This window comes from Streptomyces ferrugineus, from assembly GCF_015160855.1.
GTDB lineage: Bacteria > Actinomycetota > Actinomycetes > Streptomycetales > Streptomycetaceae > Streptomyces > Streptomyces ferrugineus.
On the sequence record NZ_CP063373.1, the window covers coordinates 451,821 to 508,774 of the forward strand.

Annotated in this window: 50 protein-coding genes, 9 tRNA genes and 1 other RNA gene; 35 read left to right on the plus strand and 25 right to left on the minus strand. The window is 68.7% G+C overall.

The features are described from left to right. Positions 1-672 precede the first annotated feature (672 nt). Positions 673-1,065 carry a protein NO VEIN domain-containing protein gene (locus tag IM697_RS02125; protein WP_194044158.1) on the minus strand — a complete coding sequence of 131 codons (393 nt, stop codon included), beginning with the start codon at positions 1,063-1,065 and terminating at the stop codon, positions 673-675. An 805-nt stretch (positions 1,066-1,870) separates the two neighbouring features. On the opposite strand from IM697_RS02125, the gene IM697_RS02130 reads away from it, so the two are divergent. Continuing rightward, positions 1,871-3,319, plus strand: a complete 1,449-nt coding sequence (locus IM697_RS02130; protein WP_194044159.1) for a hypothetical protein — start codon at positions 1,871-1,873, stop codon at positions 3,317-3,319. A gap of 58 nt (positions 3,320-3,377) precedes the next feature. On the opposite strand, the gene IM697_RS02135 is transcribed toward IM697_RS02130, so the two are convergent. Together IM697_RS02135 and IM697_RS02140 are read right to left on the minus strand one after the other, a co-directional pair. Next, on the minus strand, positions 3,378-5,006 hold the full coding sequence (locus tag IM697_RS02135) for a hypothetical protein (protein ID WP_194044161.1): 1,629 nt from the start codon (positions 5,004-5,006) through the stop codon (positions 3,378-3,380). A 396-nt stretch (positions 5,007-5,402) separates the two neighbouring features. Further along, the gene (locus IM697_RS02140; protein ID WP_194044163.1) at positions 5,403-6,500 is read right to left on the minus strand and encodes a DUF1152 domain-containing protein; all 1,098 of its coding nucleotides are present in this window, start codon (positions 6,498-6,500) and stop codon (positions 5,403-5,405) included. Positions 6,501-6,580: 80 nt separating this feature from the next. Between IM697_RS02140 and IM697_RS02145 the strand changes: the two genes are divergently transcribed. The 13 genes from IM697_RS02145 (at position 6,581) to IM697_RS02205 (ending at position 15,282) form a co-directional block, all read left to right on the plus strand. Beyond that, positions 6,581-7,321: a GntR family transcriptional regulator gene (locus tag IM697_RS02145; protein WP_194044165.1), complete on the plus strand. Its 741-nt coding sequence runs from the start codon at positions 6,581-6,583 to the stop codon at positions 7,319-7,321. A gap of 277 nt (positions 7,322-7,598) precedes the next feature. After that, positions 7,599-8,036 carry an ATP-binding protein gene (locus IM697_RS02150; RefSeq protein WP_194044167.1) on the plus strand — a complete coding sequence of 146 codons (438 nt, stop codon included), beginning with the start codon at positions 7,599-7,601 and terminating at the stop codon, positions 8,034-8,036. 84 nt (positions 8,037-8,120) lie between these two features. After that, positions 8,121-8,849: a GntR family transcriptional regulator gene (locus tag IM697_RS02155; protein WP_194044169.1), complete on the plus strand. Its 729-nt coding sequence runs from the start codon at positions 8,121-8,123 to the stop codon at positions 8,847-8,849. Between the two features lie 127 nt (positions 8,850-8,976). Then, the gene (locus IM697_RS02160) at positions 8,977-9,327 is read left to right on the plus strand and encodes an SCO3933 family regulatory protein (protein WP_194044171.1); all 351 of its coding nucleotides are present in this window, start codon (positions 8,977-8,979) and stop codon (positions 9,325-9,327) included. 5 nt (positions 9,328-9,332) lie between these two features. Next, entirely contained in the window at positions 9,333-10,706 is a 1,374-nt protein-coding gene (locus IM697_RS02165; RefSeq protein ID WP_194044173.1) for an FtsK/SpoIIIE domain-containing protein, read from the plus strand. A gap of 83 nt (positions 10,707-10,789) precedes the next feature. Further along, positions 10,790-11,446: a DUF2637 domain-containing protein gene (locus tag IM697_RS02170; protein ID WP_194044174.1), complete on the plus strand. Its 657-nt coding sequence runs from the start codon at positions 10,790-10,792 to the stop codon at positions 11,444-11,446. Between the two features lie 19 nt (positions 11,447-11,465). After that, positions 11,466-11,657, plus strand: coding sequence for an RING finger protein (locus tag IM697_RS02175; protein ID WP_194044175.1), 192 nt, complete (start codon positions 11,466-11,468; stop codon positions 11,655-11,657). Continuing rightward, entirely contained in the window at positions 11,657-11,848 is a 192-nt protein-coding gene (locus IM697_RS02180) for a mobile element transfer protein (protein WP_194044176.1), read from the plus strand. The genes IM697_RS02175 and IM697_RS02180 overlap by 1 nt, the downstream gene beginning before the upstream one ends. A 17-nt stretch (positions 11,849-11,865) precedes the next feature. After that, positions 11,866-12,060 (plus strand): hypothetical protein, encoded by a 195-nt coding sequence (locus IM697_RS02185; protein ID WP_093904337.1) that lies wholly within the window; start codon positions 11,866-11,868, stop codon positions 12,058-12,060. A 14-nt stretch (positions 12,061-12,074) separates the two neighbouring features. Beyond that, the gene (locus IM697_RS02190) at positions 12,075-12,338 is read left to right on the plus strand and encodes a SpdD protein (RefSeq protein WP_194044177.1); all 264 of its coding nucleotides are present in this window, start codon (positions 12,075-12,077) and stop codon (positions 12,336-12,338) included. A gap of 131 nt (positions 12,339-12,469) precedes the next feature. After that, positions 12,470-13,777: a replication initiator gene (locus IM697_RS02195; RefSeq protein WP_194044178.1), complete on the plus strand. Its 1,308-nt coding sequence runs from the start codon at positions 12,470-12,472 to the stop codon at positions 13,775-13,777. Beyond that, complete coding sequence (locus IM697_RS02200) at positions 13,770-14,003, plus strand: excisionase family DNA-binding protein (RefSeq protein WP_194044179.1); 234 nt, start codon at positions 13,770-13,772, stop codon at positions 14,001-14,003. Before IM697_RS02195 ends, IM697_RS02200 begins: the two co-directional genes overlap by 8 nt. Before the next feature lie 10 nt (positions 14,004-14,013). Further along, the gene (locus IM697_RS02205; protein WP_194044180.1) at positions 14,014-15,282 is read left to right on the plus strand and encodes a tyrosine-type recombinase/integrase; all 1,269 of its coding nucleotides are present in this window, start codon (positions 14,014-14,016) and stop codon (positions 15,280-15,282) included. Positions 15,283-15,361: 79 nt separating this feature from the next. Here the strand turns inward: IM697_RS02205 and IM697_RS02210 are convergent. After that, positions 15,362-15,449, minus strand: a tRNA-Ser gene (locus tag IM697_RS02210). Positions 15,450-15,521: 72 nt separating this feature from the next. On the opposite strand from IM697_RS02210, the gene ffs reads away from it, so the two are divergent. From ffs to IM697_RS02240, 6 genes are all read left to right on the plus strand, one after another. Further along, an RNA gene (gene ffs, locus IM697_RS02215) (signal recognition particle sRNA small type) lies at positions 15,522-15,620 on the plus strand. Between the two features lie 88 nt (positions 15,621-15,708). Beyond that, positions 15,709-18,090, plus strand: a complete 2,382-nt coding sequence (locus IM697_RS02220) for a DNA polymerase III subunit gamma and tau (RefSeq protein ID WP_194044181.1) — start codon at positions 15,709-15,711, stop codon at positions 18,088-18,090. A gap of 172 nt (positions 18,091-18,262) precedes the next feature. Further along, positions 18,263-19,513, plus strand: a complete 1,251-nt coding sequence (gene purD, locus IM697_RS02225) for a phosphoribosylamine--glycine ligase (RefSeq protein WP_194044183.1) — start codon at positions 18,263-18,265, stop codon at positions 19,511-19,513. Positions 19,514-19,962: 449 nt separating this feature from the next. Beyond that, the gene (locus tag IM697_RS02230) at positions 19,963-21,990 is read left to right on the plus strand and encodes a hypothetical protein (protein ID WP_194044185.1); all 2,028 of its coding nucleotides are present in this window, start codon (positions 19,963-19,965) and stop codon (positions 21,988-21,990) included. 327 nt (positions 21,991-22,317) lie between these two features. Next, positions 22,318-23,808 (plus strand): N,N-dimethylformamidase beta subunit family domain-containing protein, encoded by a 1,491-nt coding sequence (locus tag IM697_RS02235; RefSeq protein WP_194044187.1) that lies wholly within the window; start codon positions 22,318-22,320, stop codon positions 23,806-23,808. Between the two features lie 168 nt (positions 23,809-23,976). Continuing rightward, positions 23,977-24,876, plus strand: a complete 900-nt coding sequence (locus tag IM697_RS02240) for a phosphoribosylaminoimidazolesuccinocarboxamide synthase (RefSeq protein WP_194044189.1) — start codon at positions 23,977-23,979, stop codon at positions 24,874-24,876. 45 nt (positions 24,877-24,921) lie between these two features. On the opposite strand, the gene IM697_RS02245 is transcribed toward IM697_RS02240, so the two are convergent. The 8 genes from IM697_RS02245 to IM697_RS02280 form a co-directional block, all read right to left on the minus strand. Continuing rightward, a tRNA-Gly gene (locus IM697_RS02245) sits at positions 24,922-24,994 on the minus strand. Positions 24,995-25,017: 23 nt separating this feature from the next. Further along, complete coding sequence (locus IM697_RS02250) at positions 25,018-25,668, minus strand: response regulator transcription factor (protein ID WP_228044464.1); 651 nt, start codon at positions 25,666-25,668, stop codon at positions 25,018-25,020. Further along, positions 25,665-26,915, minus strand: a complete 1,251-nt coding sequence (locus IM697_RS02255) for a sensor histidine kinase (RefSeq protein ID WP_194044191.1) — start codon at positions 26,913-26,915, stop codon at positions 25,665-25,667. The genes IM697_RS02250 and IM697_RS02255 overlap by 4 nt, the downstream gene beginning before the upstream one ends. A gap of 18 nt (positions 26,916-26,933) precedes the next feature. Then, positions 26,934-27,722 carry an ABC transporter permease gene (locus IM697_RS02260; RefSeq protein WP_228044465.1) on the minus strand — a complete coding sequence of 263 codons (789 nt, stop codon included), beginning with the start codon at positions 27,720-27,722 and terminating at the stop codon, positions 26,934-26,936. Then, entirely contained in the window at positions 27,719-28,684 is a 966-nt protein-coding gene (locus tag IM697_RS02265; protein WP_194044193.1) for an ABC transporter ATP-binding protein, read from the minus strand. The genes IM697_RS02260 and IM697_RS02265 overlap by 4 nt, the downstream gene beginning before the upstream one ends. Positions 28,685-28,839: 155 nt before the next feature. Continuing rightward, positions 28,840-28,912 (minus strand) — tRNA-Gly (locus IM697_RS02270). Positions 28,913-28,992: 80 nt separating this feature from the next. Beyond that, positions 28,993-29,064: transfer RNA gene (locus IM697_RS02275), tRNA-Gly, on the minus strand. Positions 29,065-29,188: 124 nt separating this feature from the next. Beyond that, positions 29,189-29,506 carry a histone-like nucleoid-structuring protein Lsr2 gene (locus IM697_RS02280; protein ID WP_194044195.1) on the minus strand — a complete coding sequence of 106 codons (318 nt, stop codon included), beginning with the start codon at positions 29,504-29,506 and terminating at the stop codon, positions 29,189-29,191. 279 nt (positions 29,507-29,785) lie between these two features. Between IM697_RS02280 and purS the strand changes: the two genes are divergently transcribed. The 8 genes from purS (at position 29,786) to purM (ending at position 38,178) form a co-directional block, all read left to right on the plus strand. Next, positions 29,786-30,049: a phosphoribosylformylglycinamidine synthase subunit PurS gene (purS, locus tag IM697_RS02285; RefSeq protein WP_019982969.1), complete on the plus strand. Its 264-nt coding sequence runs from the start codon at positions 29,786-29,788 to the stop codon at positions 30,047-30,049. Continuing rightward, entirely contained in the window at positions 30,046-30,726 is a 681-nt protein-coding gene (gene purQ, locus IM697_RS02290; RefSeq protein ID WP_194044197.1) for a phosphoribosylformylglycinamidine synthase subunit PurQ, read from the plus strand. The genes purS and purQ overlap by 4 nt, the downstream gene beginning before the upstream one ends. Further along, entirely contained in the window at positions 30,723-32,981 is a 2,259-nt protein-coding gene (purL, locus tag IM697_RS02295) for a phosphoribosylformylglycinamidine synthase subunit PurL (RefSeq protein WP_194044199.1), read from the plus strand. Before purQ ends, purL begins: the two co-directional genes overlap by 4 nt. Before the next feature lie 76 nt (positions 32,982-33,057). Beyond that, a complete protein-coding gene (locus IM697_RS02300; RefSeq protein WP_194044201.1) occupies positions 33,058-33,558 on the plus strand; it encodes an ArsR/SmtB family transcription factor in 501 nt (166 codons plus the stop codon). 275 nt (positions 33,559-33,833) lie between these two features. Then, on the plus strand, positions 33,834-34,631 hold the full coding sequence (locus IM697_RS02305) for a maleylpyruvate isomerase family mycothiol-dependent enzyme (protein WP_194044203.1): 798 nt from the start codon (positions 33,834-33,836) through the stop codon (positions 34,629-34,631). Between the two features lie 71 nt (positions 34,632-34,702). Beyond that, the gene (locus IM697_RS02310; protein WP_228044466.1) at positions 34,703-35,473 is read left to right on the plus strand and encodes an META domain-containing protein; all 771 of its coding nucleotides are present in this window, start codon (positions 34,703-34,705) and stop codon (positions 35,471-35,473) included. 61 nt (positions 35,474-35,534) lie between these two features. Beyond that, on the plus strand, positions 35,535-37,064 hold the full coding sequence (gene purF, locus IM697_RS02315; RefSeq protein WP_194044207.1) for an amidophosphoribosyltransferase: 1,530 nt from the start codon (positions 35,535-35,537) through the stop codon (positions 37,062-37,064). Positions 37,065-37,110: 46 nt separating this feature from the next. Next, on the plus strand, positions 37,111-38,178 hold the full coding sequence (gene purM / locus IM697_RS02320) for a phosphoribosylformylglycinamidine cyclo-ligase (RefSeq protein ID WP_194044209.1): 1,068 nt from the start codon (positions 37,111-37,113) through the stop codon (positions 38,176-38,178). An 88-nt stretch (positions 38,179-38,266) separates the two neighbouring features. Here the strand turns inward: purM and IM697_RS02325 are convergent, their stop codons facing one another. Beyond that, entirely contained in the window at positions 38,267-38,524 is a 258-nt protein-coding gene (locus IM697_RS02325) for a DUF3073 domain-containing protein (protein ID WP_194044211.1), read from the minus strand. 306 nt (positions 38,525-38,830) lie between these two features. Continuing rightward, positions 38,831-39,919 (minus strand): Leu/Phe/Val dehydrogenase, encoded by a 1,089-nt coding sequence (locus IM697_RS02330; protein ID WP_194044213.1) that lies wholly within the window; start codon positions 39,917-39,919, stop codon positions 38,831-38,833. 222 nt (positions 39,920-40,141) lie between these two features. On the opposite strand from IM697_RS02330, the gene IM697_RS02335 reads away from it, so the two are divergent. Both IM697_RS02335 and bldC read left to right on the plus strand, forming a co-directional pair. Continuing rightward, positions 40,142-40,984, plus strand: coding sequence for a DUF8083 family protein (locus IM697_RS02335; protein ID WP_194044215.1), 843 nt, complete (start codon positions 40,142-40,144; stop codon positions 40,982-40,984). A 625-nt stretch (positions 40,985-41,609) separates the two neighbouring features. Next, entirely contained in the window at positions 41,610-41,816 is a 207-nt protein-coding gene (gene bldC / locus IM697_RS02340; protein WP_003949541.1) for a developmental transcriptional regulator BldC, read from the plus strand. A 483-nt stretch (positions 41,817-42,299) separates the two neighbouring features. Here the strand turns inward: bldC and IM697_RS02345 are convergent, their stop codons facing one another. From IM697_RS02345 to IM697_RS02375, 7 genes are all read right to left on the minus strand, one after another. Then, the gene (locus tag IM697_RS02345) at positions 42,300-42,494 is read right to left on the minus strand and encodes a DUF6274 family protein (protein ID WP_194044217.1); all 195 of its coding nucleotides are present in this window, start codon (positions 42,492-42,494) and stop codon (positions 42,300-42,302) included. A 321-nt stretch (positions 42,495-42,815) separates the two neighbouring features. Next, a tRNA-Asp gene (locus tag IM697_RS02350) sits at positions 42,816-42,890 on the minus strand. Between the two features lie 94 nt (positions 42,891-42,984). Further along, positions 42,985-46,962, minus strand: a complete 3,978-nt coding sequence (gene hrpA, locus IM697_RS02355; RefSeq protein WP_194044219.1) for an ATP-dependent RNA helicase HrpA — start codon at positions 46,960-46,962, stop codon at positions 42,985-42,987. A gap of 130 nt (positions 46,963-47,092) precedes the next feature. Next, positions 47,093-47,166 (minus strand) — tRNA-Phe (locus IM697_RS02360). 25 nt (positions 47,167-47,191) lie between these two features. Further along, a tRNA-Asp gene (locus IM697_RS02365) sits at positions 47,192-47,266 on the minus strand. 37 nt (positions 47,267-47,303) lie between these two features. Beyond that, a tRNA-Glu gene (locus IM697_RS02370) sits at positions 47,304-47,376 on the minus strand. Between the two features lie 80 nt (positions 47,377-47,456). After that, positions 47,457-49,031, minus strand: coding sequence for a metallophosphoesterase family protein (locus IM697_RS02375; RefSeq protein ID WP_194044221.1), 1,575 nt, complete (start codon positions 49,029-49,031; stop codon positions 47,457-47,459). An 83-nt stretch (positions 49,032-49,114) separates the two neighbouring features. Here IM697_RS02375 and IM697_RS02380 point away from each other — a divergent pair, with 83 nt between their 5' ends. From IM697_RS02380 to IM697_RS02395, 4 genes are all read left to right on the plus strand, one after another. Next, complete coding sequence (locus IM697_RS02380; RefSeq protein ID WP_194044223.1) at positions 49,115-49,465, plus strand: metallopeptidase family protein; 351 nt, start codon at positions 49,115-49,117, stop codon at positions 49,463-49,465. Positions 49,466-49,574: 109 nt separating this feature from the next. Continuing rightward, positions 49,575-50,114: a hypothetical protein gene (locus IM697_RS02385; protein WP_194044225.1), complete on the plus strand. Its 540-nt coding sequence runs from the start codon at positions 49,575-49,577 to the stop codon at positions 50,112-50,114. Between the two features lie 244 nt (positions 50,115-50,358). Then, positions 50,359-52,437: a DEAD/DEAH box helicase gene (locus IM697_RS02390; protein WP_194044227.1), complete on the plus strand. Its 2,079-nt coding sequence runs from the start codon at positions 50,359-50,361 to the stop codon at positions 52,435-52,437. A gap of 193 nt (positions 52,438-52,630) precedes the next feature. Beyond that, a tRNA-Lys gene (locus IM697_RS02395) sits at positions 52,631-52,703 on the plus strand. A 214-nt stretch (positions 52,704-52,917) separates the two neighbouring features. Here IM697_RS02395 and IM697_RS02400 read toward each other — a convergent pair. From IM697_RS02400 to IM697_RS02410, 3 genes are all read right to left on the minus strand, one after another. Next, positions 52,918-53,667: an NAD(P)-dependent oxidoreductase gene (locus tag IM697_RS02400; protein ID WP_228044467.1), complete on the minus strand. Its 750-nt coding sequence runs from the start codon at positions 53,665-53,667 to the stop codon at positions 52,918-52,920. Between the two features lie 82 nt (positions 53,668-53,749). Further along, positions 53,750-54,394: an FMN-dependent NADH-azoreductase gene (locus tag IM697_RS02405; protein ID WP_194044229.1), complete on the minus strand. Its 645-nt coding sequence runs from the start codon at positions 54,392-54,394 to the stop codon at positions 53,750-53,752. Between the two features lie 56 nt (positions 54,395-54,450). Then, on the minus strand, positions 54,451-55,164 hold the full coding sequence (locus tag IM697_RS02410) for a DsbA family oxidoreductase (RefSeq protein ID WP_194044231.1): 714 nt from the start codon (positions 55,162-55,164) through the stop codon (positions 54,451-54,453). A 119-nt stretch (positions 55,165-55,283) separates the two neighbouring features. Between IM697_RS02410 and IM697_RS02415 the strand changes: the two genes are divergently transcribed. After that, positions 55,284-55,694, plus strand: a complete 411-nt coding sequence (locus IM697_RS02415; RefSeq protein ID WP_194044233.1) for a winged helix-turn-helix transcriptional regulator — start codon at positions 55,284-55,286, stop codon at positions 55,692-55,694. A 297-nt stretch (positions 55,695-55,991) separates the two neighbouring features. On the opposite strand, the gene IM697_RS02420 is transcribed toward IM697_RS02415, so the two are convergent. After that, positions 55,992-56,930 (minus strand): aldo/keto reductase, encoded by a 939-nt coding sequence (locus tag IM697_RS02420; protein ID WP_194044235.1) that lies wholly within the window; start codon positions 56,928-56,930, stop codon positions 55,992-55,994. Positions 56,931-56,954: the final 24 nt, after the last annotated feature.

The following is a 56,954-nucleotide window of genomic DNA, read 5'->3' on the forward strand; positions in this document are numbered from 1 at the left end:
ATCGGGCTTCCACCACTCCTTGCTCAGATGGAGCGGCTGAGCCTTCGCACTCTGCGTGATGCTCACGGGGATGCTCGAAGCCAACTCGTCAGCCAAGCGGAACGGATGAGGGTCGTCTCTGCGTTCCAATCACCCGCCACGGACTTCCCCGGCAGCATCTACTGCCTCATCAAGCAGCCACCCGAAAAGGCAGGGGGCTGGGTGGCTCCTACGGGAGACGCATTTGCTGACTGGGTCAGCGGCTGGATAGGCGAGCCGAAGCAGGCAGACAACCTTGCAAAGCTCCAGCGGTCAGGAGCAGACGAGCGGCACCTGTTCGTGATCCTTCCTGGGCACACCGTTGCCCCATTCGCAGCGTTTGACTTGCTGATGAGGCCCGCGGCCCCCCTTCCCGTGGGGGACCCGACTCTGCCTCGTGAGGTGACTCACCTTTGGGCAATGAGCACTTGGGACTCGGGAGATGGCTTCGCCTGGTCGCCAGGGGCTGGCTGGAGCCGATTCCAGAAGATGCCCTGATAAGACTGCTCTCTGGTCTGGTTGGCTCAGCGCGCTGACCGACCTCCTCGTCCAGAAGTCTCGGCCGGGGGCTCATGAGATCTGGGCGCTGGCCAGTCAGCCGTTGAGGGCTGTTGACAGTCGGCTGCGGTCGCCGTGGTTGCTGTACTGAAGCACTCAGTACAGCCGCTCCGCCTGGTCGTACTCGGCTGCCCTGAAGGTGGGCCAGTAGGTGATCTGGGGCTGGGATCGCTCGATCATCGCCCGTAGCACCTCTCCATACAGGATGCGCACGCCGACTGCTGCGCCGTCGATGCTCGCAAGGTTGTCGACCACGTAGAGGTAGAAGCGCTCCGGGTTTGCCTTTGCGGCCTCCACTTGCCGATGTTCCAACGGGAGCACTTCGCTGCGCGCACAACGACTGAAGGCCTTCACCTCGATCATGCGAGGCGAGCTCTCGACGTCGTACGGGAGGCCCGAGGTGCGGACGTCCTTGGGATCGCGGCCGGCGGCCCGCTCCAAGGCCATCACGTGTGTGATCCCAGCCTGTTCCGTCTCTTTGTTCCCCATGCCACCCCCAGTCCTGCGACCTCATGATGCCGTGGGCACCATCAGCTTGGGAAGCTGCGATCATTGTCGACGGATTCGGGCGCTGACCTCGGCGAACGGCCTGGGCGCTGCCCCGTCGGGCTCGGTGGCTTTCCCCGTGGTTCCCCGCTGTTCCCCGCTCGATCTGGTGCGCTTGCGGTGCGGCCGGGAACACGAGGTCACCCGAACACACAGACGATGCGCCCGTAATCTTTAATCTGCTGCTGTTGTTCCTCGGGGCGAGGCGCGTGCTCGGCCTCTCCGCACCTGAGCACCGTTCCTTCGTCTCCTTCAAACACGGAGACGACGCCTCCGTGATGGCTACAAGTTCCTTGGCGGCCGATGGAGTCTGAGGGCCACCCGTCTGCACACTCGTAACCCTGATGCGTCCAGTGAACTGGCGTGTACGTAGTCGACGGAGCTCCAGAGCTGACGGGCGGATCTTCGACATCGTCGTTCCATCCGCTGAGTTGAGCTGTGACCGGGAGGACGACGAAGATCCCCACCCCGATGAGGCCTGCCACGGAGTAGCACACGACCCTAGCGACCCGCCACGCGCGGCTATCGACGAGCCCTCGCAGGAGACTACGCACAGAAGACTTGTAGCGCAGCAAGGGGCCGGAGCGCGCGTCTACGTCGAGATTGGTGGCAGCTGCTCATCCGCCTGCAGGTGTGCGAGCCCGACCAAACTGTCGGAGGATGCCCGTCGTAGGCGCCCTAGCGCTGTGTCCATATGGCATCTACAGTCAGTCATCCGTGACCGCGCTTTGCTGGGGGGACCATGCGAGTGTCGGAAGAGTTTCACCTCGGGCGGACGCAGCCGTCGCTTGACTTTGTAGATGTCGACACGACAAAGGACGTGCCGGTCTTCATCGACCCGCGCGCGATTCGCATTCAAGACAGTTCTTGGGCGGCCGATTGCGAAGCACTGCTTCAGTCCTTCTTTACCGAAGTACTGGAAGCGGTACGTGTGCAAAATAAGGGACGCTTGTCGGAGCTCCTGGGTCGCCTTGGTGAGCCTAACGAGACACATCTCGGTTTTTCCATCGGCCGCTCCCGCGGGCGCGGCCTAGGTGGCGTTGGTGCTGAGAAGGTAGTCGATACTCTCACGCACAGCAAAGCGGCTAGGACGGGGCTCCTGAGTGACCTGGAAGACACATCGCTACTGATACCTGGAATTGGCCGTGACATCGTTTCAGATATTACGACGCATGTCATCCGGGGCGCTCTTATCGGATACACTCAAGCAGCGTGCGATTTCTATGGGATGGCAACGGTCTCGCAGCATTCCGGGCCAGTTTGGAACCCTAACTCACTTGAGTGGCAGGAAGGCTATGTTGATCTTCCGCGGGCTGGTGGAGAAGAGGAGGATAAACTTCTGCTCGTCCCAAAATCAATTGTGCGACATGATCTCATTTTCAATAAGGACAAGTACTACAACGGGTACCTAGCCCCGCTCCTGGAGCAGGAAGAGATCCAATCGAAGACGGAGCTAGTGAGAATACTCAAGAATGGCAGTCCGCGTGTTTCCAGGATAGAGCTAAAGGCCAAATACGGTGCTGATAAGCTTGCCATAATTGAGCACACAGCAAAGTTCCCACATGCTCTGCCGAGTTACAGGAAGTCAACTTCAAAACTAGCTTGCCCTCCCCTTACACATCTTGAAGTCTCGCACCTGACGCAGACGCCAGAAGTCGACTACCTGGCATTGATGGATCAGGTAGAAGCCATCAGTCCTGGAAATGCTGGCGCCTCAATGTATCACCGTGCTGTCGAGAGTCTTCTTACGGCCTTGCTCTACCCGTTCTGCTCCAACATGAAAATTGAAGCGGAAATTCACGAAGGGCGAAAGCGGATAGACATTCTGTATGACAACGTGGCTGGCGTCGGATTCTTCGACTGGGTTGCCCGCCGGCATGGATCTACTGTCTTGCCTGTCGAGTGCAAGAACTACTCTCGTGAGCCAGGGAACGAAGAACTTGATCAAATATCTGGCCGGTTTAGTCGTGAGCGGGGCTGGGTTGGCATCATGACTTGCAGAAACTTCCAGGATAAGGGTGTCTTCTTGAAGCGGTGTCGTGACACAGCCAAAGACGGCCGCGGGTTCGTCATCGCTCTCGATGATGCCGATCTGCGCGAGCTTGCTGAAGAGGCGCAGGAGCGTCGCAACTCAGGCCTCAGTCATCAGGGAGAATTTCCACTGCTGCGCCAACGGTTCGGGCACCTCATCAACTAGGAATAGTTCACGGGCGCCAGCAAAGGGCCAATCTGGGGCCCCTCCGGCCCCTGCATAATCAGATTCCGAGTCGAAAATCCTCGATCTTCTGGCGAATGAGTTCCACCGGATCATTGCCGAAAGACTTGTCGGTTAGCATTTGCAGCAGATCGGCATCCTGCAAGACAATGATCATCTTGTCGTGCAGGATCCACTGTTCCCGAATGGTCAGCTGAGCCGCTCGGTCTGCTCCATTACGGCAGACTATTATGCCAAAAAGGCCGGTTCCGTGTCGCTGTAGATAATTTGCAACCTGGAGTACTCGTTCCTTGCCCACTTTTCCGGCATAGTTCTTGGGGTCTACGACGATATAGTCGGCTCGGTATTCCTTTCTGAGGAATTCCCAGTAGCCGGTTGGTGCGTAGTTAGGCAGAATGAAGTCCCGCCTGTTGACGCCGTTCTCGTTTCGGCTCTCCGTAATCGGGGTGCGAAGTGGCGGACTGAAGAGATATTCAAATATCTCCTGGCAAAGGCGTTGGTAGAGCGCCCAACTCTCCCTGCCCGGGGATAGTTTAGAAAGACGATTTCCGAAGGTTACGGCCTCTGCATTGTCGCTCACGTCGACATCGCCGACGTACCTCCTCGCTTCTTCCTCCAGGCCCATCGAAGATGCCTGTTGGTAGATCCAAGGGCCATCCCATACCGAGATGTCGTGCGAGGCTAGATAGTGACGGTGTGTTGCTGCCAACTTTCCAGGGGTGGCTAGTGTAAGTCTCTGGTCCAGCCCCGCATATTGGTTTCTGGCGAGAGCTCCGTACCGCTTTATCTGTCCGACAAATTCTTCGAGGCGAGAAGAAGTTTGGGGCAATTTCTTCTTGCACTCCACGATGTGGAGAGTCGTACTGGTAGTCACCGTGATGTCGATTACCGCATCATGGAATAGTCGAACTTCCTGTGCAACTTGACCGACTCCTGACCTTTCGAGAAGGCTGGTCAAAAATTCGACGAATTCTGACTCCCTGAAGTCACTCCCAGGTAGAGATGACTTACCCGAAATGAAATTCTCTGGAATAAGAATGACAGGTTGACCAAAGCGGTCGATTGGGAGTTCGTGGAACTCCGTGCGCCATTCGTCACTGATGGAGTCCCAAGCAGCGTCGAGGACGGCAACCTGACAGATGGGAATTGAGTGTCGGCTGGCTACATCCTGCGTATACCGTATCAATAGACCCTTAAGGGCGACGCAGGTCATGTCGCTGATGCGGTCAAACGAGCCGAGTCGGCGTAGAAAATCTTGAGTTACTCCTGCTTCCCACGGTCCTTTAATGTCCGGAACCGGGAGTTTTATGCCGCCAAGAGGGTTGCGAAGTGTGCGTCCGGAATTGAGGCGTGAGTACTTCCCCAGCCCTAAACGGAACTCTCGTGGTTCCGACATCCTCACGATGCGTGGCGCTTCGGGGTTGCCGTGTCCCCAGTCGAGCGGACTGAGTGCTGCGTGAACTCTCTCGTAGAACCTGTTCAAGCGGGCTCTGGCCTCTGCCCACGCAGGAGATGAGTCCTGCAACACCAAATAGGGGTCCAGAAAGTATGGAAGATCGACGTCCAGATCTACATCAAACCAGTCGTCATCATCAGTTCGGTTGATCTTGAAGTACTCGCTGAACCGCATAGCCACCCCTTCATGAACTCTTAAGATCATCTCACTCATGGGCGTGGTGTGACAGGTCGTGTTGAGTTCAGTGGTGACAGACGCGCGCTTGACCTCTAGGTCGGCGGAGCGGCTTTGGGGTGGCGCTGCTTTGGCGCGAGTGATCATGGCCCCGTAAGCTTGCGGCGCGTCGGGCAGTCTGTGGACCTGCCCGGTAAAGCACGACGTTGGGGCCATGATCTGCGAGGCTCGCGCCAAAGTGGCTCCGTAAAGCCGTGGAGCCGACCACCCCAGCCACGACGTCCCCTTCTCTGACATCAGGCGACTGATTGCCACGAGCGCGGCACGGGCGCCGGCCGGGCTGGAGCGGGGCGGAGACAGGAGCGCAGGCCCGGCCGGCGCCCGTGCCGCGCGCGGGGAGCGGAGCGAGCCGCCTTGAACCCGTGAAGAAGGTTGTTACTCAGGTTGAATCGTGATGCGCCACAGGGGCGCGTCGTACTGCTCCGGTCGGCTGTGGATGAGCAGCTCGCGTAGGTCCTGGCGCTGTTTGCCGTTGAGGTTCAGGGCCTCGGTGATGTGGCGGAACGTGGTGTGGGTGACTCCGCGGTTTCGAGCTTCGGCCTCGAAGTGGCCCAGCTGCACCAGGACCGCATCAGGGTCCAGCTTGAGCGGTGGCCGCTCGTTGAGCCATGCGGCCTTGTTGCGTTCGTAGTCGATCTCCGAGTAGCCGCAGATTTCACGGCTGTGCGTCTCTACCTCGTCGAGGTTCTGCGTCGCTATGACGGCTCGGGCCAGCCGGTTACGGCTCAATGCCTCGTCCATGTCGGCCTCGTGGACTGCCGGGCCTTCGTCTGTGAGCGGTACGGGGAGCCCCGCGTCCCGTACTTCACATGTGCCTCGCGCTCCTCGTGCCGTCGCCGCGAGCATCCCGGTTGCCTCCGACGGATGCCACTCCAGAACCGAGCTGATCGACTCCGTGTCCTTTGCCGTGAAGGTGTGGACGAGGGGGCCGAGCATGCCGCGCAGGTCTTCGTGCGGGAGTTCGCCGTCCAGGCCGGGCCCGGCGACTAGGAGACGGATCGGTGCGTTCACCTGGCAGCACGCGGCCAGGGTGAGGGCGTCGGCGAGTGGGCTCTTGAGGGTCGGTTCGTCGCCTCGAGCCAGGATGTCGCCGCCGACGTCCACGAGGTCGATCGACGTGGGTTCCAAGTGCCCCACAAGCTCGTTGAGTTGCCTCGCGACGCCTTCGGCGCCTTGATGAGGGTCGATTAGGGCGAAGGTGTGCGGGAGCTCTGCCGCGAGTTGCGGGAGTGTGGATCCCGCCGGAGCGATGGGGCGGGCTTCAGCCGGCACTGCATAGACGGACGGCGTGAGCTGTTCGAGGCCGGTGAAGTCGTGGACGCCTCGGGGGCCCGGGACCGGGTCGACGAGCAAGCGGTCCCACGCGTACGTGAGGATCACCGCCTGGTCATCGTCGCCGTAGAGGGCGGCGTCAAGCATTGCGGCGGCGACTGCGTCGCCCCCTCCTCCTGCTGCGACGATCAACCGCGTCATGCGGACAGCGTACGGGGTCGAACATTTGCCACCCACCCTATAGTGGCTAGAGGCCATAGCCACTTGGACAAGGAGGGGGCATGCCTCAGATTGAGGAGGCTCAGCCGAAGTATCTCCAGATCGCGCACTTCATCCGTGACCAGATCCTGCGGGGGGATCTGCGGCCGGGGGACGAGGTTCCTTCGGAACGGCAACTCGCTGCGGACTGGAAGGTGTCGAGGCCTACTGCGGCCCGTTCGCTGGAGGCGCTGAGCCATCAGGGCCTGGTTGAGAAGCGGCAGGGGTCGGGCACGTACGTGCGGAGCCTCGAAGTCAACCGGCGCGCGCGGGAGTTGTATGGGCGGGCCCGGCAAACGGGGAAGATCTACACCTCAGGCGAGTACGCGGTTATTACCTCTGCGGGCTGGCTGGAGGCGCCGGACCACGTCGCCGAGGCGTTGGGCCTGGTCAAGGATCGGCGGGCCGTGCACCGCCGCCGTATCACCAACAACCAGGACGGGCCCATCACGCTGTCCACCTCGTGGTTCGCCCCGGACGTAGGCCAGAAGGCGCCCAAGCTCTTGGATCCTGAACGGATCCAGGAAGGCACCCTGATGTACGTCGAGAACATGACGGGACGCCAGGGAAGCTACGCGGAAGACCGTATGTGTGCTCGCGCGGCGACGGACGAGGAGTCGGCGGACCTGCAACTGGACTGTGGGTCAGCTGTATTGATCGTCCACCACGTCGTCTTCGACCTCCAGGACCGGCCGTTGGAGTTCGCCGAAGCCACATACCCGCCGCACCGCTGGGCGTTCGAGCAGGGCTACCCGCTCGCCTGACGGTTCGCGAGTTCCGTCGAACCGCTTGCACGCCGCGAGTGGCTAATGCCACTATCCAGTAAGTGGCTAAGGCCACTTGATCGGAAGGGGGCACGGCGTGACGGGTCAGCGGCCGGAACAGGACGCGCGCTTAGCTTGCCGGGGTTGCCGGGGGCGTGGTTGGAAACGCGTCAGCTCGCGTACAGCGCTGGCGCTCTCCACCGTCAACGACCGTGCCCGTGCCGCATCGAAGCGACGGTGCCTCGACTGCGACGGCACCGGCAGGGAGTGAGCACGGATGGCCTACACAATCGACCGCCACCCGGGCCCGGACGCACCGCGACTCGGAGCGATGGTCTTGCATCCCATCGCGGAGTCCGTGCCGCGGGCCAGGCGCTGGTTCCAGAAGTTCATCGCCCCGTACAACCCGGCCTGCTCGGTCGACGACTGCGCACTGATGATCTCCGAGTTGGTCACCAACGCCATCGTCTACGGACGATCTGATGATCCGTGGGTCGTGCGGGTGGAGTGGTTCCGTGAGGGAGCTTCGCTGCGCGTGGAGGTGCACAATCCCGGATTCCCGGCGAGTGTGCGCGTGCGCCGGCCGGACGCCAACGACGCGCATGGCCGTGGTCTCCTCCTGGTCGACTCCATCGCCGACTCGTGGCACTCCGGCCCGAGCCCCTTCGGCGGTACGGTCGTATCTTTTGTGATGGCCGATGCCTGGCCGTCTTGATGCCCAACCCGGTCTGTTCTGACCTTCGAAGTGTCGCTAGTCTGGTTGACCAGTTGACTTGGCCAATCTCGACAGGCGGCGTTCATGGCGTATGAGGTGGAGGCACCGAAGTACGTTCGCCTCGCGCAGACGATTCAGCGTCGCATCGAGGACGGCACGTATCCGCCGGGCACCCGCGTTCCCAGTGAGAACCAGCTGGTGCAAGCCTTCGGGATGTCCCGCCCGACCGTCGTACGGGCGCTGGAGCTGCTGAAGCGTGACGGTTGGCTGGAGTCCCGGCAGGGCTACGGCACGATCGTGCGTGGCCGCCCGGCCGCCGCCGAGCAGAGGGACCGTCGGGGTCGTGAGGCGCTGGAGCGCGATGAGTCGTTGACCTCAGGACGCCTTGTCGAGGTCGGCCAGGTTCCGGTGCCCGCCCGCGTCGCTTCCGCGCTCGGGCTGCCCAAGCGGACCAAGGTACTTGTGCGCCGGTTCCTCGTCGAAGCGGATGGCGAAGCTGTCGAGCTGGTCTCGTCGTACTTCCCCGCCGGCCTGGTCGATGGCACTGAGTTGGACAGTCCTGAGGCTTTGAGCAGCAGCCCTCGTGAGCACCTGGAAGCCCGGAAGAAGATCCGCTTCGATCACGTCACGGAACGGGTCTCGGCTCGACTGCCGGAAAGCGACGAAGCCGAGCTGCTCGACCTGTCAGAGGGCATGCCTGTCCTGAGTGTCCTAGTCATCGCCTGTGACGCCTCCGGGCAGGCGCTACAAGTCTCTGACGTGTTGCTTCCTGCCGATCGTCAGGAACTTGAAGACACATATCGCTTGAACTGAGCCTCGTTCGGGGCCAGTTCCCCTCAATCTCCACTTGACAAGTCAACCTGGCATCCCTAGCTTCGAACTTGCTAAGTCAACCTGTCAGGTGGCAGGTTGACCGACTTCCGAAGAAGGAGAAATCCCTGTGCGTGTGATCCGCATCGACACCTCGGCCGCGACGATCCTGCTCACCGAAGCCCCGGCACCGAAGGTGCGTGATCGGCAGACCGGTGAGATCGCCAAGGACGCCGTCAGCGGTGAGGCACTGATGACGGTCGGCGTCGTCTTCATCGACGAGGGCGACTCGTCATTGATCCAGGTCACCATCCCCGAGAGTGGTGTGACGGACGGCCTGACCGTCGGGGCGCCCGTCTCGCTGCCGGGGCTCATCGCCCGTCCGTGGGAGAGCGTGTTCAATGGCCAGCAGCGGCACGGCATCGCCTACCGGGCCACCGCCATCGCTCCGGGCGCCTTCCAGATGGCTCAGGCGGGTTGATCGACGTGACCGACCTGGTGACGGTGGCCGAGCTGGGCGGGGCACTCGCTGCGATAGGCGGCGCGGCCTTCGCCCGACACGCCCACCCGGCGGCGTACTGGTCCACGGTCGGACTGCCGGTCTCGGTGGTCCGGCTGCTGGCCTCGTACTCCTCGACGATGGACGCGTGCGGCCTGACGGTCGAGCCGTCCCGTTGGCGGGCACTCGCCGTGAGGGCGACTACCCGTCGTGAGGTGCGACCTGTCCCGCCTCGGCGGGGTCTGATCCGGCCCACCTCGACCGGCCTGCGGCTCCGGCTTCGCCTGGCCCCGGGCCAGGAGCCGGCGGACCTGGCGGCCTCGGCCGAACGCCTCCGGCACGCCTGGGGCGTACACGCCGTGTACTTCCGTGACATCAAGCCTGGTGTCGTCGAACTGCGACTCGTCGGCTTCGATGTCCTGAGGAAGGTCCGGATGCCTCGCCGGACCGAAAGTGGCCCCCTCCGGGTGCCGGTGGCTCTGCGGGAGGACGCGACCGCGTTCGTACGCGACTACCGCGCCGTACCGCACGAACTAGTCCTCGGCGCCACGCTGTCCGGCAAGTCCATGTACCTGCGCAATCTGCTCACTGGTCTGGCCTCTCAACCGGTGGTGCTGGTCGGGGTCGACTGCAAACGAGGGGTTGAGCTGGCGCCGTTCGCTCCGCGGCTTTCCGCGCTGGCGACCGAACCGGCACAGGCGGCCGAGCTGCTGCCCGTCCTCGTGAAGGAAATGGAGGACCGCTACGACTTGATCAAGGCCCGACAGGGCATCGCACCCGGCACACCGGATGAGCTGATCGCCTCGGACATCTGGGGCCTGCCCGAGAGTGAACGCCCCGCACCGCTCGTCCTGTTCATCGACGAGGTGGCCGAACTCTTCCTCGTCGCCACGCGGAAGGAGGAGGAGCGGCGGGACGAGATGGTCACCCAGCTCATCCGCCTCGCTCAGCTCGGCCGGGCAGCTGGCATCTACTTGGAGGTCTGCGGCCAGCGCTTCGGCGCCGAGCTGGGTAAGGGAGCCACGATGCTCCGGGCTCAGCTCACCGGCCGTGTCTGTCACCGAGTCAACGACGAAGCCTCCGCCAAGATGGCGCTCGGCGACATGGCCCCCGAAGCCGTCATCGCGGCCTGCGCCATCGCCTCCGAGCTGCCCGGCCTGGCCGTGGTCGGCGATACGTCCGGCGGCTGGTCGCGCATCCGCACTCCGTATCTCTCGCTCACCGACGCTGCGGCCACCTGCCGCGATACGGCTCACCTCGCCCCCGACGTACCGGCGCTCGCACCCTTCCGTCCGTACGTCCCGCCTGTGGCCGTCAAGGGCGCTGGGCCCGTACCAACCCCGCGCCCGGTCACCGAGTAGCCGTACCTGCCCCCAAGGTCGGCGCGGCCGTCCCGCGCCAAGTCCCTACCCCCTCCATGCCTGAATCCGGAAGGAGTGGCGCCGTGCGTGCCCTGCCCGTCCGCGTAGACGCCGTGCTCGTCCAGGCGTTGATCGCCGCCGCGCTGTCCTTCGCCCACCTGCAGGACCTGGCCTCGGCCGCCGGACAGCACGGCTGGAAGGCGTGGGCCTACCCGGTCTCCGTCGACCTGCTGATGGTGGCGGCTTGGCGGCGGCTCCGCTCCGGTGAAGCGAAGGCGGCCGGGTGGTGCTGGTTCCTCGTGGCGCTGATTGCCTCGCTCGGCGCCAACGTCGCCACCGCCGGCCTGCTCGACCTGCACGACGTGCCGCCCTGGCTGCGGATCCTCGTCGCAGGCTGGCCCGCCGTCGCCTTCCTCGGAGGCACCCTCCTCGCCCACGGATCACCGAAGCCGAACCCGGCTCCCGAGCCAAGGCCCGAACCGCCCTCAACGGCAGCAGCACCAGAACTCATCGCCACCGAGGCCGAACCGCCCTCAACTGCGGTCGAACTACCCGCGACCGAAACGGAGTCGGCTCCATCGCCTCCGACCCCGGTGCCGCCGGCCCTCGTCGCCCTGGCCCGCAAGGTCGCCGACGAACACCGCGCCCGGACCGGAACCCCCATCGACACATCGACACTTCGCGCCCGGCTTGGCGTACCGATGCCGCTCGCCGAAGCCATCGCAACCCAACTCAACTGACCCCGGAGGACTTTCCACCGTGCGACCGTCCACGCTCCGCGCCCTCAAGCGGGCCGCCGAGCTGACTCGACAGAACCGCCTCACCGAAGCCGTGCTGATCGCCGAGCCGGTCATCCTCGCCGCCGACAGCTACGAGGGCGACGAGATCTTGCGCTGGCTCGCCGACCACGTCACCGACTTCACAGGCGAGACCGAGAAGGAGAACCCCTGATGCCCACCAATCCTCGCTTCCGCCGAGTCGTGCGCATCGGCCCCGTCCAGGTCGGCACCTACAACGACAGCCGGGGCCGCGAGAAGCACACCGCCGCCTGCACCGCTCCGCGATGCGGCTTCTCGACCGACTACGACAGCCGGGCCGCCGCCGAGCTGGCCGCCCGTACGCACCGCTGCCGCGTCCGCTGACCCGCAGAGGAGATCCCGTGACCGTCTCGCTCCCGCTCGTCTTCGTCCTGGGCGTCATCGCCTGGGCCGCGATCAAGTTCCTCGGCGTCCGCCTCTGGGTCGCCGTCGTGATCGCGCTGTTCGGCTTCTGGCTCTCGCACACCGTCCTCGCCCCGGCCATCGAATCCGGCACCCGCACCGGGGTCGACGTCGTCAACGGCACCCACAAGTGACAAGGAGTCCCGCGATGTTCCGCCCCAAGCTGCCCGACACCCCGCCCGTCCCGAGCATCACCACGCACATCCCGCAAGACCACGCACCCGCCCCGGCTACTCCCGCCGGCCGCCCGGTCGCCCCGTTCGTAGGTGTCGGGGTCGGCGCGGTCGCCGCGGTGGTCGTCGTCGGCGTCGTGCTCACCGCGCTGCTGGCGGCCGTCGCCGTCACGGCCGTGTCCGTGGCCATCTCCGCCGTAGTCCTGCGCTCCCTCGCCAGCAGCACGAGCAGGCGCTGACCGGCCGCCGGGGCGGCAACAACGCCGCCAAGCATCCCGCCGCCCCGGGGCCGTCCTTCCCAACCGCAGAACAGCCGAAAGGAAGTCCCATCATCACCCGGCAGACTCCGCCCCCGCTGGCGGAACTCTCTATGCTGGCCTCCCTCGGCACCATGCCCGAGCTGGCCCACCAACTCTCCGGCCTGGGCGGCTGCACTCACCCCATCCGCCTCGACGGCCACCGCACGGAGTACGCGGTAAGTGAGGTAACCGGCGAGATCGGCAACGTCCTCCGCCACCTGGACTCCGCCACCCTCCCCGCCGGTCACCTCCTTGTCCGCTGCAACAACCGCCGTGCCACGCGCTGCACCGCCTGCGCCGAGACCTACCGTCGCGACACCTATCAGCTGATCACCGCCGGGCTACGCGGCGGCAAGGGCACGTCGGAACGGGTTGCCGCGCACCCGCGCGTCTTCGCTACCTTCACCGCTCCGGGCTTCGGCCCGGTCCACAACCGCCCGAGCGGCGGCGGGGCCTGCCGCTGCGGCATCCGCCACAACGAGCAGGACCCAGCCCTCGGCACACCCCTCAACCCCAACACATACGACTACGAAGCGGCCGTGCTCTGGAACGCGCATGCCGGTGCCCTGTGGCGGCGCTTCTCGATCTACCTCCGCCGGGAAGTCGCCAAGCGCGCCGGCCTCACCCAACGGGCCTTCCGCGATCACGCGCGGATCTCCTTCGCGAAGGTGGCCGAGTACCAGAAGCGCGGAGCCGTCCACTTCCACGCCGTCATCCGCCTCGACGGCCCTGAGGGAGGCGACACCTCCCCTCCGGCTTGGGCTAAGGCCGAGCTGCTCACCGACGCCATCCGGGCCGCCGCCACCGCAGCACGCATCGGGGGACCGGAAGTCGATGGCCGGACACACAGCTTCGCCTTCGGCCGCCAACTCGACGTTCGCCCGATCCGCTCCGCCGACTTCGACGGCGACCAGGAGCTGACCGAGCGAGCAGTAGCGGCGTACATCGCTAAGTACGCCACCAAGGGCGCTGAGACGGCGACCGGCACCCTGGACCGGCCCATCCGCTTCCTCGCCGAGCTGGCCCAAGCCGGGATCACCGACCACGCCCAGCGGATGATCCGCACCGCGTGGACCCTTGGCGCACGCCCCGAGCTGGCAGAACTCCGCCTCCGGGCCTGGGCCCACATGCTCGGCTTCCGCGGCCACTTCTCCACCAAGTCCCGCCGCTACTCCACCACGCTCGGCGCCCTTCGTGACGCCCGTGCCGACTGGCGCCGAGCCCAGGCCACGCCCCCGACCGCCCCGCAGGACGGCGAAACCACGCTCGTCCTCGCCCACTGGGTGTTCGCCGGAACCGGCCTCAGCAACGCCGAGACCTGGCTCGCGGCCTCACTCGAACCCGCCCCCGGAACGGAAGGAGAGCCCACACATGGCTGAGCCACGAGCCACAGCGACTGTGCAGGACGTTGCCGATCAGTCCTTGGTCCTCCTGACCGTGGAAGAGACGGCTCGACGGCTGCGCATCGGCCGTACGACCTGCTTCCGGCTCGTACGTGCAGGAGAGATCGAGTCCGTCACGGTCGGGCGGCTGCGCCGAGTGCCCGCTGATGCCGTACCCGCCTACGTGGCAAAGCTCCGACACCGACCCGCTGAAGCGGCCTGAGGGGGACGTCATGGCAGACAAGAAGCGCACTCGCCAGCCGAACGGGGCCTCGTCGATCTACTTCGGCAAGGACGGCAAGTGGCACGGACGAGTGACCGTTGGCGTCCGGGATGACGGCAAGCCGGACCGCCGCCACGTCGAGCGCAAGACCAAGGCAGAGGTCACCAAGGCAGTCCGCGAGATGGAGCGGGCACGGGATGACAAGAAGCTCAGGAAGCCGGGGCAGAGCTGGACGCTGCAAGCCTGGCTTGAGCACTGGGTCGAGAACATCGCCAAGCCGTACGTCTCTGAGAACACGTACGACGGCTACGAGGTTGACGTTCGCGTCCACCTGGTCCCCGGCCTGGGCGCCCACAAGCTCGACCGCCTGGAGCCCGAGCACCTCGAACGCTTCTACCGGAAGATGCAGGCGTCCGGGAGCTCCGCCGGCACCGCCCACCACGCCCACCGGACGATCCGGGTCGCCCTCGGTGAAGCCGTCCGACGTGGGCACGTGGCCACCAACGCGGCCGAGATCGCCAAGGCTCCCCGCCTGGAAGAGGAGGACATCGAGCCGTTCACGATCGAGGAGGTACAGAGCCTCCTCGTCGAGGCGGCCAAGCTCCGCAACAGCGCGCGCTGGGTCGTCGCCCTGGCGCTCGGCCTCCGCCAGGGGGAGGCGCTGGGCCTGCACTGGGAAGACGTCGACCTCGACGCCGGATACGCCCGCATCCGCAAGAACCGGCTCCGGCCCAAGTACGCCCACGGCTGCGACGGCGAACCCTGCGGGCGTAAGGCGGGCTACTGCCCGAAGCGTCAGCAGACCCGCCGCGAGCACAAGTCCACCAAGTCCCGCGCGGGCCGCCGAACCATCGGCCTGCCCGATCCGCTGATCAAGATTCTCCGCCAGCACCAGGAAACGCAGGAACGGGAACGGATCGCGGCCGGTGCCGACTGGGAGGGCAAGGGGTATGTCTTCGCCTCGCCGGTCGGTGGGCCGCTGAGCCCGAACACCGACTTCCACGTCTGGAAGCGGCTGCTGCGGGACGCGGGCGTACGAGACGGCCGTCTCCATGACGCTCGCCACACCGCCGCGACCGTACTCCTGATCCTCGGAGTCCCTGACGTCGTGATCGACTCGATCATGGGTTGGGAGCCCGGGGGAGCGGCTCGGATGCGGGCCCGGTACATGCACGTGACCGGGACCATGCTCCGCAAGGTCGCCCAGCAAGTCGGAGACGCTCTCTGGGTGCCGCCCGGAACCGGCGGAGCTTTCGAAGCCGACGGAAAGTCCAACTGAGACGGAAACTGAGACGGAGAACGTCGAAGGGCCCCACCGCGAACGGTGGGGCCCTTCGACATCGTGCCCGGTGAGGCACTGGCGGAGGATACGAGATTCGAACTCGTGAGGGGTTGCCCCCAACACGCTTTCCAAGCGTGCGCCCTAGGCCTCTAGGCGAATCCTCCGCCGGAAACATTACATGACCGAGAGGAGTGCTCGCGAACTCGTACCCACCCGCTGACGTCGGGTACTCTTTGCGGAGCCCCTCACGCGGCGCTATCTGACTGAACTCCCCCAGGGCCGGAAGGCAGCAAGGGTAGGTTGGCTCTGGCGGGTGCGTGGGGGGCGCTTGCGTTCCGGGGTGAGGGCTGGCGCCGGCGGCTGGCTGGCCGGTGAGGGCTGGGGCGGGGTCCGTTGTCAGTGGGCGCCTATAACCTCGTATGCGTGTCGTCTCTCGCGCTGTACCGCCGCTATCGCCCGGAGTCGTTCGCCGAGGTCATCGGGCAGGAACATGTCACTGACCCGTTGCAGCAGGCGCTGCGGAACAACCGGGTCAATCACGCGTACCTGTTCAGCGGTCCGCGCGGATGCGGCAAGACGACCAGCGCGCGGATCCTCGCTCGGTGTCTGAACTGTGCGCAGGGTCCCACGCCGACCCCGTGCGGCGAGTGCCAGTCCTGCCAGGACCTCGCCCGGAACGGGCCGGGTTCCATCGACGTCATCGAGATCGACGCCGCCTCGCACGGTGGTGTGGACGACGCCCGTGAGCTGCGCGAAAAGGCCTTCTTCGGGCCCGCCGGCAGCCGGTACAAGATCTACATCATCGACGAGGCCCACATGGTCACGTCGGCCGGCTTCAACGCGCTACTGAAGGTCGTCGAGGAGCCACCCGAGCATCTGAAGTTCATCTTCGCCACCACCGAGCCCGAGAAGGTCATCGGGACGATTCGGTCGCGGACCCATCACTACCCCTTCCGGCTCGTGCCGCCCGGCACCCTGCGGGACTACCTCGGCGAGGTGTGCGGGCGCGAGAACATCCCCGTCGAGGACGGCGTCCTGCCGCTCGTAGTGCGCGCCGGCGCCGGATCCGTGCGTGACTCCATGTCCGTCATGGACCAGCTCCTCGCGGGGGCCGGAGAGGAGGGTGTGACGTATGCCATGGCCACCTCCCTCCTCGGCTACACCGACGGATCGCTGCTCGACTCCGTCGTCGAAGCCTTCGCCACCGGTGACGGGGCCGCCGCCTTCGAGGTCGTCGACCGTGTCATCGAGGGCGGCAACGATCCGCGCCGCTTCGTCGCCGATCTCCTTGAGCGGCTGCGTGATCTCGTCATCCTCGCCGCCGTGCCGGATGCCACCGAGAAGGGGCTCATCGACGCCCCCGCCGATGTCCTCGAGCGCATGCAGGCCCAGGCTGGCACCTTCGGCGCCGCCGAACTCAGCCGCGCCGCCGACCTCGTCAACGAGGGCCTGACCGAGATGCGCGGGGCCACCTCGCCCCGCCTTCAGCTCGAGCTGATCTGCGCACGCGTGCTCCTGCCGGCCACCTACGGAGACGAGCGCTCGGTCATGGCCCGGCTCGACCGGCTGGAGCGGGGCGTCAGCTTCTCCGGGGGCGGTGGGGGCGGTGGCGCGCCCGCTGCGCCTGCCATGCCTGCCATGGGGTACGTGCCCGGGCCCGAGGGGCATGGGTATCCGCCGGGTCCCGACGTCCAGGGGGGAGCGGCCGCCGCGCCGGTTCCGCCGGGCGGTGGGCCTGCTGCGGCGCGGGCCGCCGTACGGACCTCGGGTCCGCCGGCGGGGGGCACTACCGGTGCGGCCAGTACGGCGGCGGGTGCGGTTCCGGCCGCGGGTGGGGCACCACAGCAGTCCCAACAGTCCCAGCAGTCCCAAGAGCCGCAGCAACCGCAGCAACCGCAAACACCCCGAGTACCCCAAGCACCCCAGTCTCCCCCCGCCCCCGCGCCCTCCCCGGCCGCATCGACCCCCCAGTCCCCCGGCGCCTGGCCCACCGCCACCCCCGCAGGAGGCGGCCGACGCCCCGGTGGCTGGCCCACCGCGGCCCCGGCGGGCGGCGGTGCTCAGCCCTCCTCCGGGCCCAGCGGCACCCCCGCTTCCGCACCAGCACCCACATCGCAGCCCGCCGCACCCACCCCCACCCCGGCCCCCAACACCGGCGCCGCCCCCACCTACGCCCCCCCGAGCGGCGGCCTCGACCCCCGCATGCTCTGGCCGAACATCCTGGAGGCGGTCAAGAATCGCCGTCGCTTCACCTGGATCCTGCTCAGCCAGAACGCCCAGGTGGCCGGCTTCGACGGCACCACCCTCCAGCTCGGCTTCGTCAACGCCGGAGCGCGCGACAACTTCGCGAGCAGCGGCAGCGAGGACGTGCTGCGGCAGGCGCTGGCCGAGCAGTTCAACGTCCAGTGGAAGATCGAGGCGATCATCGACCCGTCGGGCGGCGGCTCGGCTCCCCCGCCGAGCGGCGGCTCCTCCGGCTTCGGCGGTGGCGGAGGCGGTGGCGGCAACAGCGGCTACGGCGGCGGTACGACCGCCCAGCGCCCGTCCTCTCCCCAGTCGCCGTCCTCCACGCCCACCCCACCTCCTCCAGCAGCACCGTCGGCCCCGGCAGCGCCCTCCGCCGCCCCCACCCCGGCCTCCCCGCCGTCCACGGCCTCCGCCCCGGAGCCACCCGCCCCGGTCGCCCTCGAGGACGACATCCCCGAGGACGACGACCCGGACCTCAACGAGTCGGCGCTCTCGGGCCACGACCTGATCGTGCGGGAGTTGGGGGCGACTGTGGTGGAGGAGTTCATGAATGAGTGAGGCAGTCGGTGAGCGTGCGTAGCGTGGGCTGAACAACCGGCGGGAACCGGCCAACGCCGACGCAGGCAACCCCGGCCCCTCGGGTCCTCGCCGGCCGGCTTTGGAGGAACGTCCAGGCCCGCCCGGCGGCCCCTTCGGATGCCCGCACAAGAACCCCGTTAGGCTGACCCCCGTGAAGGTCCTCGTCATCGGCAGCGGCGCCCGCGAACACGCCCTGTGCCACTCCCTGTCCCTCGACCCCGACGTCACGGCGCTGCACTGCGCCCCCGGCAACGCCGGGATCGCCGAGGTCGCCGAGCTGCACCAGGTCGACGCCCTGGACGGCGCGGCCGTAACCGCGCTCGCCGAACGGCTCGGCGCCGACCTCGTGGTCGTAGGGCCGGAGGCGCCGCTCGTCGCCGGGGTCGCCGACGCCGTGCGCGACGCGGGAATCCCGGTCTTCGGCCCCTCCGGGGAGGCCGCGCAGATCGAGGGCTCCAAGGCGTTCGCGAAGGACGTGATGGCGGCGGCCGGCGTCCCGACGGCCCGCTCCTACGTCTGCACCACGCCCGAGGAGGTCGACGAGGCCCTCGACGCCTTCGGCGCCCCCTACGTAGTCAAGGACGACGGCCTCGCCGCGGGCAAGGGCGTCGTCGTCACCGCCGACATCGAGGCGGCCCGGGCGCACGCCAACGCCTGCGAGCGCGTCGTCATCGAGGAGTTTCTCGACGGCCCCGAGGTCTCCCTCTTCGCCATCACCGACGGCGAGACGGTGCTCCCGCTCCAGCCCGCCCAGGACTTCAAGCGGGCGCTCGACGGCGACGAGGGCCCCAACACCGGCGGCATGGGCGCGTACTCCCCGCTCCCGTGGGCCGACCCGAAGCTGGTCGGGGAGGTCCTGGAGACGGTGCTCCAGCCGACCGTGGACGAGATGCGCCGTCGCGGCACCCCGTTCTCCGGGCTGCTCTACGCCGGTCTCGCGATCACCTCGCGCGGCGTACGGGTCATCGAGTTCAACGCCCGCTTCGGCGACCCCGAGACCCAGGTCGTCCTGGCCCGCCTGAAGACCCCGCTGGCCGGCATCCTGCTGGCCGCAGCGAAGGGCGACCTCGCCGACCTGGAACCGCTGCGCTGGAGCGAGGACGCCGCGGTCACCGTGGTCGTCGCCTCGCACAACTACCCCGGCACCCCGCGCACCGGCGACCCCATCACCGGCCTCGACGAGGTGGCCGCCGAGGACGCCCCGCACGCGTACGTCCTGCACGCCGGCACCAAGCGCGACGGTGACGCCATCGTGAGCGCCGGCGGCCGCGTCCTGTCCGTCACCGCGACCGGCAAGGACCTCGCCAAGGCCCGCGACCGCGCGTACCGGGCGGTGGCCCGCATCAAGCTCGACGGCTCCCAGCACCGTACGGACATCGCGGCGAAGGCGGCGGGCGCGTAGGAAGGGTGTATACCTTCGCCGCCACGGCGTACATCTCCGCCGCCACGGTGTATACCTCCGCCGCAACGGCGTACATCTCCGCCGCTCGCGCCCCCTCCAATGCTCCCGGCGCTCCTTCGAAACGCCGCACCCGATAAACCCCGAAGGCCCCGCATCCGTCTCAGGATTCGGGGCCTGTTTCCTGTCCGAACCCGAACTGGACTTTGGTCAGGATCAGGGGCCTGACCCTCGCTATCCGTCATCCACCTTTCCCCAAAGCCATTCCATCGAGTGACCGATGCCCCATCCGGCTGACGTGGGTCGACGCCCCAACTAGGGTGCGGCGCAAAGCGTTCCGGCACTTGGCCCACCGGCATTGCGATGTCAGTGGTGGGTGCCACAGTGGGGGAGTGAGCAAAGCCAGGACAGTTCGGGCAGCCAGGCCAGTGGGGAGGGGGTGAGGTCCGGCCGTGACCGGTATGGGTGTGGAGGTGGGTGCGCAGGCAGCGCGCGCCCGGGCCCTCGCGGTGCTGCGCATCCGCAGCCGCGCGTTGGCCGTCGCCCTGCTCCCCGCGGCCGTCGCCGTGGTGCTGCTCACCGGCGCCTCAACCGGCCATCTCGTGGGCCCCGGCTGGCACGCCGCGCGCTGGGTCGTCACCCCGGTCGCCGTCCTCGTCCTGCTCTGCGCCGCCGTCATCGCCCTGGTCGTCGCCCGCGCCCGGCCCGCCGTCACCCCGACGGTCCCGATCGCCGAGGAGCAGGCCCCGGACCTGTACCGGATGGTGCGCGACCTCGCCGACCGCCTCGACGTCCCGGCCCCGTCCGCGATAGCGCTCACCCCGGACTGCGACAGCTGGCTGGAGGACCGCACCCACCCGGCCCACGGGCACGGGCCACCCGCGGCCGACGACCGCGACGACCACGGGGTCAACGGCCTGCACGGCGGCGGCCCACGCGGCGCGCAACGCCGTACGGCCGTCGCCCCCGTCCTCGTCATCGGCTCCCCGTTCCTGTGGTGGATGCGCGTCGGCGAGCTGCGCGCGGTCCTCGCCCCGGTCGTCGCCGGTACGGGACCGTCGGCGCACCCGGACATAGCCCAGGCCCGGCGCTTCGTCCGGGGCCTGGACGCCGCTGTGGCCGTCGGCTCGACGCGCGGCCGCTGCCCGGGCTCGCGGGCGGTGTGCGCGGGCCTCGGCTGGGTCGCGCGGACGCTGCTGCGCAGCTGCCGGGAGCACGCCACCGAGATGGAGCGGGGCGTGGCCGCGGCGGCCGCCGAGCGTGCACAGGCTGTGGATTACGGACTGCGGATCGTCGCCCAGGAACAGGTCGGGCTGGCGTACGCGGGCTGGGACCGACTGCTGACGCGGGTCGCGCTGCCAGCCTGGCGGATGGGGCGCTGGCCGTCCCGGCTGGACGCGGGCGTCGTCGCCGCGCTCACCGAGCTGTCCCGCCGGGACCGACTGGCCGAGGGCTTCGCCTCCCGGCTGGGCGAGCGTCCCGCCTGTGACCTGCTCGAAGAGCCCGGCGTGGTCGACGAGGCAGCCTCACTCCTCGCCGCCCGCCTCTTCCACGGCGGCCCCGCCGAGTCCGGCCCGGACTGGTCCCCGGTGGACTGGCACGAGTACCCGGAGGAGGTCGTCGACCGTAAATGGCGCGCCGACGCGGCTCGCCTCCACCGCGTCCTCGACGCCCTGGGCGTCCGCCGCACCACCGACGACACCTCCCCGGAGACCGCCGCCCCGACCCTGGCCCGCGTCCTGGACCACCTGTCGACCCCACCGGACACGGCCACCGCCCGGCCTTCCGCCGTCCGACCTTCGGCAGCCGGGTCTTCCAGCGACCGCCTCTCCGGCGACCGCCTCTCCGACGACGACTCGTCCCCCGACAACGACTCGTCCCTCGACGACGACTCGTCCCTCGACGACGGCCACCCCTCCACCGAGCAAGCGATTACCTCGACCCCACCCCCGGCCGCCCCCCACCCCTCACCGCCCACCACGGCACCCAAGCCCTCCAACTCCACCAACTCCACCACCTCCCCGAAGCCCCCCTACGCCGCCATGGCCGAAGACAACCCCACCGACGACCAGGAGACGGAGCGCAGCTCCGCACTGGCCGCCCGCCTCACCGCCGAACTGGCCCGCGAAGAAGCCGCGACCCCCACGACCCCCGTGGAGCCGACGGCGTCTCCGGACCCCGGAAGCACGCTCCTCGACACCGGCGCGCTTCCCCTCTTCCCGCTCCAACCGCCGCGCACTTCCCGTGAGTTGCTCACCGACCATGTGACGGCGATGGTCTGCTGCGCCGCGATGGACACCGCGGGCGCCGCCCCCGGCCTGGACTGGCTCGACGGCCCCACCCTCCTCATCGACGGCGTGCGAGCCGCCGACCTGACGCCCCGGGTCCTCAGCCTCATCGAGGACGGCGACTCGACGCCCCTGCGGGCCTGGCTGGTGGAGTCGGGGATACGCCCGGAGAAACCGGTACGCCTGGTCTGACAGGCGGTTACGCCCGCTTCGACGCGGTCGCGCCCGTCGTATCCGGCCGGAGCCCCTGGTTCCACTTTCGGCCAATTCGCAACGAATAGTGACAGGATGCGTGCGTAATGTGATGTGCTGGGATCGATAAGGCATATGGCAAGGGCTTACGACATACGACAGGCATACATAAGCCCACCGCCCCGCGCCACACCGCACAGCCGCTCGCAGGCACCAAGCACCAGGCACCAAGCACCACACAGCGCCCGCCACATAACACGCACCACGCACCACCCACCACACAACGCTCGACGCACCACCACGGGGGAACGAGGGAGGGGTATCGGCATGGGGTCGGAGAAGATCCGCCGCTGGGAGTCGGGAGCACTCGCGCACGCCGTCACGGACCCCTTCGGCCAGGGCCCCGTCCCCTGGCTGCGTGGCAACGTCACGTACTTCGACGACACCGGCCATGTCGTCCCCTGGTACGTCGACGGCCAGGCCCACCCCCCGGCGTCCGGCACCCCCAGGGTCCCCGCGCCCCGAAGCGCCGGCCCGCGCTCCGCCGATGACGTCCACCGCCAGATCAAGGGCTTCATCTCCACCGGCGCGGTCGCCCCCGGCGAGGCGGTCGACTTCCACATCACCGTGGACCCGCCGCAGGAGTTCGCCGTCGACATCTACCGAATCGGCCACTACGGCGGTGACGGAGCCGCCAAGATCACCACCAGCCCGCGCCTCTCCGGCATCGTCCAGCCCGCGCCCCTGACCGCCGACCGCACCGTCTCCTGCCACCACTGGTGGCTGTCCTGGCGTCTGCAGATCCCCTCGTACTGGAGCATCGGCGCTTACGTCGCCGTCCTCACCACCGCCGACGGCTACCGTTCCCACATCCCCTTCACCGTCCGCGACAACCACCCCGCGGACCTGCTCCTGCTCCTGCCCGACGTCACATGGCAGGCCTACAACCTCTACCCGGAGGACGGTCACACCGGCGCCAGCCTGTACCACGCCTGGGACGAGGACGGCCGGCTGCTGGGCGAGGCCGACGCCGCCACGACCGTCTCCTTCGACCGGCCGTACGCGGGCGCGGGCCTGCCCCTGCACGTCGGCCACGCCTACGACTTCATCCGCTGGGCCGAGCGCTACGGCTACGACATCGCCTACGCCGACGCCCGCGACCTGCACGGCGGCCATGTCGACCCCACCCGCTACCGCGGCCTGGTCTTCCCCGGCCACGACGAGTACTGGTCGACGAACATGCGCCGCACCGTGGAGCTGGCCCGCGAGAACGGCACCTCCCTCGTCTTCCTCTCCGCCAACTCCATGTACTGGCAGGTGGAGTTGGCCCCCTCCCCGTCCGGTGTCCCCGACCGCCTGCTCACCTGTCGCAAGCGCAAGGGCCCCGGCCGCCCGGTCCTGTGGCGCGAGATCGACCGCCCCGAGCAGGAGCTGATCGGCATCCAGTACGCGGGCCAGGTCCCCGAGCCGCACCCCCTGATCGTCCGCAACGCCGACCACTGGCTGTGGGAGGCGACCGGCGCCCACGAGGGCGACGAACTCGCGGACCTGGTCGCGGGCGAGGCCGACCGCTACTACCCGCGCGCCCCGCTGCCCGACCACGAGGAGCGCATCCTGCTCGCGCACTCCCCGTACACCGACAAGGAGGGCGTACTCCGCCACCAGGAGACGTCCCTGTACCGGGCCCCGTCCGGCGCCCTGGTCTTCGCCTCCGGGACGTTCGCCTGGTCCCCGGCGCTGGACCGCCCGGGCCACGTCGACGCCCGTATCCAGCGCGCCACCGCGAACCTCCTGGACCGCATCTGTAAACGTGACTGAGCCCACCCAGCACCCCAGAACCTGACCCAGCACGCCCCAGAACCGCACTCAGCACACCCCAGAATCTCAGCCAGCACACCCAGAACCTCACCCAGCACACCCCACAGTCCAAGGTCAGAGCCCCATACGGGACAATCGACCCGTTGGACAGAACCACGGGGAGGAACCGTGTCCGGATTCGTAGAAAAGCCCGAGCCGATCCAGGTCCCGGGCTTGGTGCATCTGCACACCGGCAAGGTGCGCGAGCTGTACCAGAACGAGGCCGGCGACCTCGTGATGGTCGCCAGCGACCGCATGTCCGCGTACGACTGGGTGCTCCCCACCGAGATCCCCGACAAGGGCCGCGTCCTCACCCAGCTCTCGCTGTGGTGGTTCGACCAGCTCGCCGACCTGGTCCCCAACCACGTCATCGGCACCGACGTGCCGGAAGGCGCCCCGGCCGACTGGGCGGGCCGCACCCTGGTGTGCAAGTCGCTGAACATGATCCCGGTGGAGGCGGTGGCCCGCGGCTACCTCACCGGCTCGGGTCTCGCCGAGTACAACGACTCCCGCACCGTCTGCGGCCTCGCTCTCCCCGAGGGCCTCGTCGACGGCAGCGAACTCCCCGCCCCGATCTTCACCCCGGCCACCAAGGCCGCGGTCGGCGAGCACGACGAGAACGTCTCCTACGAGGAGGTCGCCCGCCAGGTCGGCGCCGACACCGCCGCCCGGCTGCGCCAGGCGACCCTCGCCGTCTACGCCCGCGGCCGGGACATCGCCCGTGACCGCGGCATCATCCTCGCCGACACCAAGTTCGAGTTCGGCTTCGACGGGGAGACGCTGGTCATCGCCGACGAGGTCCTCACCCCGGACTCCTCCCGCTTCTGGCCGGCCGACCAGTGGCAGCCGGGCCGCGCGCAGCCGTCGTACGACAAGCAGTTCGTGCGCGACTGGCTGACCTCGCCGGCCTCCGGCTGGGACCGCAAGAGCGAGCAGCCCCCGCCGCCGCTGCCGCAGGAGGTCGTGGACGCGACCCGCGCGAAGTACGTGGAGGCGTACGAGCGCCTGACGGGCACGGGCTGGGCGTAACGCCGATGCGAAAGGCCCCCGGAGAACCGGGGGCCTTCGAAAGAGAGCGGACGACGAGGCTCGAACTCGCGACCTCAACCTTGGCAAGGTTGCGCTCTACCAACTGAGCTACGTCCGCAGTGCGCCGTGGCGCGAGAGCAACTATACCCAACCTCGCTCCCGCGCGAGCCGCACCGCCGAGTGACGGTTCTCCGCACCGAGTTTCGAGACGGCCGACGACAGATAGTTCCGCACGGTCCCCTGCGACAGCGCCGCCCGCTCCGCGATCTCCGCGACGGGCGCCCCGTCGGCGGCCAGTTCCAGCACCTCGGCCTCCCGCGCGGTCAGCGGCGAGTCCCCGGCGGCGATGGCGTCGGCGGCCAACTCGGGGTCGACGTAACGGTTTCCGGCGTGCACGGTGCGGATGATCTCCGCGAGCCGCTGAGCGCTGACGGTCTTCGGGACGAACCCGCGCACACCCGCCTCAAGGGCCCGCTTCAGATGTCCGGGCCGGCCGTGGCTGGTCACGATCAGCACCTGGCAGCCGGGCAGTTCGGCGCGCAGAGATGTGGCGACCTTCACACCGTCGGCCCCGGGCATCTGAAGATCGAGGACGGCCACATCCGGCTCGTGCGCCCGGGCCATCGCCAGCGCCTCCGGTCCGGTGGCCGCCTCCGCGACGATCATGAGATCGTCCTCCAGGGAGAGAAGCGTGGCGAGCGCACCCCGGATCAGATGCTCGTCGTCAGCGAGCAGCAGCCGCACGGGCCCCGTCGCGCGGTAGCCCATACGGTCGCCCCCAGGCCCGCTCATACGACGACCTCCCGCACACCCGCTCCCGCCTCCGCCTCCGCCTCCGCCTCCGCCAACGGCACCTTCGCCACCAGCCGGTACGCGCCGTCCCCGACCCGCCCGGCGTCCAGCGTGCCGTCCACCGCGGCCAGCCGCTCCCGCAGACCGGCGAGGCCGGAGCCGCCACCCCCGTCGGAGGCTCCGGCAGCCCCGTCGTTCTCCACCGTCAACACCACACGCCCCTCGCTCACCCGCACTCCCACCGCGCACCGCTCGGCATCGCCGTGCCGCAGCACATTGGTGGTCGCCTCCCGCACCACCCAGGCCAGCGCCGACTGCACCTCGACGGGCAGCCCGGCCGCCTCCCCGGTCACCTCGCACTCGATCCCGGCCGCCGTCAGCACGCCCTGCGCACCGGCGAGTTCGACCTCCAGATCGGCCTCCCGATACCCCCGTACGACATCCCGCACCTCGCGCTGCGACTCCTGCGCGATCCGCTGCACCTCGATCATCTGCTCCACGGCCTCGGACCGCCCGCGCCGCGCGAGCTGCACGGCGAGCTCGCTCTTCAACGCGATGACAGCCAGATTCCGCCCCATCACGTCATGCATGTCCCGCCCGAACCGCAGCCGCTCCTCGGCGACCGCGAGCCGGGCGCGGGTCTCGCGGGCCTCGTCGAGTTCGTAGACCGCGTTCACCAACCAGACCGAGAAGACGCTGCTGGCGGCGATGAACGCGCCGCCGAACAGCACCGCCAGCGCACCGAACAGGGCGACCAGGGCAGGCGCACCCAGGGCGAGCGCCACGAGTGCCGAACCCGCGGCGAACCCCCCGACGGTCGCGCAGACGCGGCGTCGGCTGCGCACACCGAGCACGAGGATGCCCGTCCCGTAGATCACGACGACACCGAAGACCCCGCCCGCCGCGGAGCTGACGTCCTCACGGTCGGGGCCGTACTCGGAGACGGCGAGTGCCGCGCAGCCGATCGCCGCGGTGACGGCGCCGAGCGTCCACAGCAGTCCCACGGGCTGTGCACGCCGGCCGCGCACCCAGTCCAGCGTTCGCGAGACGGCGAGGCAGCAGAGCGCCGCGTGCACGCACACCGTGAGGAACACCCAGCCGCCCGGCTCGAATCCGATCGCGGCGGCGACGGACGGCCCGACCAGCAGGACCTCGACGACCGCGAGGGAGTGGAACGACCACCGGATGTACGTCTCGAACTTCGCCGGCGTGCTCTTGCGCCGCCACCAGCCCCCCACTGCGCGCATGTCCCAGCTCCCCCTACCTCAATGCCGCGGTTCCCAGCGGAACCACCGCCGTACAGCAAACACGCCCAAGGCCGTCCAGGCCAGCGCGGTCATGACAGCCCCCAGGGCCTCGTACGCCGAGAGGTCACCGGTCCAGCCGCCGCGCACCAGCGTGATCACGGGCGACAGCGGAAGCAGTTCGAGGATCGACGCCACCCGGTCGGGCAGCAGCTCCAGCGGGACGGCGATACCGGAGCCGATCATCGACACCATCACCAGCGGCAGGGCGGTGACCTGGGCGTTCTCCACGGTCCGGGTGAAGGCAGAGGTGACGGCGGCCAGGGCCGCGCACATCACCAGGCCCAGCAGCAGGCCGATGACGGCGAGGTGGAGCGCCTTCGGCGCCGGCAGATCGAGCAGCGCGGTGCAGCCGACGGCCAGGACCAGCGACTGCACCAGGCCCACGGTGACGGCCGGCAGCGCGGCCCCGGTGAGGATCTCCACGTCCCGCACCTCACCGGTGCGCAGCCGCTTCAGGACCAGTTCCTCGCGCCGTCCGACGAAGACGCTGACGAGTGACGAGTACACGGCGAACAGCAGCGAGAAGCCGACGGCCCCGGGCAGCAGCACCATTCCGACGCTGAGCCCGTTCTCCTCGAGGTCCATGTCCTCGACCACCGACCGCACACTGAACGGCAGCACCAGCGGTATGAACACCGCCGCGACGATCATGGCCTTGCTCCGCACGAACAGCGTCAGCTCGGCCCGCCCGAGTGCCGCGACGCGCCCCATGGGCGTGGTCGTCGTCCTGCTCATGGCCCCGCTCATGCCGCGTACTCCTTCGCCGACTTCTGCACCGCGCCGGACGCCTCCCGCGCGATCCCCAGGAACGCCTCCTCCAGCGAGGCCGACCGCACATCCAGCCGCCGCAGCTCCACCCCGGCCGCCTCGGCCCACACCAGCAGCCCGGTCGCCGCCCGCTGCAGCGAGCGGGTACGCAGCCGTACGACCCGGCCGTCGACCTCGTGCCCGGTCACGCCCAGCTCGCCGAGCGGCGGCAGGTCGCCCAGGAAGTAGCCCTCGGGCAGTTCGAAGGTGATCCGCGACGGCTGGGCCGCGGTCACCTCCGCCGGTGTTCCGGCCGCCGCGATCCGCCCCTCGTGCAGGATCGCGAGCCGGTCGGCGAGCCCCTCGGCCTCCTCCAGGTAGTGCGTGGTCAGCAGCACGGTCGTCCCGGTGTCGCGCAGCTCCCGCACCAACTCCCAGGTGTCCCGGCGCCCTTCGGCGTCGAGCCCGGTCGTCGGCTCGTCCAGGAACAGCACCTCGGGATCCCCGAGCAGCGCGAGAGCCAGGTCCAGGCGCCGCCGCTCACCCCCGGAGAGCTGTTTGACCCGTACGTCGGCCTTCCCGCCGAGCCCGACCCGCTCCAGCACCTCCTGCGGGGGCCGCGCCCCGCTCACACACCCCGCCCACATCCGCGCGGTCTCGGTGACGGTCAGCTCGGAGGGAAAGCCGCCCTCCTGCAGCATCACCCCGGTTCGCGGGCGTACGAGGGCCCGATCGGCGTAGGGGTCGTGCCCGAGTACCCGCACCCGCCCCCCGGCGGGCCGGGCGAGCCCTTCCAGCAGCTCGACGGTCGACGTCTTGCCCGCGCCGTTCGTCCCGAGCAGCGCGAAGACCTCCCCGCGGTCCACGGAGAAGGAGATGCCGCACACCGCCTCGAACCCGCCCCCGTACACACGTCGCAGGTCGGTGACCTCAATCACGTGTTCGTGTTCGTTGATGTTCATGCCTTCAGCGTCCCCGCGACCCGGGCCCGGCAGCAGTGCGCGCTGTCACCACTCCGCATGACAAATGTCAGACGGACGCTCAGTGGGGATGTTCGATGGGGACGCTCGAGGGCATGAAAAAACCCCGGTCCAGGGGGACCGGGGTTTCTCTCCAGAGCGGACGACGAGGCTCGAACTCGCGACCTCAACCTTGGCAAGGTTGCGCTCTACCAACTGAGCTACGTCCGCATTGCCCCCGACCGGCTCTCACCGATCGGTGCGAGCACCAGCCTACCTGATCCACAAGAGTGGTCCGTACGGCGGTGCAGAGCGGGTGACAGGAATTGCACACTGCGCCTTCCCCCTGGAAGGGGGATGTTCTGCTACTGAACTACACCCGCAAGTACTCCGTGGGCCGGGCCTGTCGGCCTTGCCCCTCGGCGTGCTCCAGACTCTAGCTGATCAGGAGGGGTACAGCGCAAGTCGGTTCTCCCGAGGGGCGGATGACCGCTCGTCGGCCGGGCTTCACCGTGCCGAGGCGAACGCCTCGTAGACCTTCTTGGGGATGCGGCCGCGGGCCGGCACCTCCATCTTGTTGGCCTGCGCCCAGGCCCGGACGGCCGCCGGGTCAGGGGCTACCTCGGTCTGCTTGTACGCCTTGCCTGACTTCGACCGCTTGCGGCCGGCTTCCACGTAGGGTGCGAGTACCTTACGCAGCTTCTTGGCATTGGTTTCATTCAGGTCGATCTCGTACGACTTGCCGTCGAGTCCGAAGGCGATCGTTTCCGCCGCTTCTGAGCCGTCGATGTCGTCAAAGAGAGTGACCACGACCTTCTGCGCCACGAATATCGGTCCCTTCGTGCGGCACGCTGACAATTCATTTGTACAGTGCCTGGCAATGTAATGTGAAGCTCGACTAAATCCTCCCGCGTGTCCAGAGCGCAATAGGTTTCAGGTGTCGATCCGGGATCTTTTCTGGAACTTTTCATCGACAGGTGCGCTCCCGCCGCCCCGTGACAGCCATCACGTAGATTCCTACAAGTTGACGCGCGTAGAAATTTTGTGCGGGTAGTCTGAAACCACTGCAGGAACCTGCTCAGCACCACACCACCGGGAGTGCACGTGGCACGCGTCGTAGTCGACGTCATGCTCAAGCCGGAGATCCTCGACCCCCAGGGCCAGGCGGTGCAGCGCGCACTGCCGCGGCTGGGATTCGAGGGCATCTCCGACGTACGTCAGGGAAAGCGTTTCGAACTGGAAGTTGACGGGCCGGTCGACGACGCCGCGCTCGCCCGCATCCACGATCTTGCGGAATCCTTCCTCGCCAACACCGTGATCGAGGACTTCACCGTCAAGGTGGAGGAAGTTGCGGAGGCGGCGAAGTGACCGCTCGTATTGGCGTCGTCACTTTCCCGGGAAGTCTCGACGACCGGGACACCCAGCGCGCGATCCGCCTCGCGGGCGCCGAACCGGTCGCCCTGTGGCACAAGGACAAGAACCTCCACCAGGTCGACGCGGTCGTCCTGCCCGGCGGTTTCTCCTACGGCGACTATCTGCGGGCCGGCGCCATCTCCCGCTTCTCGCCGGTGATGGAGACCGTCATCGAGCAGGCGAAGGCCGGACTGCCGGTCCTCGGCATCTGCAACGGCTTCCAGATCCTCACCGAGGCCCACCTCCTCCCGGGCGGGATGCTCGGCAACGACCACCTGCACTTCATCTGCCGCGACCAGAAGCTGCGGGTGGAGAACGCGCAGACCTCCTGGACCAGCGACTACAGCGCCGGCCAGGAGATCCACATCCCGCTGAAGAACATGGACGGCCGCTACGTCGCCGACCAGTACACCCTCGACAAGCTCGAGGCCGAGGGCCGGGTCGCCTTCCGCTACCTGGACTTCAACCCCAACGGCTCGCTCAACGACATCGCCGGCATCACCAACGAGGCCGGCAACGTCGTAGGCCTGATGCCGCACCCGGAGCACGCCGTCGAGCCCCTCATCGGGTCGGGCCGCACCGACGGCCTCCCCTTCTTCACCTCGATCCTCAAGAAGCTGGTCAACGCATGAGCCGGACGCCTCTGGACACGGTCGAGCACGCGACCGAGACCCCCGACGTCGAGCTGCCCTGGGCCGAACTCGGCCTGAAGAAGGACGAGTACGAGCGGATCGTGGAGATCCTCGGCCGCCGCCCGACCGGCGCCGAGCTCGCCATGTACTCCGTGATGTGGTCCGAGCACTGCTCGTACAAGTCCTCCAAGGTCCACCTGCGCCAGTTCGGCGAGAAGGCCCCGCAGAGCGACGCGCTCCTCGTCGGCATCGGCGAGAACGCGGGCGTGGTGGACGTCGGCCAGGGCTACGCGGTCACCTTCAAGGTCGAGTCGCACAACCACCCCTCCTACGTCGAGCCCTACCAGGGCGCGGCCACGGGCGTCGGCGGCATCGTGCGCGACATCATCGCGATGGGCGCCCGCCCGGTCGCCGTGGTCGACCCGCTCCGCTTCGGCGCGGCGGACCACCCGGACACCAAGCGCGTCCTCCCGGGCGTCGTCGCCGGCATCGGCGGCTACGGCAACTGCCTGGGCCTGCCCAACATCGGCGGCGAGGTCGTCTTCGACTCCTGCTACCAGGGCAATCCGCTGGTCAACGCCGGTGCCATCGGCGTCATGCGGCACGAGGACATCCACCTCGCGAAGGCCTCCGGCGCGGGCAACAAGGTCATCCTGTACGGGGCCCGCACGGGCGGCGACGGCATCGGCGGCGCGTCCATCCTGGCCTCCGAGACCTTCGACGACGCCAAGCCCTCCAAGCGCCCCGCCGTCCAGGTGGGCGACCCCTTCCAGGAGAAGCTGCTCATCGAGTGCACCCTGGAGGCGTTCAAGGAGAAGCTGGTCGTCGGCATCCAGGACCTCGGTGCCGCCGGCCTGTCCTGCGCGACCTCCGAGCTGGCCTCCAACGGCTCCGGCGGCATGCGCGTGACCCTGGACGACGTACCGCTGCGCGACTCGACGCTCTCCCCCGAGGAGATCCTCATGAGCGAGTCGCAGGAGAGGATGTGCGCGGTCGTCGAGCCTGACAAGGTCGACCGCTTCCTGGAGATCTGCGAGAAGTGGGACGTCATCGCCACGGTCATCGGTGAGGTCACCGACGGCGACCGCCTCGAGATCTACTGGCACGGCGGCAAGATCGTCGACGTCGACCCGCGCACGGTGGCCCACGAGGGCCCGGTCTACGAGCGGCCGTACGCCCGCCCGTCCTGGCAGGACGAGCTCCAGGCCGACGATGCGAACAAGCTGCCGCGCCCGCAGACGTCCGACGAGCTGAAGGACCAGGTCCTGAAGCTGGTGGCGTCCCCGAACCAGGCCTCCAAGAAGTGGGTCACCTCCCAGTACGACCACTTCGTGCAGGGCAACACCGTCCTCGCCCAGCCCGAGGACTCCGGCATGATCCGCATCGACGAGGAGACCGGCCTCGGCGTCGCCATCGCGACGGACGGCAACGGCCGCTACGCCAAGCTGGACCCGTACCACGGCGCCCAGTTGGCCCTCGCCGAGGCCTACCGCAACGTCGCCACCACCGGGGCGAAGCCGCTCGCGGTGTCGGACTGCCTGAACTTCGGCTCGCCCGAAGACCCGGCCGTCATGTGGCAGTTCGCGGAGGCCGTGCGCGGACTGGCCGACGCCTGCCAGCAGTTGGGCACCCCGGTCACCGGCGGCAATGTCTCCCTCTACAACCAGACGGGCGAGGCGGCGATCCACCCCACCCCGGTCGTGGCCGTCCTCGGCGTCATCGACGACGTGGCCCGCCGCACCCCGGTCGCCTTCCAGGAGGAGGGCCAGCTGCTGTACCTCCTCGGCGACACGCGTGAGGAGTTCAGCGGCTCGGCCTGGTCCCAGGTGATCCACGACCACCTCGGCGGCCTGCCCCCGCAGGTGGACCTGGAGCGCGAGCGCCTCCTCGCGGAGATCCTGATCTCGGCCTCCCGCGACGGCATGATCGACTCCGCGCACGACCTGTCCGACGGCGGCCTGATCCAGGCGGTCGTCGAGTCGGCCCTGCTCGGCGGCAAGGGCGCCCGCCTGATCGTCCCGGACGGCCTGGACGCCTTCACCCTCCTGTTCTCGGAGTCGGCGGGCCGCGCGATCGTGGCCGTCCCGCGCTCCGAGGAGGTCCGCTTCAACGACATGTGCGGCGCCCGTGGCCTCCCGGCCACCCGCATCGGAGTCGTGGACGGCGACTCGGTCGAGCTTCAGGGCGAGTTCGCACTGCCCCTGGCGGAACTGCGCGAGCTGCACGAGGCGACGATCCCGGCGCTACTGGCCTGACCCCGAGGGCTCCCGCTCACCCGAGCGGGAGCCCTCCCCGTTGCGTGCAATTACGTAGTTCCGCAAAATCAAGGCCGTGAGCCTCGAACAACGCGTTGCCGACCTGGAGCGACGGCTGGCAGCGCTGGAGAGCGCCCAGCACACCGCCCCCCGCCTGAGCGAGGGCGACTTCTGGGCCCTGCAAGGGTTCAAGGACCAGCTGGCCGAGCTGGGAGCGACCGACGGAGGCGTCCTGTTCACCGGCACGGTACGGCTGCCGACCGGAGAGCGCTACGACTGGCAGCACGGCACCCTGACCGAGGGCCTGCTGGGCGACGACTGGACCGAGTCCGCCGAGTCATTCGCCGCGCTCGGCCACCCGGTCCGCCTGCGACTGCTCCGCGAGATCCTGGGCGGCCGACGCACCGCGGCCGAACTGGCCGACCTGGACGAGATCGGCACCACGGGCCAGATCTACCACCACCTACGCCAACTGACCGGCGCAGGCTGGCTGCACACCACCGGCCGGGGCCGCTACGAGGTCCCACCCGGCAGGGTCGTACCCCTACTGGTGGCACTGTCGACGGCACGGCCGTAGGAACGCACCCGCAGCCGCGTACGGCGGGAAGGGGACGTGGCGGGGGGTGTCCGCCCGCAGTGGCCGGCGTCAAGAAACGCTCAGCACCCTGCCCGACTCCAGCCGCCGGTCCGAGGACGGACACCCCCCCCACGGCCCCGACCCACCCCACCACCGCAGGCGCTACGCGCACCCCCACACACCCCGCACAGGCGCCGCAGGCATCAACGCGAACCCCCACCCACCGCCGTTGGCACCCACGCACCCCCACCGACCACCCGCATAGGCTGCAGCCCATGCCCCCGGCCAAGAAGCGCACCCGCACCTACGACCCCGCCAAGATCCGTACCGCGGTGCTCACCCAGTTCGGTCATGTACGCCACGCCGTACACACCCTCACCGACGAGCAGCTGGCGCTCCCCACCCGCCTGCCGGGCTGGACCGTGCGGGACCTCGCCGCGCACGTGACCATGGCCGTGGAAACCGTCAGCCGCAACCTCGACCGCGACGAGCCGGCCAAGCCCGGACTCACCCTCCTGGACTGGCCCTTCGCCACCGCCGCCCGAGCGGAAGACATCGCCGACGGCACCCGCGACCTCGCCATGGCCCACCCCGACCTCGACGCCCTCTACGCCCACACCGAGGCCCGCCTCACCCAGGCGCTGGCGGACGCCCCCGGCGACCGCGTCCTCGCCGCCCGCACCGGCGCCATGACCCTCGCCGACTACCTGGTCACCCGCACCGTCGAACTCGTCGTCCACACCGACGACCTGAACGCCGCCGTCCCCGGCCTCGACATCCCCCACGACCGCCAGGCCCTCGCCGCCTGCACCCGCCTCCTCGCCGACGCACTCGCCACAAAGGCACCCGGCGGCTCGACCGAGGTGCGCATCCCGCCGTACGCCGTCGTGCAGTGCGTACCGGGCCCGAGGCACACCCGCGGCACCCCGCCCAACGTCGTCGAGACCGACCCGCTGACCTGGATCCGACTGGCCACCGGACGGCTGACGTGGCAGGAGGCAGTCACGGAGGCCAAGGTGAGCGCGAGCGGGGAGCGGGCGGACCTGGGCGGGCTGCTGCCGCTCATGGGGTGACATCCGCCAAGCGGAACCGAGCGGAACCGGTCCCGCGCCCCTCCCGTCCCACCGGCATGGACACACTCGGCATGGACACAAAGCGACTGGCCGCCCTCGCCGCCCTGACCCTCCTCCCGCTCGCGGCCGCCTGCGGCAGCGAGGACGCGGGCAGCGACACGGTCGGCGCCGCGCCGTCGGCTGCCGTCACCGGCGTCCACTGGGCGGTCGACGACGTCACCGTCGACGGAAAGAAGAGCGCCGCCCCGACCAGCACCTACCTGCGGATCGCCGACGGCGGCAAGGCCAGGGGCAACCTCGGCTGCAACAACTTCAGCGCCGACGCGGCCTTCGCCGACAGCCGCGTCACCTTCGACAGGATGCAGTCGACCGAGATGGCCTGCGAGGGCGTACCCACGGGCTTCGAGCAGACCCTCGCCCGCACCCTCACCGACGGCGAACTCACCACCGAGGTCGACGGCGACAAGCTCACCCTCACCACGGCGGACGGCGACCGAGTGGCCCTCAGCAAGCAGGACGCCGCCCCGCTCAAGGGCACGAAGTGGACCATCACCAGCCCCGACGCCGACGGCAAGGCCCATCTCACCTTCGACGAGAAGACCGGACAGGTCAGCGGCAGCCTCGGCTGCAACAAGGTGAAGGCGACAGCGACGTTCCGCGACGGCAGTATCACGCTCGGCACCGCGTCCACCACCCGAATGATGTGCGACACCTCACTCATGAAGACGGAGAAGACCCTCCTGGGCCTCTTCGACGGCACGGTGAAGTACGAACTGGATCACCGCAACCTCACCCTGACCAGCGAAAACGGCGAGCGCGTCAGCGCGGCCGCCGCCGAGTGATCCTTTACGGTCGCGTATCCCCAATTCGGACCAGTGGTCGATCTCGCCTACACTCGGTGGCGTGCCACGTGGTGACGGTCGACTCAATCACGATCTGCTCCCCGGCGAGAAAGGCCCCCAGGACGCGTGTGGCGTCTTCGGTGTCTGGGCTCCGGGCGAAGAGGTCGCAAAGCTCACGTACTTCGGGCTCTACGCCCTCCAGCATCGGGGCCAGGAATCCGCGGGGATCGCGGTCAGCAACGGCTCCCAGATCCTCGTCTTCAAGGACATGGGCCTGGTGTCCCAGGTCTTCGACGAGACCTCGCTCGGTTCGCTGCAGGGTCATATCGCGGTCGGTCACGCCCGCTACTCGACCACCGGCGCCTCCGTGTGGGAGAACGCCCAGCCGACGTTCCGCGCCACCGCGCACGGCTCGATCGCGCTCGGCCACAACGGCAACCTGGTCAACACGGCCCAGCTCGCCGAGATGGTCGCCGACCTGCCCAAGCAGGAGGGCGGCCGCACCCCGCGCGTCGCGGCCACCAACGACACCGACCTGCTCACCGCGCTGCTCGCGGCCCAGGTCGACGAGGACGGCAAGCCGCTGACCATCGAGGAGGCCGCGCACCAGGTCCTCCCGCAGGTCAAGGGCGCCTTCTCGCTCGTCTTCATGGACGAGCACACCCTCTACGCCGCCCGTGACCCGCAGGGCATCCGCCCCCTGGTCCTCGGCCGCCTGGAGCGCGGCTGGGTCGTCGCCTCGGAGTCCGCCGCGCTCGACATCTGCGGCGCCAGCTTCGTCCGCGAGGTCGAGCCGGGCGAGTTCGTCGCCATCGACGAGAACGGCCTTCGCACCTCCCGATTCGCGGAAGCGAAGCCCAAGGGCTGTGTCTTCGAGTACGTGTACCTGGCCCGCCCGGACACCGACATCGCCGGCCGCAACGTCTACCTCTCCCGCGTGGAGATGGGCCGCAAGCTGGCGAAGGAAGCCCCGGTCGACGCCGATCTGGTCATAGCGACCCCGGAGTCCGGCACCCCGGCCGCCATCGGCTACGCGGAGGCCAGCGGCATCCCGTTCGGCGCGGGCCTGGTGAAGAACGCCTACGTCGGCCGTACGTTCATCCAGCCCTCGCAGACCATCCGCCAGCTCGGCATCCGCCTGAAGCTGAACCCGCTGAAGGAAGTCATCAAGGGCAAGCGCCTGGTCGTCGTCGACGACTCGATCGTGCGCGGCAACACCCAGCGCGCCCTGGTCCGCATGCTCCGCGAGGCGGGCGCCGCCGAGGTCCACATCCGGATCTCCTCGCCGCCCGTGAAGTGGCCCTGCTTCTTCGGCATCGACTTCGCCACCCGCGCCGAGCTCATCGCCAACGGCATGTCGATCGAGGAGATCGGCACCTCGATGGGCGCCGACTCGCTGGCGTACATCTCCATCGACGGCATGATCGAGGCGACCACCATCGCCAAGCCGAACCTGTGCCGCGCCTGCTTCGACGGCGAGTACCCGATGGAGCTCCCGGATCCCGAGCTGCTCGGCAAGCAGCTCCTGGAGACCGAGCTCGCGGCCGGTACGGCCGCCCCGGCTGCCGTCGACGCGATCCGTCGCCCGTAAAACAGCCCGCTATACCTGCTGTACGACACGAAGGTTCTCATTAGCCATGTCTGAGACAACTGGTGCCAGCTACGCAGCCGCGGGCGTCGACATCGAGGCGGGCGACCGCGCGGTCGAGCTGATGAAGGAGTGGGTGAAGAAGACCCAGCGCCCCGAGGTCCTCGGCGGCCTCGGCGGTTTCGCCGGCCTCTTCGACGCCTCCGCCCTCAAGCGCTACGAGCGCCCGCTGCTGGCCTCCGCCACCGACGGCGTCGGCACCAAGGTCGACGTCGCGCGCCAGCTGGGCGTCTACGACACCATCGGCCACGACCTGGTCGCCATGGTCATGGACGACATCGTGGTGTGCGGCGCCGAGCCGCTGTTCATGACCGACTACATCTGTGTCGGCAAGGTCCACCCCGAGCGGGTCGCCGCCATCGTCAAGGGCATCGCCGAGGGCTGTGTGCTCGCCGGCTGCGCCCTGGTGGGCGGCGAGACGGCCGAGCACCCGGGTCTGCTGGGCGAGGACGACTTCGATGTCGCCGGCGCCGGTACGGGCGTCGTGGAGGCCGACCGGCTGCTGGGCCCGGATCGCATCCGTACGGGTGACGCGGTGATCGCCATGGCGGCGTCCGGCCTTCACTCGAACGGGTACTCGCTGGTCCGCCACGTGCTGCTGAACCAGGCCGGTCTCGCCCTGGACACGCAGATCGACGAGCTGGGCCGCACCCTCGGCGAGGAGCTGCTGGAGCCCACCAAGATCTACTCGCTGGACTGTCTGGCCCTCACCCGCACCACCGATGTGCACGCCTTCAGCCACATCACCGGTGGCGGTCTGGCCGCCAACCTGGCCCGGGTGATCCCCGACACCCTGCACGCGACCGTCGACCGGTCCACCTGGACCCCGGCCCCGATCTTCGACCTCGTCGGCAGGACCGGCTCGGTCGAGCGGCTGGAGCTGGAGAAGACCCTGAACATGGGCGTCGGCATGATCGCGATCGTCCCGGAGGAGTCCGCGGACGCCGCCCTGGCGACGCTGGCCGACCGTGGGGTCGACGCCTGGTTCGCGGGCGAGATCATGGATCGTGGCGAGCACACCACCGGCGCCGCCCTGGTCGGCACGTATTCACGCTAGGAGCGCCGCGAGGTGCGACCGGCGAGGGCAGCGCAAAACCCGGTCCGGCGGAAAACCGCTCAGGACCGGGTCAGGCACTGCTGGACAGTCAAGCGCCGCGGCGTTGTTGCGACGTGGGACCGGACTCGTCGTCCTCGTCGTCCTCATCGTCGTCGTTGTAGAGATCCGCGTACTGGGCGTACGGGTCGTCTTCTTCGTCGTCCTCGAACGGCTCGCCGTTCGGCGGCTGGCTCGAAGTCGAAGCGCCCAGCTCGTTGGCCAGACGCGACAGGTCAGTCCCGCCGCTGTTGTACTTCAGCTGGCGGGCGACCTTCGTCTGCTTGGCCTTGGCCCGGCCGCGCCCCATGGCTCGACCCCCTCGGTGACGGGGCTCGACGGCCCCAGAGTCTCGACACGCGTTCATGATCTGGAACGGACTCTCCGCAGAGAGGCCGGTCCGTAGGGCTTCCACGGTACCTGAGCCCGCGCCCATACGGTACGTCGCCCGCAGCACAGGCGTGTGCCCAGGACCTTCGAGGCGCCCCGTCCTCGCTGGTCAACCGCGATTTTAACCACTTATCGGCGGTCGACCCGCCGGTAGAAGTGAGAGTTCTCTCCAACTGCCCACCGGCGGGTACCGGTCAAACCTGTGCGAGAGGCCCGGTTCGGCGAATCAGTGCGCTGCGCGGGCCTCCGCCATCCGCTGCTCGGCGATCCGGTCGGCCGCGGCGGCCGGCGGAATCCCATCCGTCTTCGCACGTGCGAATATGGCCAGCGTGGTGTCGTAGATCTTCGAGGCCTTCGCCTTGCACCGCTCGAAGTCGAAGCCGTGCAGTTCGTCGGCGACCTGGATGACACCGCCGGCGTTGACCACGTAGTCGGGCGCGTAGAGGATCCCGCGGTCGGCGAGGTCCTTCTCGACGCCCGGGTGGGCGAGCTGGTTGTTGGCCGCGCCGCACACCACCTGGGCGGTCAGCACCGGCACGGTGTCGTCGTTCAGGGCCCCGCCGAGCGCGCACGGGGCGTAGATGTCGAGGCCCTCCACGCGGATCAGGGTCGCGGTGTCGGCGACGGCCGTGACGCCCGTCGGATGGGCCGCGAGGATGCGGCCGACGGCCTCCTCGCGGACATCGGTGATGACGACCTCGGCGCCCTCCGCCCGCAGGTGCTCCACCAGGTGGTGGCCGACCTTGCCGACACCGGCGATGCCGACCTTGCGGCCGCGCAGCGACGGGTCGCCCCACAGGTGCTGGGCGGAGGCCCGCATGCCCTGGTAGACGCCGAAGGCGGTGAGCACGGAGGAGTCGCCGGCGCCGCCGTTCTCGGGGGAGCGGCCGGTGGTCCAGCGGCATTCACGGGCCACGACGTCCATGTCGGCGACGTACGTACCGACGTCGCACGCGGTGACGTAGCGGCCGCCCAGCGAGGCCACGAACCGGCCGTAGGCCAGCAGCAGCGCCTCGCTCTTGATCGTCTGCGGATCGCCGATGATCACGGCCTTGCCGCCACCGTGATCGAGTCCGGCCAGGGCGTTCTTGTACGACATCCCGCGCGCGAGGTTCAGCGCGTCGGCGACGGCGTCCTCCTCGGAGGCGTACGGGTAGAAGCGCGTACCGCCGAGGGCCGGGCCCAGGGCGGTGGAGTGGATGGCGATGACGGCCTTGAGGCCGCTGGCTCGGTCCTGGCAGAGCACGACTTGCTCATGACCCCCCTGATCCGAGTGGAACAGGGTGTGCAGGACGCCGTGTGTTACGTCGGTCACTGTGGTGACTCCTGAGTACTTTGCGGCGGTTGGAGCGAGCTCCCGTACGGGTGGCGGGTGCTGTTGAGCATGAGATTAGACCCGTGAGCGCCCGTCCAACCCGCAGAGCTCAGGATCACCTACTCCCGGAGTAAGGCCGTGCGACGATTTGCATAGTTTTCCCGCGCGTTTGTCAGCGGGTTTCGCAGGTTTCCCTGGCAGACGGCGGGGGAGGGAGCAGGCGTGCCCAAGGTGTCCTCGGTGATCGTCCCGTACACGACCTATCTGCGGGTGTACGAGCCGCTGGCGGCCTTCCCGGAGCCGGAGCGCGGCCACTGGGCCCGTTACGCCCGCCGCCCCGACCGGCCCTCGTACCAGGACGAACTGCGCCGTTCGCTGGCGGACTTGCTGCCCACCCCGCCCGTCGCGGTGCCGGTGCACGAGAGCAGCGACGCCTTCGTGCTGGAGATCGACGGGGTGCTGTGCGTGTGCCCGTGGCGCACCCGGCTGCGCGGCTGGCAGGCGCTCGGGGAGCTGCCCGAGGAGCTGCCGAAGCCGGTGCTCGACGCGGTGCTGCCGGAGGTCGTACGGCGCCAGGCGGCCCAGGACTACGAGCGCTGGCTGGCCCGCAACCCGGACGCCCGGCCGTGGATCCGCACCTCGACCTGGCAGGTGCCGCTGCACTGGTTCGTGCTGGTGTCGGACGAGGAGCGGCGCTTCGACAAGGGCTCCGGCGAGGTGCCGCCGATGCTGCGCTACCGGACGCCGATGGTGCAGGCCCGGCGGCGCGTGGCACGGGCCCTGCGGACGCTGAAGGACACCATCGACGCGGGCCCCCTCATCGACGGTCTGGTGGACGTCGGGCGCTGGCTGGAGGAGTTCCACCCGCGCTCCCTGGTCGAGCTGGACTACGGCGGCCTCGTGCACACCCTGCCGGCCGGCGAGCTGGAGGACGACCACTCGGCGGCCGATGTGGCCGACGGCATCGAGGCGCTGCGCCAGGGCGACGGGACGGGCGCCGGGGAGGCGTACGCGCGGCTCGTGGAGCGGTGGCGGTCGGTGCGGGACCGGCGTTCGGCGAACTGAGCCGGCCGGTGTGATCCAGCACACTATTGCCCGTGTGATCCAACGCACTGCGGCCTGTGTGATCTGACGCACAGTTGCCTGTGTGATCTGACGCACTGTGTGACGTAACGAACTGGCGTTTGACGGGCCGCCCGTTTTGGGGTTTCGTGCTCCTTCTGGGGTTTCTGATGTCTCGTCAACATGGGGCGTAGGCCCCGATCCGGGCGTATGCATCAAGGGTGCGTCTACGCGCGCAAGCGTGACGGAATGCACGTACGCGGCTCTTGCGCCCCTAACCCCTCCTCGTGCCAAAATAGGACAAGGAGTCCGGGGAGGACTCTCTCTCGACATTGCACGCTTTGGGGGGTCTTGAGACTCCTGCACGCCACTGTGACTGATCGTCACAGTGGCGTGACTGTCCGCTATGGCATGGTCCATCGGCTTCCGTCGCTGATGAACACCTGGGAGGGCAATTCCATCGGTTTGGCCGACGCGGCTGGACAGATGGTGTAGTTGTAGTGCCGAGGACAAGCCGTTCGTCCTATAACCGACTCGACTCGCGTCCGCCATTTCGGGCAACGCGGGTCAAGGTGCAGAATTTAGAGGAAAGAACCGAGAAGGTTCGGTTCTCCCGAGGAGGCCGCTCATGACCGCTCGCACCCCTGATGCCGAGCCGCTGCTGACCCCGGCTGAGGTCGCCACCATGTTCCGCGTGGACCCCAAGACGGTCACGCGGTGGGCGAAGGCCGGGAAGCTTACTTCCATCCGTACGCTCGGCGGACACCGCCGTTACCGCGAGGCTGAGGTCCGCGCTCTGCTCGCGGGTATCCCGCAGCAGCGCAGCGAGGCCTGAACAACTCCATAACCGGGCAAAACGGCAGTTCCCCCAACTCGCCGCGGCGCCCGAACCCTAGCTCCAAGCGACGCGGGTCCTGCCCCAACAGGGCCCACGCCCAAGCCGAACAGAGCACTTCAGGCACGCGACAAGGGTGCGTCGTCGATCGCGCTGGACTCCGCCGGGTCCAGCGCGATCTTTTTGTGCCCCCGACGGCTGCACTCTGGGTGACCGGTGAGGGGGGACTGCGTATGTGCCCGGTGTGTGCCGGGACTGTGCACGACCGGGCCCGGAACCTGCCTGGAACCTGGTGCAATTGCACATATTAAATTGACCACTTGTAGGAGGGGTGTAAGTCCTACTCGGTCGGAAACTTATACGGTGACACCCGTCACACGCCACGGTGCTTGTTGCTTCTGCCCCATGTGCGCTAATGGGACCCGTGTGATCCAGTTGCCCGCCACGAGGCGGGAGTTGACGCCATGACCTGACCGCCGAGCATCACGCGGTGGACGGGGCCTCCTCCTCGGCGACCTCGTCCCGGACCGGCCGGTAGCTGCGGGTGCCCGGATCCATCGCCAGCCGCAGCAGGCGATGGCATATCGGGCAGTGCCGCGTGAGGTGCCGATAGGAGGAGGCGGCCGACAGGTGCGCGCGGAGCAACGCCCGCGTCTCGTGCCTAGCCGATGCCGCCATACGCCACCTCCAGGAGCCATGCGAGAAAGAGCCCTGATTTCTGGGTACCGAGCGAATGTGACGCCGTCAAGGCGGCGGGGGACTCCGTCGGTGGCGCCGCGTTGTGGGTGCCCGGCGCGCTGAGGGCGCCCGGCGCCGCCCCTGGCCGCCCCTTGGGGGCCTGCGGCCCCCAGACCCCCGCTTCGGCCCTGAGCGGGCCTCGTCCTCAAACGCCGGACGGGCTGGTTGGTGCCGCGACCGGGACATACGGGGAGTGCCGGCACCGGGACGTGAAGAAGGGCCCGCATCCGCCATGGGATACGGGCCCTTCTCCACTCACTGCGGTCCTGACGGGATTTGAACCCGCGGCCTCCACCTTGACAGGGTGGCGAGCACTCCAAACTGCTCCACAGGACCAGGTTTCGCTGCGCCATTCGTGCGTTGCGCTGCGAGAAGAGACTGTACAGGAGGGTGCGCCCCCTGGTCGAACTCACCCAGCGTGCACGCCCCGTTACGGCGCCAGCGCGTCGATCGCCTTCACAATCCGCTTGTCCGAGATCGGGTACGCCGTGCCCAGCGCGTGCGCGAAATAGCTGACGCGCAGCTCCTCCAGCATCCAGCGGACGTCCAGCACCTGCTGCGGCACCGGCCGCCCCTGCGGCATCTGCTCCAGGAGCCAGGCGTACTCGTCCTGCATCTCGTGGACCTTCTCCATGCGCGTCGTATCCCGCTGGACGTTCGTCGGCATCTGCTGCAGACGGCGGTCCACCGCGATCAGATAGCGCATCAGGTCGGGCAGCCGGCGCAGCCCCGCCTGCGTCACGAAACCCGGCTTCACCAGCGCGTCCAGCTGCTTGCGCACATCCGTGAGGTTCGCCAGCAGGGCAGGGCTGCGCACGCCCTTCAGACGCCGCTCAGCGGCCTGCCAGGCGGCGAGGACCTGCTGCACCTGGCCCACCGCACGCACCGTCGTGTCCACGATCTCGGCACGCACCTTGTCGTACAGCTTCCGATACGACTCCTCGTCCCACGCCGGCCCCCCGAAGTCGGCGATCAGCTTGTCCGCCGCCGCCATCGCGCAGTCGTCGAACAGGGCCTGGATCGAACCGTGCGGGTTCGCGGACAGCGCGAGCTTCTGCGGGTTCGTGAGGCGATCGCTCGCGAACTTCGCGGGACTGACCGGGATATTGCGCAGGATCAGCCGCCGCGTACCCCGCCACATCGCCTGCGCCTGCTCCGCGTCGGTGTCGAAGAGGCGCACGGAGACCGTGTCGCCGTCGTCCACCAGCGCCGGGTACGCCCTGACCGGCTGACCGGCACGGCGGGTCTCGAAGACACGGGTGAGCGAGCCGATGGTCCAGTCCGTCAGACCCTTGCGCTCCAGGGACTCCCCGCCCTGCCGGGAAGCGGTCGCCGCCGCGGCCTGCGACAGCGCCTTGCGGGCCTTCGGCTTCAGGCGGAGCTTCAGCGCCTCCAGATCCTTGTCCTCGGCCAGCTTGCGCCGCCGCTCGTCGACGATCCGGAACGTGATGCGCAGATGGTCCGGGACCTTCGCCCAGTCGAAGTCGTCCGCCTCGAAGGGGACGCCGACCATCCGCTTCAGCTCCCGCGCCATCGTCACGGTCAAAGGCTCCTGGAGCGGAACGGCCGTATCGAGGAACCGCTTCGCGAAGTTCGGCGCCGGCACATAGTTGCGGCGAATCGGCTTCGGGAGGGAACGGATCAGCTCCGTCACCAACTCCTCCCGCAGACCCGGAATCTGCCAGTCGAAGCCCTCGTCCGTGACCTGGTTGAGCACCTGGAGCGGGACGTGCACCGTCACACCGTCCGCGTCCGCACCCGGCTCGAACTGGTACGTCACCCGGAACTTCAGCGCCCCCTGCCGCCACGAGTCGGGATAGTCGGCCTTGGTGACCGCCTCCGCCGACTCCCGGATCAGCATCTCCCGCTCGAAGTCCAGGAACTCCGGCTCCTCGTGCCGCTTGCGCTTCCACCAGGAGTCGAAATGGGCACCCGACACCACATGCTCGGGAACCCGCTGGTCATAGAAGTCGAACAGCGTCTCGTCATCGACCACGATGTCCCGGCGCCGCGCCCGGTGCTCCAGCTCCTCGACCTCACTGAGGAGCTTGCGGTTGTCGGCGAAGAACTTGTGATGCGTACGCCAGTCACCCTCGACCAGGGCATTGCGGATGAACAGCTCGCGGCTGACCTCCGGGTCCACACGGCCGTAGTTGACCTTGCGCTGCGCGACGATCGGGACGCCGTACAGCGTCACCTTCTCGTACGCCATCACCGCCGCCTGGTCCTTCTCCCAGTGCGGTTCGGAATACGTCCGCTTCAGCAGATGCCCCGCCAGTGGCTCGACCCACTCCGGCTCGATCCGGGCATTGACCCGGGCCCACAGCCGGGACGTCTCCACCAGCTCCGCCGACATCACGAACCGCGGAGGCTTCTTGAAGAGCGCCGAGCCGGGGAAGATCGCGAACTTCGCGTTGCGCGCCCCCAGATACTCGTTCCGGCCGCCCTCCCTGCGCCCGGCCGGCGCCGAGTCCTTGGACTCCTTCACATCCTTCATCCCGATGTGCGAGAGAAGCCCGGCGAGCAAGGAGATGTGGACCCGATCGCTGGGAGCGTCGTCCTCGTTGAGATGGATGCCCATCTGCTTGGCCACGGTCCGCAGCTGCGTGTAGATGTCCTGCCACTCACGGATACGCAGGAAGTTCAGATACTCCTGCTTGCACATGCGACGGAAGGACGACGACCCGCGCTCACGCTGCTGCTCACGGACATAGCGCCACAGATTGAGGAACGCGAGGAAATCACTCGTCTCGTCCCGGAAACGGGCATGCTGCTGATCGGCCTGCGCCTGCTTGTCCGACGGACGCTCCCGCGGATCCTGGATGGACAGCGCGGCCGCTATGACCATCACCTCACGGACACAGCCGTTCCTGTCCGCCTCCAGAACCATCCGCGCCAGACGCGGATCGACGGGCAGCTGAGCCAGCTTGCGGCCGGTGTCCGTGAGCCGCTTGCGCGCGTCCTTCTGCGTCGGGTCCAGCGCGCCGAGCTCCTGCAGAAGCTGCACACCGTCGCGGATGTTGCGATGGTCCGGCGGATCGATGAACGGGAACTTCTCGATGTCGCCCAGCCCCGCCGCCGTCATCTGCAGAATGACCGACGCCAGATTCGTCCGCAAGATCTCCGCGTCCGTGAACTCCGGCCGCGCGAGGAAGTCCTCCTCGCTGTACAACCGGATACAGATACCGTCACTGGTGCGGCCGCAACGGCCCTTGCGCTGGTTGGCGCTGGCCTGGGAAACCGGCTCGATCGGGAGCCGCTGCACCTTTGTGCGATGGCTGTAGCGGCTGATACGGGCGAAGCCCGGATCGATGACGTACTTGATGCCCGGAACCGTCAGGGACGTCTCGGCGACATTCGTCGCCAGAACGATCCTGCGCCCGGTGTGCTGCTGGAAGACACGATGCTGCTCCGCGTGCGAGAGGCGGGCGTACAGCGGAAGGATCTCCGTGAACCGATACTGCTTCTTCGTCAGCGCATCCGCCGTGTCCCGGATCTCCCGCTCACCGGAGAGGAAGACCAGGATGTCGCCCTTCCCCTCCGCCATCAGCTCCTCGACCGCGTCCGTGATCGCGGTGATCTGATCCCGGTCCGTGTCCTCGGAATCCTCCTCGAGCAACGGCCGGTAACGCACCTCCACCGGATACGTCCGCCCGCTCACCTCGATGATCGGCGCATCCCCGAAATGCCGCGAGAACCGCTCCGGATCAATCGTCGCCGAAGTGATGACGACCTTCAGATCGGGCCGCCTCGGCAGCAACTGCGCGAGATACCCCAGCAGGAAGTCGATGTTGAGAGACCGCTCGTGCGCCTCGTCGATGATGATCGTGTCGTAAGCGCGCAGCTCGCGATCCGTCTGGATCTCGGCCAGCAGAATGCCGTCCGTCATCAGCTTGATGAACGTGCCCTCGGGGTTCACCTGATCGGTGAACCGCACTTTCCAGCCCACCGACTCACCGAGCGGCGTGTCCAACTCCTCCGCCACCCGCTCGGCGACCGTACGAGCCGCGATACGCCGAGGCTGCGTATGCCCGATCATCCCCCTGACGCCGCGCCCCAGCTCCAGACAGATCTTCGGAATCTGCGTCGTCTTCCCCGAACCGGTCTCACCGGCCACGATCACGACCTGATGATCCCGGATGGCCGCCGCGATCTCATCCCGCTTCTGGCTGACCGGCAACTGCTCCGGATAGCCCACGGCGGGCACCCGGCCCCGGCGCGCCGCCATCCGCTCCTCGGCCTTGACGATCTCCGCCTCGATCTCACCGAGCACAGCGGAGCGAGCCTCCGCCTGACGGATCTTGCGCGCGCCCTCGAGCCGCCTGCCGAGCCGATGCGCATCACGCAGCGAAAGCTCGGACAGACGGGGGGCGAGGGAGCCGAGGGCGGGGGCAGGGTGCGTAGACATACGCGGTCCAGGATCTCACCTCGCCCAAATCACTGGCTAACCATTTGATCCGGGCGTCGGTGCGAGGGCAGTGTCTCGGGATGCGAAACATCAAGGGCCCCGACCGTGTGATCGGGGCCCTTGAAGGTTGTGGCTGGGGCCGGGGTCGAACCGGCGACCTTCCGCTTTTCAGGCGGACGCTCGTACCAACTGAGCTACCCAGCCGTGAGGGCTTCGAGAGGCCTCACAGCGGTCCTGACGGGATTTGAACCCGCGGCCTCCACCTTGACAGGGTGGCGAGCACTCCAAACTGCTCCACAGGACCAAGCGATGCGTACGACAGTGTCGCACACCGTACTGCGTGCCCCCAACGGGATTCGAACCCGTGCTACCGCCTTGAAAGGGCGGCGTCCTAGGCCGCTAGACGATGAGGGCTATCGGCCCGCCTGGGCGCTTCTCAGCGCGTCGGGGACGTGAGAAGCATATGGGATGTCGGGAGGTATCGCCAAAACGGTTTACGGGGTGGGTGCGGGCGAGGGGGACAGGGGCGGGGACGGGGAGTCCGTCGCGCCCGGCTGGTTCTCTTCGACCAGGTGGCGTCGTACCTCCGCGGTGGTCAGGCCGAGGCCGCCGAGTTCGATCTCGTCCCAGGCCTGGAGGCGGTGGGTGGCGCGGTCGAAGTACAGGACCGATGTCTGGATGGGGTCGGGGTGTTTGCCTTCGACGGCGCGCAGGCCGCTGCCGCCGGTGGAGCCCTCGATGCGCAGACGGGTGCCGTAGCGCAGGAGCTCGGTCTCCTGGTGGTGGATGTGGCCGGCCAGGGCCAGCGGGACCTCGCCGTCGGTCTGGCGGGCTGCCACCGGTTCGTGGGCGACGGCGACGTCGACGGGGGTGCCAGCGGCCTTCTGGTCGCGGAGGGAGGTGGCGAGGCGGGCGCCGGCGAGTTCGTTGGCGGCGTCGCCGCCGGGGACCTTGGAGCGGTCGGGGGTGAACTGGGGGTCGCCGATGCCGGCGAAGCGCAGCCCGGCGACGTTCGCCGCCTTGCCGTCGTCGAGGACGTGGACGTTCTCGAGGTCTTCCAGATAGCGCTGGGTGATGCGGGAGTCGTGGTTGCCGCGGACCCAGACGTAGGGGGCGCCGAGGTCTTCGATGGGGTCGAGGAAGCCGTTCTCGGCGGCGGTGCCGTGGTCCATGGTGTCGCCGGAGTCGACGATGACGTTGATCTTGTACTGGTCGACGAGGGAGGCGACGATCTTCCAGCTCGCGGGGTTGAGGTGGATGTCGGAGACGTGCAGGACGCGGATGGTGCTGGGGTCGGGGGCGTAGGCGGGGAGGGTGGAGGTGGCGTCGTAGAGCTTGGTGACGTTGGTGACGAGGCGGGCCAACTCCTTTTGGTAGACGTCGAATTCGGTGACGATGCTGCGCGCGTTGCCGACGAGGGACGGGGCGGAGGAGAGGAGTCCTGAGAACTTCGGTTCCAGGACTGATTCGGGGTTCCAGGTGGCGTATGCCGTGCCGCCGGACGCGGCCAGGAGGGTGAGGGCGAGGCCGCCGGCGGCCAGGGCGCGGCGGGGGCGGCGGTAGACGGCGAGGCCGAGGGCGGCGGCGCCGGTGACGACGGCGACGCAGCTGCGCAGGGCGAGGTCGCGGGTGCCGTGGGCGATGTCCTGGGTGACTTCGTCCTGGAGGCCGGAGAGGCGTTCGGGGTGGTCGACGAGGGCTTGGGCGCGTTCGGGGTCGAGCTGGTCGACGTTGACGTCGAGGCGGACGGGGGCGTTGTGGCTGTCGAGTTGGAGGGCGCCGAGGGGGGAGACGTTGATCTTGGTGCCGCCCGTGACGGAGGGGCGGAGGGTCATCGTCGTGTTCATGGGGCCGACGGGGACGCGGACGTTGCCGACGATGAGGAGGCCGAGCCAGGCGCCGAGGAGGACGACGGTGAGGAGCCCGAGGGCGCGGCTCCAGGGGTGCGGGTGGGTGACGAGTTCGAGGGTGGGGAGGGGGCGGCGGGTGGCGTAGCGGCGGGCGAGGGCGCGCGGAGCCCTGGGGAGGTGACCGATGGCTTTCATGACTGCGGCGGGGACGCGGGCCATTGGTCCCGTATGCCCAAGCGCGGGGGTGGTTATGCCGGGCCGTTCGCGGCTCCCGGGGCTGGGTCGTGCCCGACAATGGGCCTGTGCTGGAGATGACACGCGAGGAGTTCGAGGAACTGGTCGCCGAGGCCCTGGACCGGATTCCGCCGGAGCTGACGCGGCTGATGGACAACGTCGCGGTGTTCGTCGAGGACGAACCGCCGGCGGACGATCCTGAGCTGCTCGGGTTGTACGAGGGGACTCCGCTGACGGATCGCGGCGAGTGGTATGCCGGGGTGCTGCCGGATCGGATCACGATCTATCGGGGGCCGACGTTGCGGATGTGCGGGTCGCGGGAGGAGGTCGTCGAGGAGACCGAGGTGACGGTGGTGCATGAGATCGCGCATCACTTCGGGATCGACGATGAGCGGTTGCATGCGCTCGGATACGGGTGAGTGCGCGGGTGTGAGGTGTGCGGTCCGGCTTGTTCGGGGCGCGTGTCCTCTTGTGGGCGGCGGGAGTTGGGCAGGTTGACTTCTTCGCCCGCCACTGGAGGTGGCCACCGTGCGCCCCTTGTCTGTTCCTGTCCGTCTGGCTGCCACGGTGGTGGCCGTCGCCGCGGCCGCCGGCTGTATGAGTGTGGGCGACGACGGTGGTGGCGGGGGCGCGAGGCCGTCGCATTCGGCCGGGCAGCGGGGTGGTGAGGCGCCGGACGGGGGGTCGGCCGTGTCGGGTGGTGGGTCCGGGTACGGGGCGCATACGGATGGTGGCGAGCGGGACAAGGCCAAGGGCGAGGGCAAGCGCGGCAAGGGGGCCGCAGGGTCGGCGTCTCCGTCGGTCTCGCCGTCCACGGAGGTGAGTGCGTCGGCTCCGGTGGGGGGCGACGGGCCGCAGAAGCCGGGGCGGAGTGAGAAGCCGGGTCCCACGCGTACGGCGGAGCCGACGCCTGCCCGGTCGGTGGAGCCGGAGCCGACGCCCAGCGCGGAGCCGTCGACGGTCGCGCCGACGCCTACGGAGGCGGAGCCGTCGTCGTCGGCGCATGAGGAGACGGGGCCGCAGTTGGGGCAGCGGGAGCCGGCGCCGGCCGCGGGGGCGCCGGCGTGAGGTGGGGTGGGTAGGGCCGGGCGCGAGTGACGTTGCCTACACCGGCTTCGGCCGGTTTGCCTTGGGGGGCTGGGGGTGCGTATGGTGGTAGATCGTTTGATCCCATTTGCCCGGCGCCACTGCAGAGCGCGCCGTGTGGCGCGTACTCTCCCTTGCCGTGGCGGACCGCATTGAGGCGGTCGTATTGCGAATCACGGAGTTGACGGGCGCGTGCCGACGAGACTCCGGAAGGTTTCGCTTACGCATGTCCATTTCCAGTACTGACCACGTCGTCATGCCCGAGGACGCCCAGGTCGCGGCCGCCGAGGAGACCCCCGAGGTCACCTTCGCGGACCTCGGTCTGCCCGAGGGCGTCGTGCGCAAGCTCGCGCAGAACGGCGTGACGGTCCCCTTCCCGATCCAGGCCGCGACCATTCCGGACGCGCTGGCCGGCAAGGACATCCTCGGCCGTGGCCGCACCGGCTCCGGCAAGACCCTGTCGTTCGGTCTGCCGACGCTGGCGCGGCTGTCCGGCGGCCGTACCGCCAAGCACAAGCCGCGCGCCGTCATCCTCACCCCGACGCGTGAGCTGGCGATGCAGGTCGCGGACGCGCTGCAGCCGTACGGCGACCAGCTCGGCCTGAAGATGAAGGTCGTGTGCGGCGGTACGTCCATGGGCAACCAGATCTACGCCCTTGAGCGGGGCGTGGACGTGCTGGTCGCCACCCCGGGCCGACTGCGCGACATCATCAACCGCGGCGCCTGCTCCCTCGAGGACGTCGAGGTCGCCGTGCTCGACGAGGCCGACCAGATGTCCGACCTGGGCTTCCTGCCCGAGGTGACGGAGCTGCTCGACCAGGTTCCGGCGGGCGGTCAGCGGATGCTGTTCTCCGCGACCATGGAGAACGAGATCAAGACTCTCGTCGACCGGTACCTGACGGAGCCGGTCCTTCACGAGGTCGACGCCGCCCAGGGTGCCGTGACGACCATGTCGCACCACATCCTGATCGTGAAGCCGAAGGACAAGGCGCCGGTGACGGCCGCGATCGCCTCCCGCAAGGGCCGGACGATCATCTTCGTCCGCACCCAGCTGGGCGCCGACCGTGTCGCCGAGCAGCTGCGCGACGCCGGCGCGAAGGCGGACGCGCTGCACGGCGGCATGACGCAGGGTGCGCGGACGCGGACGCTGGCCGACTTCAAGGACGGGTACGTCAACGTGCTCGTCGCCACGGATGTCGCCGCGCGCGGTATCCACGTCGACGGCATCGACCTGGTGCTGAACGTGGACCCGGCCGGTGACCACAAGGACTACCTGCACCGGGCCGGCCGTACGGCGCGTGCGGGGCGTACGGGTACGGTCGTCTCGCTGTCACTTCCGCACCAGCGCCGCCAGATCTTCCGGCTGATGGAGGACGCGGGTGTCGACGCCTCGCGCCACATCATCCAGGGCGGTGCCGCGTTCGACCCGGAGGTCGCCGAGATCACCGGCGCCCGTTCGATGACCGAGGTGCAGGCGGAGTCCGCGGGCAACGCCGCGCAGCAGGCCGAGCGTGAGGTGGCTCAGCTGACCAAGCAGCTGGAGCGGGCGCAGCGGCGTGCCGTGGAGCTGCGCGAGGAGGCCGACCGGCTCGTCGCCCGTGTGGCGCGCGAGCGGGGCGATGACCCCGAGGCGGCGGTGGCCGAGGCGCAGGCGGCGGTGGCCGAGGCCGCGGAGGCCGTCGAGGTGGCGGTGCCCGAGCAGCCGGTGGCGCAGGACGTGGAGCGGAACGACCGTGAGCGGGGCGACCGGGGCGGGTTCGGCCGGGACCGTGGGCGTTCCTTCGAGCGCCGGGACGACCGGGGTGGGTTCAACCGGGACCGTGACCGTGACCGTGATCGGGACCGGGACCGTGGCTTCGAGCGTCGGGACCGCGATGGTGACCGTGGTGACCGTGGTGGTTTCCGTCGGGACGACCGTGGTGGGCGTTCCTTCGACCGTGACCGTGGCGGGCGTTCGTTCGAGCGCCGGGACCGTGATGGTGACCGTGGCGGTTTCCGTCGGGACGACCGTGGTGGGCGTTCCTTCGACCGTGACCGCGGTGGCCGTTCGTTCGAGCGTCGGGACCGCGATGGTGACCGTGGCGGCTTCCGTCGCGACGACCGTGCCGGGCGTTCCTTCGACCGGCGTGACGAGCGTGGCGGGCACCGTGGCAGCGACCGTCCGTTCAACCGCGACCGCCGTGACGACCGTCCCGGTTTCCGCTCCGGTGGCCACGAGCGGCCGTACGGCCGTCGTGACGACCACCGTGGCGGCGGCTCCTTCGGGCGCCGTGAGGACAAGCCGCGTTGGAAGCGCAACGGCTGACGTCGGCCGGGCGCCGGTGAGCGCCGGCTGAGCAGTGAACGTGCGGAGCGCCGTGGCCGGTTCGGGCCGCGGCGCTCTGCTGTGTACGTCGGGGGCGCGGTGGCCGTGTCCCCGACGTCGACGCGGCCGTGTCCCCGATACCCGATCGGAGACGCGGCCAGGTGCGGCTATGCTCGGGGTGGCAACATCGTCTGGGCCCTTAGCTCAATTGGCAGAGCAGTGGACTTTTAATCCATTGGTTGTGGGTTCGAGTCCCACAGGGCCTACGGGTTGTAGGCGGGGGATACCCCCTCTGACCTGCTGTGCAGCGCCTGAGTCGGCTTCGGTCGGGTCGGGCGCTGCTTCGTTTTCGAGCCACTGCGTGAGCGGATGTGGGCGTGGCCTGCGGTTCGGGTGCCGCTTGAGCGGTCGAATCGGCAGCTGCCGTACGCGATCGGGGGGATCAGTTTCGCTGCCTTCTCGGCGATTTCGCGGTCCAGCTCAGGGAGCAGGCTCGCCGTCGATAGACGGCGCGCCTAAGGTCCGAAAGCTGTTGCGCATGACGGGGATGTGGAGCATGGGGCGGGTCATCCCTCGTGCGTTCCAGACGAGGGGGGCTTTGCGGGTCCAGGTGTCCTGCTCAAGCGTGTCGAGGAGGAAGCGGGCGAGATCGGCGCGGTTGATCCGCATCCCCGGCTTCTCGGTGCCGGCCTCGGCGGCGCGCGGAGAGCCGCTCATCGGCTTGTCGGTGAGGGCGACGGCCCGGGCGAGGGTCCAGTCGACGTCGGAGGCGCGCAGGAGCTGGTCGACGCCGTGGTGATCGTCGAAGCCGGCCTTGAGGTTGGAGACCTTGATCAGGGCCTTGAACACCGGGTTGAGCCGGGCCCAGTCGTCTCCGGCGCCCATCGTGGAGGTCAGGACGATCCGGTTGATGCCCTCCTCCTTCATCACGGTCAGGGTGTTGCGAGTGGCGTCGGTCATGAACATGGGCGGGCTGACGGGTTTGGCCCAGGGGTTGTCGGAGGCGCGGGAGTTGTTGAGCGCGCTGAGCACCGCCTCCGTTCCGTCGGCGGCCTTGCGGATGTCGTCGATGTGGGCGGGCGTGCCCTGGATCAGTTCGACGCCGGCCGGGGCCTGGACGGCGTCGGGGTTGCGCACGAGGGCCCGGACGCGGTGGCCGCGCTGTGCGGCCTCGTTGAGGACGTGGATGCCGGTGCGACCGGTGCCGCCGAGGATGAGCAGGTGGGACATGGTGATCGATTGCCTTTCGGGACCGGCCGGGCCGGGCTCTTTCGGGACCGGCCCGGCCGGGGTGGGAGACGGTCGAGGCCGGTCAGGCGGCCTGCCGGCCGCCGATGGCCGTGGCCAGGCCGCGTGCCTGGGCGTGGGCGTCGGTCAGCGACGCCTCGTGGAGGGGGAGGAGAGGGGCCAGTGCCGGCACGTGCGGAGCCATGGTCAGTTCGGGTAGGACCGTCGTCAGGTCGAGGCCGAGGTTGGTCGGGTGGCCCAGGACGGTTTCCAGCGTCGGCACCAGATGGTCCATGCCGTGCTTGGGGGCGCCGGGGCCGTAGCCGCCGCCACGTGCGGAGATCAGCACGGCCGGGCGGCCGACGGTGGGAGGAGGTCCGTCGAAGCTCAGGGTGCGGCCGTTGACCATGATCTGGTCCAGCCATGCCTTGAATACGGACGGCATCGTGAGGTTGTACATCGGCACGGTGAACAGGTAGGCGTCGGCGCCGAGGAATTCCTCGATCAACTCGTCCTGGACCGCCGCGGCCTTCGCCTGCTCGGGGGTGCGCTCGGCAGGGTCGGTGGTGCGGGCGGTGATGCCCGCCGCGCTGAGGTGCGGGGCGGGGGAGACGGCCAGGTCACGGTGGACGACCGCGCCCTTCCACTCGTCACGGAAGGACCGGGCGACCTGACGGGAGACGGATGCCTCGCCGAGCGAGGACGCATCGATGTGCAGCAGGTACGACATGGAGGAATCAGCCTTTCAAAACGATCAAGGGTGAGTCGGGGAGCGAAGGGTGGAGGTCAGCTGTGGGCCGGTACGGCGCAGCCGTCGGGGCCGCAGACCGGAGCGTCGTCGTCGGTGCCCGGGGTGAGCGGGTGGGACTCGTCCCAGGCCGTGCGCAGCACGTCGAGAAGGCCGTCGCTGTCCTGGGCCCCGGGGATGCCGTACTTGCCGTCGACGACGATGAAGGGCGCGCCCGTGGCACCCAGGCGCTGGGCGCGGGCGGCATCGTCGCGGACCTGCCGCTGGTAGCGGTGCTCGGTGAGCGCCCGGCGGGTGCCCTCCCGGTCCAGAGCGATCTGCTGACCCAGGTCGAGCAGGTCGTCCAGGCTGAAGACCGGGCGGGCCTGACCGAAGTAGGCGCGGAAGATCGCGTCCCAGGCTTCGCGGTTCCTGCCCTCGGCGGAGGCGTGGGCGAGGAACTCGTGCGCCAGGTCGGTGTTGCCGACCAGGTTGTCCAGCACCTTGTAGGGGCTGAGCCCCTCGGACTCGGCCAGCGCCTCGATCCGACGCGTGGACACCTCCGCCTGGGAGGCGTCCATGCCGTGCCGGCGCAACAGCGCGTCACGGACGCTGAAGATCTCGCCCACGGGGAACGAACTGCTCAGCGGGAACGAGTGGTGGACGACCTCCACCTCATCGCCGTGCTCGAACCGCTCCACGGCCCGGTCCAGACGGTGGCTGCCAAGCCCACACCACGGGCAGGTGACCTCGGCCCAGATCTCGATCTTCATGACGCGCCTCCCATGCCTGCGCTTCAATTCCTACGTTTTGTTCGTAGCGCCATGATGGGCCAGTATGGAAGTCGATACAAAAGGCACATTGGTGTTCGTGCCGGAGAGGAATGTGCGTCATGGAGGTCACGAGCAGTTCGGGCGGCGCGGCAGCGGCGGGGCCCTGCGCCCGCATCCCCGCCGAGCACATGGCCTTCATCCGCCAGGTCCTCGACCGTGTCGGCGACAAGTGGAGCCTGCTCGTCATCGCGGTCGTGGAGGCCGGCCCGCTGCGCTACACCGACCTGCAGCGCCAGGTCCCCGGAATCTCCCAGCGGATGCTCACCCTCACACTGCGCCAGCTCCAGCAGGACGGTCTGATCACCCGCACCGCCTACGCGGAGGTTCCGCCGCGCGTCGAGTACTCCCTCACCCCGCTGGGCCGCGGCCTCCACGAGATCGTGACGTCCCTGATCGGCTGGGCCGCCGACCACCATGACGAGATCCGCGAGCACCGGGCCCGCGCCGCGGCAGCGGCAGCCGGGTCCTGACCGCAGGGTCAGCGAGCGGCTGTCGGTGCCGGCCAGGGGGAAGTCGTTCTGCGTGGTGAGGACGAGGGTGTGCGTCGTCATGCCGACGCCGGCGCCGAGCAGGAAAGACGTACACGCAGGCGTTCCGGCTGATGATCTGGCCGGAGGCGATGCCTTGCGTTTGATCCGCTGGCCACTCTTCGAGGCGTGCCTGCTGCCGTGGCGGTGGGCGGATCCGGGGGCGAGGGGGCGCTCCTGGCTCGGGTGGGTTGCCTGCCCGTGCCGGATGGCTCGGGCAGGCTGTCCGTGTGGGCGGTGTCAGTCCCGGCTTCCGCCGATGCCGCCCACGGGGGCGATCTCGGCGATGCGGGCGAGGTCCTCGGCGGGCAGCGTGAATTCGGCCGCGGCGACGTTCTCCGTGACGCGGTCGAGGTTGCGCGAGCCGGGGATGGGGACGATGTAGTCCTTCTTCGCGAGCAGCCACGCCAGCGCCAGCTGCGACAGCGTGGCGCCCTTGCTCTCGGCGAACTTGGTCAGCTCCTCGACGATGGCGACGTTGACGTCGAAGTTCTCCGGCTTCCACCAGGCCAGCTGCCGGCGGAAGTCGTTCGCGTCATAGTGATCGATGGACTTGACGCCGCCGCTGAGGAAGCCGCGTGCGATCGGCGAGTAGGCGACGAACCCGATGCCGAGTTCCTCCAGCACCGGGAACAGCGGCTCGGTGTCGAGGGCGAAGATCGAGTACTGGTTCTGCAGGGCCGAGATCGGGTGCACCGCGTGAGCCCTGCGGATGGTGTCCTCGTCGGCGTTCGACAGGCCGAGGTACTTGACCTTGCCGGCGTCGACGAACTCCTTCATCGCACCGACCACGTCTTCGACGGGGACGTTCGGGTCGGGCATGTGCTGGTAGAGCAGGTCGATGGTGTCGGTGTTCAGGTTGCGCAGGCTGTTGTCGACCACCTCACGGATATGTTCCGGCCGCGAGTTGGTCCCCCAGGTCTCGGTGAAACCGAACTTGGTCGCGATCGTCACCTCGTCACGGATCGGCGCGAGCGCGTGGCCGAGCAGCTTCTCGCCCTCGCCCCAGCCGTACAGCTCGGCGGTGTCGAAGTGGGTGACGCCCAGTTCGTGGGCGCGGCGGATCGCGGCGATCGACTCGGTGTCGTCCGAGGGGCCGTAGGCGAAGGCGGTGCCCATCGCGCCGTAGCCGATGGCCGACAAGGTCAGGCCCTGGGCGCCCAGTGTCCTGGTCTGCATGAGGTACTCCCTTGATCAAATCAA

What these genes read in the sequence shown, in the direction of transcription:
- IM697_RS02125 (WP_194044158.1), bottom strand. Translation starts at nt 1,065, where the DNA reads ATGGGGAACAAAGAGACGGAACAGGCTGGGATCACACACGTGATGGCC.
- IM697_RS02135 (WP_194044161.1), bottom strand. Translation starts at nt 5,006, where the DNA reads ATGAGTGAGATGATCTTAAGAGTTCATGAAGGGGTGGCTATGCGGTTC.
- IM697_RS02140 (WP_194044163.1), bottom strand. Translation starts at nt 6,500, where the DNA reads ATGACGCGGTTGATCGTCGCAGCAGGAGGAGGGGGCGACGCAGTCGCC.
- IM697_RS02145 (WP_194044165.1), top strand. Translation starts at nt 6,581, where the DNA reads ATGCCTCAGATTGAGGAGGCTCAGCCGAAGTATCTCCAGATCGCGCAC.
- IM697_RS02150 (WP_194044167.1), top strand. Translation starts at nt 7,599, where the DNA reads ATGGCCTACACAATCGACCGCCACCCGGGCCCGGACGCACCGCGACTC.
- IM697_RS02155 (WP_194044169.1), top strand. Translation starts at nt 8,121, where the DNA reads ATGGCGTATGAGGTGGAGGCACCGAAGTACGTTCGCCTCGCGCAGACG.
- IM697_RS02180 (WP_194044176.1), top strand. Translation starts at nt 11,657, where the DNA reads ATGCCCACCAATCCTCGCTTCCGCCGAGTCGTGCGCATCGGCCCCGTC.
- IM697_RS02190 (WP_194044177.1), top strand. Translation starts at nt 12,075, where the DNA reads ATGTTCCGCCCCAAGCTGCCCGACACCCCGCCCGTCCCGAGCATCACC.
- IM697_RS02195 (WP_194044178.1), top strand. Translation starts at nt 12,470, where the DNA reads ATGCTGGCCTCCCTCGGCACCATGCCCGAGCTGGCCCACCAACTCTCC.
- IM697_RS02200 (WP_194044179.1), top strand. Translation starts at nt 13,770, where the DNA reads ATGGCTGAGCCACGAGCCACAGCGACTGTGCAGGACGTTGCCGATCAG.
- IM697_RS02205 (WP_194044180.1), top strand. Translation starts at nt 14,014, where the DNA reads ATGGCAGACAAGAAGCGCACTCGCCAGCCGAACGGGGCCTCGTCGATC.
- IM697_RS02235 (WP_194044187.1), top strand. Translation starts at nt 22,318, where the DNA reads ATGGGGTCGGAGAAGATCCGCCGCTGGGAGTCGGGAGCACTCGCGCAC.
- IM697_RS02250 (WP_228044464.1), bottom strand. Translation starts at nt 25,668, where the DNA reads ATGAGCGGGCCTGGGGGCGACCGTATGGGCTACCGCGCGACGGGGCCC.
- IM697_RS02255 (WP_194044191.1), bottom strand. Translation starts at nt 26,915, where the DNA reads ATGCGCGCAGTGGGGGGCTGGTGGCGGCGCAAGAGCACGCCGGCGAAG.
- IM697_RS02260 (WP_228044465.1), bottom strand. Translation starts at nt 27,722, where the DNA reads ATGAGCGGGGCCATGAGCAGGACGACGACCACGCCCATGGGGCGCGTC.
- IM697_RS02265 (WP_194044193.1), bottom strand. Translation starts at nt 28,684, where the DNA reads ATGAACATCAACGAACACGAACACGTGATTGAGGTCACCGACCTGCGA.
- purL (WP_194044199.1), top strand. Translation starts at nt 30,723, where the DNA reads ATGAGCCGGACGCCTCTGGACACGGTCGAGCACGCGACCGAGACCCCC.
- IM697_RS02305 (WP_194044203.1), top strand. Translation starts at nt 33,834, where the DNA reads ATGCCCCCGGCCAAGAAGCGCACCCGCACCTACGACCCCGCCAAGATC.
- IM697_RS02310 (WP_228044466.1), top strand. Translation starts at nt 34,703, where the DNA reads ATGGACACAAAGCGACTGGCCGCCCTCGCCGCCCTGACCCTCCTCCCG.
- purM (WP_194044209.1), top strand. Translation starts at nt 37,111, where the DNA reads ATGTCTGAGACAACTGGTGCCAGCTACGCAGCCGCGGGCGTCGACATC.
- IM697_RS02325 (WP_194044211.1), bottom strand. Translation starts at nt 38,524, where the DNA reads ATGGGGCGCGGCCGGGCCAAGGCCAAGCAGACGAAGGTCGCCCGCCAG.
- bldC (WP_003949541.1), top strand. Translation starts at nt 41,610, where the DNA reads ATGACCGCTCGCACCCCTGATGCCGAGCCGCTGCTGACCCCGGCTGAG.
- IM697_RS02345 (WP_194044217.1), bottom strand. Translation starts at nt 42,494, where the DNA reads ATGGCGGCATCGGCTAGGCACGAGACGCGGGCGTTGCTCCGCGCGCAC.
- hrpA (WP_194044219.1), bottom strand. Translation starts at nt 46,962, where the DNA reads ATGTCTACGCACCCTGCCCCCGCCCTCGGCTCCCTCGCCCCCCGTCTG.
- IM697_RS02375 (WP_194044221.1), bottom strand. Translation starts at nt 49,031, where the DNA reads ATGGCCCGCGTCCCCGCCGCAGTCATGAAAGCCATCGGTCACCTCCCC.
- IM697_RS02390 (WP_194044227.1), top strand. Translation starts at nt 50,359, where the DNA reads ATGTCCATTTCCAGTACTGACCACGTCGTCATGCCCGAGGACGCCCAG.
- IM697_RS02400 (WP_228044467.1), bottom strand. Translation starts at nt 53,667, where the DNA reads ATGTCCCACCTGCTCATCCTCGGCGGCACCGGTCGCACCGGCATCCAC.
- IM697_RS02405 (WP_194044229.1), bottom strand. Translation starts at nt 54,394, where the DNA reads ATGTCGTACCTGCTGCACATCGATGCGTCCTCGCTCGGCGAGGCATCC.
- IM697_RS02410 (WP_194044231.1), bottom strand. Translation starts at nt 55,164, where the DNA reads ATGAAGATCGAGATCTGGGCCGAGGTCACCTGCCCGTGGTGTGGGCTT.
- IM697_RS02415 (WP_194044233.1), top strand. Translation starts at nt 55,284, where the DNA reads ATGGAGGTCACGAGCAGTTCGGGCGGCGCGGCAGCGGCGGGGCCCTGC.
- IM697_RS02420 (WP_194044235.1), bottom strand. Translation starts at nt 56,930, where the DNA reads ATGCAGACCAGGACACTGGGCGCCCAGGGCCTGACCTTGTCGGCCATC.